A 57,671-nucleotide genomic window follows, 5' to 3' on the forward strand; every position below is an offset into this window, starting at 1 on the left:
CGAGGACCCGTCGATTCGAGACAGCGAAGACGGCAACAAACAACCACTTGGCGCCGTCGACACAGTTCAACGCGGCCGGCATCTCGACACCTTCCAAGGACCCCGCGATACTGAACGCCGTGAGAACTTCAGCTTGGTTGGGCGCGTTAGGGTTGCTTGCTCTCGCTTGTACGGCGAAGGATCGGGCGGAAAACATCGACGGGGACGGTGGCAGTGCCGGCTCGGCTACCGCCGGGAGCGCCGGGACCGCCGGAGACGGCGGGAGCGCAGGTTCTGCTGGCTCGAGCGGCGGCGTTGGAGCCACTGGCGGTGCCAGCGGAGAAACCGGGGGTAGCGCTGGTGGGGGCGCTGGAGGGACCGGCGGTGCGGTGCTGCAGGACCCGACGATCGACGTGCAGAGCACACCCGATTTGGTTGGCTTCACGACCACGCTGGACGCCACGGGGAGCACGGATCCCGAAGGTCAGAATCTCAGTTTCAGCTGGGTAATCCGCTCCGCCCCGCCAAACAGTCAGGTTAGCGACTCAAGCCTGGACGTCAGCAATCCGGGCGAAGTTAGTTTCCTTGGGGATAAGGGCGGGAGCTACACCTTCAACGTCACCGCGACCACGACGGACAACCGCTCGGTGAACCAGGACGTGACCGTCGTCGTTCCAGCGCTACCCGTCCCCTTCGTCGAGGGACGTGGTGGAACCCAGGGCTACGACTACTTCATTCGAGTCGTAGATTCCGACGCGGAGCACGCCCGAGATGTCTCGTGCAAGCTGAGCCTCGGGAGTAACGACCCGAAGAACGACACGGAGTTCCTAGGTGGTTTGATGGCGCTTCCGGGCTGGAACATGCCGATGGGCGACGGCGTGTTCTATCCGGAGGTCAACATCGACGCGAACACTGGGGAGGGCACGTCCTCACTGCGCGTCTCTCCCGTGGTCAACAAGTGCGGCGATGCTCAGCAGCGCACGCTGGTAGACGGCTCCACCGAGGGTCGCATCCAGGGTCTGTTCGCGCTGAACCCGGGAGGTACACGCTTGGCGTACCTCGATACGTCGATGGCAAACGGCGGCGTGCGTCTGGCTACGATCGGCGTAAACGGTACGGACCGGCGCATCCTGTACGGCAACGATGTCTTGAGCGGTGTCGTGCCCGTCTGGGTGGATGACACGCACCTGGCGTGGCTCGAGCACAACTCGGGTGACTTCATCTACTCGTCGGTCGACGTCGTCGGTGGCGGCCAACCGGGCAATCCGGACAAGCAACAGCGATTGGCCTGCACGGTGCAGCAAGTGGACAAGCTCGCGCAGTTCGCGTTCACGCCCTTCGGCATCTTGATTCGCTCCCTCGGCGGCTCACTGGGCGTTGGCATTCATTTGGTGACCGGCACCGACTGCGGCGCGGCGAAGACGCTAATCGGCACCGAATACGCTGACCTGAGCTCCTTCTCGGTGGCGCCTGACGGTCAGTCGATCGTGTTCTCCGCCAAGGGTCCGAACGACGTAGACTCGAACATCTACGAGCTGGTGGTCGACGGTTTCAGCACACCGACCCGGCGCTTTGGCGACGACAACGGCAACGACATCGATCCGCGCTACAGCCCTGACGGCCGTCAGGTGATCTGGACCCAACTGAGCTTCGACTCGCAGGGATTTCCGAGCGGCAACGGCATGCATATCGCGAACCTCGACGGGAAGTACTCCGCCGTGCTCGCGACTCAAGACGCCACCAACCCACAGATGGTCACGGTGGTTCACGCACTTCACCCTCGCGACATCGTGATCAACTGCAACTTCTCGATCTCGGGGCAACCGGCGGGCAAGGGTTGGTCGCTGGGCCTCGGACTGTTTGGTCTGGTTTTGCTCTCGCGCCGCAGCTGGCGGCGCAAGTGGGCCCGATCCCGCACCTACTCGGACGAACAGTAGAGTAGTCGCGGTTCCGCGGCCTTCTCGAGCCCTGAACCGCACGCGCTCGGCCGCTCGAATCGCGGCGCTTGGCTTCCCGCGATGGGCGGATTAACCCAATGCTGTGTTCCCGCTGCACAAGAGGCGCCTGGAGTCGCTGCGAGACGAGCTTCAGAGACGTGGTGACCGTCCTTCGTTGAACCTGCCTTCCGCCCGCCTCGATCTCGTCGAGGCGCTGAGCGTCGTGGAAGAGTACGGCCCGCTGTGTGAGGCGATGTACCTGATGATGGCCGCCGATCGGAAGGTGTTGAACGTGGAGCGCATGGTGCTTCGCGGCGCCTTGGATGTGCTGAGCAACGGAAGGGTCCGCACCGCTCACATGGAGTCGATGATCGACGCCTCTTCAAAGCGAGTCGCGGAGCTCGGCGAAGCGGGTTGCCTCGCGGAATGTATCGACGCGCTGAAGCACGATCCCATCCGCGCCGAAATCACCGTGGTGCTCGCCGCCGCGGTGGCCGCTGCAGACAACCACATCTCCGCCGAGGAGCGCGCCCTCTATCAGAAGCTCATCGAGGGCCTGGGTATTAGCGACGACCGCGCTGATGCGTTGCTGTCCGATCTGCTCAAGCCAGACGCCACCTGAACGCTTCACCATTCTGGAGGTGGCGCGTAAGCTGCTCCCATGAGTCAGGCCGACAGCGCCCCCGTTGAACTGCGCCCGGTGCGCGAAGCGCATCGCTTCGACGAAGCGAAGCTTGAGCAGTACCTGAGAAGTGAGTTCGAGCTGCACCCGGGCCCGCTCAGAGTTCAGCAGTTCAAGGGTGGGCAGTCGAACCCGACGTTCCTGCTGGAGGTCGGAGAGGGGGAGTCGACTGAGCGCTACGTGCTTCGCAAGAAGCCTCCAGGGAAGCTGCTCCCGTCGGCTCACGCGGTGGAACGAGAGTGGCGGGTGCTCAAGGCACTCCAGGGCTCGGAAGTGGCGGTGCCCAAGGTGCGCGTCGCGTGTGAAGATCCAAGCGTGATCGGTACGCCGTTCTACGTCATGGAACACGTCCGAGGGCGCATCTTCCGCGCTCCGCTGATGCCCGAAGCGAGAGATCGCGAAGAGCGTGCCGCCATCGCCAGCGCCACGATTCAGACTCTGGCCAAGCTCCATCAAATCGTGCCGAACGAGGTGGGGCTCGGCGACTTCGGTAAGGCGGGCAACTACATGGAGCGCCAGGTCGCACGCTGGGGCAAGCAATACGCCGCGTCGAAGACCGAAGACCTGGCGGACATGAACTTCTTGATCGACTGGCTGCCGACCCACATCCCTGAGGGAGACGAGACGCGCATCGCCCATGGTGATTTCCGCCTAGAAAATCTGATAATTCACCCAACGGAGCCAAAAGTCATCGCCGTGCTCGACTGGGAGCTCGCGACACTCGGTCACCCCCTGGCGGATCTGGGGTACCACTGCATGCTGTATCACCTGCCCGCGGGCGACTTCACTGGCTCAGGTTACGTGGGTGCCGATCTCGAATCCCTGGGGATCCCGAAAAGGGACGCCTACGTCGAGGAATACGCGCGCATCACCGGCCGCGACGGTGTCCCCGAGCTCGACTACTTCGTGGCGTTCGGCCTGTTCCGCCTCGCGGCGATTTTACAAGGTGTCTACAAGCGCGGCCTGGATGGCAACGCTTCGAGCGACACGGCGCTGCGCTTTGGGCCCATGGTGCAGGTCCTGGCTGGCATCGCGCGAAGCCTGGTTGGCTAGTCCGCGTGGAGCAGTTACGCGCTGAGCAACGATCGACGGCGCCCAGGTTCGAGGGCGATCAATAGCCACTCACCCAGGGCGTAGCTACGGCTCGTGCTCATGAAACGCAGCGCCGCCGCAAACGGGCGCACCACGAGGGCACGCTCCCGATCGACGAGGTAGCTCTCCCAGTACGGCGCTTCAGGCACCCACTCGAGGCCCTCGGCTTGGCTGAGCAACGCACCAACCACCGCGCCCAGCTCGCACACCAGCACCACGAAGTCGTTCGTCGAGTTCTCGGCGTCTGCCGCGACCACCAGGTTTTGGGCCTCACGCACGCTGTAGTGCTCTTCGAAGGCACGCAGCCACTCGAAGCCCAGCTCACCATTGGGCGGTAGATAGCTAGCTTGGTCTTGCCGCGCGGCATCGGTCATACGAGCCAGCTGGCGCAGCACGTTGCCTCGTACGTACGAGGGAAGGCGCGACTCTCCGCTGCCGCTCAACGGCTCGACGTCGTCGCCCAGCGCATCTCTCCCCCGAACCTCGCGCTCGAGGGGCTTGTACCAGCGCCAGAAGAACTCCTTGAAGAGCTCGTCTGCGCTGAAGGCGTCGTACGCTGGTTCGGGAGGCACATCGGACATGGCGCCCGTCTAGCACACCGCCATCAAAGAGCCGCCGCCGATGGCCGCCTGCGGCTCAGGCCCAGAGGCTGCCGTCGATGCGCTCGCTGATCGCCTGCCCGATGCCTTCCAAGGTCGCCTTGTCAGCCACGCGGAAGCCTCGACGTAGGCGCCCGAGCTCCAACATGCCGAGCAGTCGGCCGTAGCCGAACACCGGCAACATCGCGACGCCTCCAAGAGGCAACCCGCCGGAAAACACGGCCAGGCGCCGCGCGATGGCAGTCTGCGCCGGCCCCTGGATGCGACTGCCAATCACCCCTCGGTGCTGGCACGCGGCGACCACGACGGGATCGTCCTGGCGCAACACATCCCCAAGCTGATGCCACAGCGGCTGCCCAACGGCGTACGAGGTGACCATGCCGACGTAGGGCTCGCGGAAGCGGTGCAACAGGCCGAGGTCCGCCCCTAGCTGCTCTGATGCGGCGTTCAGCCCGAGCAGGAGTACCTCACCTGGATCGCGGGCACCGATGAGCTCCGCGCGAGTGCGCAGGCGCGCGTCTTCCTTCGCGCTCGGCAGGCTGAAGTCTGGCGATGGGTGCCAGGTGCTGCCCATCAAATCCTTGTAGCGATGCAGGGAGCGGACCTCGCGTATCTCCTCAAGGAAACGCCAGTCATTCCAATGCACCTGACGCACCATGCACTCTCCAGGGATGCGACCGAAGGAGACCCCTCGCAGCAAGAGTCCGGTCGATACGGGACCGACCACCGCGGAGCCGTTCGTCACCAACCAGTCGCTCGCGTTCGGAGGCATGATCTCCGGGACGCTGGACTGCTTTTCGCGGATTTGAAGCTCGAGAGTGGGTTGAAGCGCCATGGTTCGTCCTTTCGGAGCCTGGTCGAGACTCCGAACGCAATTGTCCCGTGAGGCCAGCGCACTGGGCCAAGCTTTTGCCCCCTCGCCGCCCGAGGAGCCTACTCGCTGCGTTCCAGGCTCAAGCTGCCGAGGTACGCGAAGCGCCCAAGGCCGTCAGGACTGACAGCGACGCGAACGCGAATCAGCCCCGCTTGCGGCTCGAGGCCGCTGAAGCTGACGCTCTGAGACGTGTTGTCGGAGGTCTCCAGGTCGCGCACCTCGCTGCCCACGCCATAGCGAGTCAAGCGGCCGCGCCCTGCGTCGTCTCCGTCCCGCGACGCGAACAGCGTCAAGGAGTAGCGGCCATCAGGAACCCCGGTGAGAACGACTTCCGCGCTCAGGCCGAGCGCCGCTTCATGACCGTCAAAGGAACCCACCCAGAGGGAGTCGCTGGAGACCTCACCGGGCATGCCCAGGCTGTTCACCGCGGAACCACCGGTCTGGACGCCGCTGAAGCCCGAGCTGTTCACGCGGATCCCCGTCATTGCCCCCTGCACGCTCGTGAGCGGCCCGCTGCCGCCCGTCAGCGCATCATGCATGCTCCAGCCCGTTGCCGAAGTCGGACCGAAATCGACGCGCACCGCGTCGCCCACGGCGAATGGCACCGGACACGCGATGCTCGGCACCTTGCGTGTCGCGTGGGTCACCTCGTCCGCGCGCGCCTGGAGCAAGAGGGCGGTCTCTGCATCGATGGCAACTGGCGGCAGACCGAGCGTGGAACGGTCGTAGATCGCGCCGAGGAACACCAGCGCCGTGAGGTAAGCGCCATAGGCATTGGGGTGGTAGTCGTCGTCTCCATGCAGGCGCGGTGGCTCGCCGGTGGCCAGTTGGTTTTCCCAGGCATCACCGACGTGTGCGACCTCAACCCGCGGCGCAGGCGCCTGAGTGTGGGCGGGGATGTAGTTCAAGCCGCAGTCGTCATAGTGGAGGCGTAGCTGCGCCTGCATATCCGCGGGGTTTTGGAACGTACCGGGATAGAGTGAATGACCCGCTCGACGGGCGAACGTCTCGTACAAGAACACCCGGGTGTCCGGGTTCGCTTCGAGGGCGAGATCATGAAACCAGGTCGCGTCGACCTTGAACTGCTGCGCCGGCCCCACAGAGTCCGTCGGCCGGGTGCTGAACTCCTGCAGCACGACGACATCCCAACCTTCACGAATGCGTGTTGGTCCTGACGCGACGTCTGTATCCGCACGGTGCCACGCCAGCGTCTGACCTCCGACGGCCCGTACACCAACGGTGGGCGGGGTGAAGCCACTCGCCACCACCAGATCTTCGAAGACTTGGGGCATGTTCGCGGTGAAGGTGAAGCTATTGCCCAGGAAGAAGATGCGCGCCGGGTCCTGACTGCGATCCTCGGAACACACATCCTCGCCAGCGTCCGCGTCAGTTCCGGAATCAGCAAGCCCCGCGTCTTCCCCGCCGGTGCCCGCAGCTCCGCCGGAAGACGTTGCGCCGCCAGAAGACGTTGCGCCGCCGGAAGACGTTGCGCCGGCCCCGGCTGTTGCCCCGTAACCCGCGCTGCCACCTACAGCTGATGCGTCGGGCTGGGCACCTGCGCTGCCCGCGCTTCCGCCCTCGCCACCACTGGACCCAGAGCTACTGCAAGCCGCGACTCCAACGCACGCCCCTAGCCACAACCACCACCGCATGGTTCGGCGTATATCACGGGTGCGCGCTCTCGAAGGCTGCGGCGCTGCAGTCAGCGTCACTTGCTGGGACGCCGAAGTGGATCCAGTCGAAACGGGAACTCACGTCGGGCGGTACACCCCACGCATTCGCCACGGGGCCGACGTCCATCTCCGAACCCACCTGGGCGTGGGTGAAGTTGTTCGTCTCCGTCCAGCTCGACTCGCCTTCGAGCTTTTGAAGCATGTGAAACTGAGTTCCCATGCGACAAAGCGCGAGTCGACCACGAAACGCGGTGCTGGGATTCAGGCACAACGTGGATGCTTGGTTCACGGTGATCTTGTCTTCACTACCGACGCCCACGAATTCCCCTTGGTTCGGACACCCGCCGGGCAGCCCTGCGCCGGGGCCGTTGCTGTTGCCACCGTGGTGCCCAAGGCTGTGCATCAACCAGTGGCCAGGCGTGGTAACGTCCCTGGCGAGCAGCGCGGCGGAGTTGTAGCTCCCCGTCGGCGCGCTGTTCGCATCGTTGATGTGCTGGGCGTGTACCTCAGCCATCACCCAGAAGTTGCCGCTGACTCGCTTGTGCAGGATCGGCCCCCGGTAGCTCGCGTACCACGCCGTCTGGTTGGGCGTGCTCGCGCTGAACGAAATAGTCAGAAAGCCTGACTCTGTTGTTCCAATGTCGTAACTCGCGGCGGATGCGGGGAAGTTCTCCGCCGTCCACTGGCTCAAGGTACAAGGATCGTTGAACTCGTCGTCCAGGCCCGTTGGACAGCCAGCGCCGCCGCTGCCTCCCGTCGCGTTGCCTGCGGAGCCGCCGCTGCCCCCCGTCGCGTTGCCAGCACTGCCCGAAGAACCACCCGCTCCGCCTCCGGCGCTGCCGCCGCTCGTCGCCCCGGTGCCGCCAGCAGCAAACCCCGCACTGCCGCCAGCGGCGAGGCCAGCGCTGCCTCCCTGGGCGCTACCTGCGGAGCCGGAGCTGCCGGAGGCGCCGCCCTGACTACTCCCAGCAGCGCCACCCGAGCTTGAGGACTTTTCTCCCGAGTCGTCGCTGCAGCCGGTCAGCGTCGCGAGAAGCAGCGCACCTAACCCCAAACCCAAGCTATTCAATCTCGGCATAAGAACCTCCAGGCAACGGCAGCGGGCATCGCAAGTCTAGTGCCAAAACGCCTCTCCAGCGCGCGGGCGGATTTCGCTGCGGTTCACGCTGCGGCCCCGAGGATGAGTCGCTCGATATGAGTGATCGAGAGCCCGAAGCTGTGGGATGCATTCCTCAGTCGGAGGAGACAGCTGGGGGCTTTCTCCCCACAAACCTCGCGCAACCGCGCTTCACGCGAAGCGGCATGTCCCATGCACTCAGGCCGGAATGCGCTGCGCTGCGCCTCCGACGGGCGCCCCTATGATTCCGCGGCTTTGCCCACTTTCTCCTGCCAGCTATACAGCGGTGGTGAGCGATCAAGCTACTGCTGGGGACGCAACGCACGCCGTGCGCGGTGAGACCGTGCAAGCGCCTCTCTCGGTGCGCGTGCGTGTCCTCGGCGCACCTGCACAGCCGGCGGAGTGGACCCTGAAGGAAGGCCGGCTGATCATCGGAGCGGCTCCGGGTTGCGACTTGATCATTGAAGATCCCACCGTCTCGCGGCGACACGTGGAGCTCAGACTCGTTGCAGAAGGCGTGTCGGTGCGCGATCTGGGCAGTCGCAACGGGACCCGCTATCTGGGTCAGCGTATCGAGAGCGCGATCCTCACGCCGGGCAGTGAGCTGATGCTGGGCTCCGTGAGTCTCAAGCTCGAGTTGAGCGACCTGCTAGACCTACCCCTGGCAAACCAAGGCTATCGCGGTCTGCTTGGGAACTCCCCGAGCATGCTCAAGCTGTTTGCGATCTTGCAGCGCCTCGAAGGGTCCCTCGTGAGTGTGTTGCTCGAAGGAGAGAGCGGCACGGGGAAAGAACTGGTGGCTCGCGCGATCCACGCTGGCTCAGCCGTATCCGCAGGGAACTTTGTCGCGATCAACTGCGCTGCACTGGATCGCGATCTGGTGAAGAGCGAGCTATTCGGGCACCGCAAGGGCGCTTTCACGGGCGCCTCGGAGACGCGAGCCGGCGCCTTCGAGCTGGCCGACGGTGGCACGCTCTTCTTGGATGAAATCGGGGAGCTGCCCCTCGACGTGCAGCCCATCCTGCTGCGCGCACTCGAGGCGCGAGAGGTGACACGAGTCGGCGAGAACCTGCCCCGCCAGGTGAACGTGCGAGTCATCGCCGCCACCAACAGAAACCTCGACGAGGCTCGGCGCGGCGGCTCTTTCCGTGAGGATCTGTTTTTCAGGCTGGCAGTGGTGCGCCTCGAGCTACCGAGCCTCAGCCAGCGGCGACAGGATATTCGGCTACTGGCCGCGTCCTTCGCGCAGAAGGCGGGAGGCGCAGTGCTGCCAGAGGACTTCCTCGCGCAACTGGAAGCACAAAACTGGCCGGGAAATGCGCGCGAACTACGAAATGCAGTGGAGGCGTACCTAGCGATCGGCTTGCTCACCCAGGCGGCAGCGACTGGAAACGAGCTGGATGGTCCGCTCAGCAGCTGGGTCGATCCAAGTCGAGCCTACGCGGAACAGAAGGACGCGCTGCTCGCTGCGTTCACGCGCATCTACCTGCAGCAGTTGCTCGAACACACCGGCGGGAACCAGTCGGAAGCGGCGCGCATCGCTGGGCTCGAGCGCAGCTACCTCGGGAAGCTCGCTAGCAAGTTGGGAGTGAAGCGATGAGCCACGCCCGCCGCCTACTCGGCGTCTCGGCGCTGCTGCTAGTGCCGTGCACGGCGTGCGGCGGACTGCTCGAGCTCGACAGCCTGGAGTTCACGGGCTCCGGCGGCGCGGGTGGCTCCACCGGAGGTATGGCGGCCACCTCCGGCATGGCTGGCACTGGCAACGCGGGATCAGCAGGAAGCGCCGGCGCTGCTGGCATGGCCGGCTCGAGTACAGGCGGGACGGCGGCGACTGGCGGGACGGCAGCGACTGGCGGCACGGCAGCGACTGGAGGGGCTGCAGGCTCTTCAGGTTCCGCAGGGAATTCAACTGGCGGCAGCGACTGTGGAACCCTCGGGAGCGAATACGAAGACTCGAGCTCCCTCGCTTGCTTCCAGCTCCAGGTCACCAGCGGCACCACCTACGACTTCAGCGCTGGCGCGCTGCGCGTCGTGCCGGACGTGACTCCCTGGTACGGTCAGAGCGAAGGCAGCTTCTTTTACCAACAGATCCCCAGCGGGGACTTCGCGGCGCTGAGCCACGTGCGTGTGCAGTCGCTCGCGACCCATAGCGGCATCCCCCAAAACGGCTTCGCCGGCGGTGGAATCGTCTTGCGCGCCCCAACCGGGATCGCAAACGTGTTGATCACTCTCAGCACCCTGGGCGCACCGGTCACCGGCACTCCTACCTATGGAGCGCTGCCCCAGGCCACCCCGCTGGGTTCTCCCTCCAGCACGAACGAAACCTTGAATACGTTCACCGGGGATCTGGTGGGTTTCGCGGGCATGTGCCGCAGCGGAAACGACATGCTCCTCGTGGCTCAAAGCGGCCAGGAGTCCTCCCTCCGGGTCATCCGACGATTTCCCGAAGGAAACGAATTTCACCCACAAAACTTCAACCAACTCGGCACGGCGACCCACGTCTACTCGGGCCCGACGCTGGACACGGAAGTGTTCGTCGACTACCTGCGGATCAGCCGCGCTACCATCCCCGACGAGCCATCCTGCTTGCTCGAGCTGGAGACCCTCAAGAACTAGAGGTCAAAAGCTCGACTGGACCGTCACGAAGCGCGGCCCCACGCCGACCTGGGTCTTCGAGTCGCTGGACGTCAGCCAGAGCACGCCACCGCCAACCACGAGCGCCGCACCGCCGATCAGTGTCCAAGTGCTGACGTTTGCGTACAGCAAGGCGTCGTCCTTCGCCCCTTGATTTTCCTCAGGGCAAACATTGCCCTGACAGTTCTCCTTCGCAGCATCCGCTTGGTCATTGGCCTTGAGCCACGCGAAGCCTGAAACGCCAAGGGACACAGCGCCAAGTCCCATCATTCCGAAGGAGAGCCAAGCGGGCACTCCCGTCGCCTCATCGCCTTGAGTGTCCTGCCCTACGTCGCCCTGCGGAGGCGTCTCGGTCGCTTTCGCAGTCGCTTTTCTTGGGGGAGAGGAGCCCTCTTCGAGCTTCAGGACCAGCTTGCGTGTGCCTTCGGCAGGCGCCAGCTCCAACGTCTCGACGCGACGCTGTTGACCGACCAGCAGCGTCACCGTGTGCTTTCCGGGGTTGAGCCGCAGCGGCTCACCCAGTTTCGCGGCTTCGCCGTCTACCTGGAGGCCGTAGTTCGCCGGCGCGGGCTCCGCCTGAACGACGAGCTTCGGGATCCGCCGCTCGAGCTCCACCAGCTCGTGGGCGGCGTCGTCTCTCGCACGCTGCCATGCAGCGTCCTCCCCAGGGCGGCCTGATCGCTCCACGGAGGCGAGCAAGCGTGACGCCTCGAGGAGGTCTCCAAGCTTCAACTTCGCCCGAGCCATGTAGAGCACGAAGACTGGGGAGTGCACCAGCTCTTCTGCCGCGCGGAACCGCTCGTAGGCAACCGCCCAACGTTTCGCTTCGAACGCAGAGAGCCCGTCGTACCCCAGGCGACGCGCCTCAGCGCGAGTCGCTTCGTCCGGCTCGCTGGGTTGCGCCGCGACGGGCGCCGCAACGGACAGCAACAGCGCAACCCAAGCAGCCCGCAGTCTGCTCAATCTGCCGGGAGGGGGTCGCAGCGTCGAAACCACCCCCGCTACTTAGCCGAAACTCCGAAGCTTCGCAGGTCCACAGGAAAAACCCCCAGATCCGCGCTAGATACCGAAGGTGTCGTCGCGAGCAGGCGGCTTCTTCTCGGGCGGAACGTTGGTCTTGGGCGGTTTCGCGGCCGGCGGAGCCGGTTGACGAACCCTCGGGGCAAGCTCCAGCGGAGCGGGCGACGTCGAGGCGCGGGGCGGGGCTGACGCGCTGGGCTCGGCTGACGCGTCGGGGTTGACCGCAGTGCTGGGGTCGGCCGCAGTGCTGGGCTCGGCCGCAGTGCTGGACGCGTCGGAAGGGGCTCGGTTCATCGCGGGCTGGTCGCGGTCAGCGTTCGAAGCGTCGTTGTCCTCGCTTGAGACCACCGGTGCGCTCGGCGCCGCTGCTTCGGGGCGCGCCGCAGGACGCGTCGAGAGGTAGACCGCCCCAAGTCCCAGCGCACCCAGCACCAGCACGCTGATGGGCAACACCCAACGCGGTCTGGCTTGAGGTGCGATGACGTGACTGCTCGCTTCGAGGCTCGCTCCCTCGCTGCGATCGATCACTGAAGACGGCGACAGCTCGACGGTCGGCTCGGTGCGGCCCCAATCCCCTGAAACAGAGGCCCCCGACACCAGGCTGGTGCGTGCCGGCGCGTAGCCGGACAACTCAGCGTTCGGATTCACTACCTCGCGGAAACCTATCAGGAACTCATCTGCGTTCTGAAAGCGCCGCTCCTTGTCGCGCGCCAAGGCGCGATCGAAGAACACCTGGAAGCGCTCGGGCAGCTCCGGAACACGCTCATGAATCAGCGGCAACGGCTCCCAGCAGATCTTCGCGATCGAGTCACCCACCGTCGTTCCACTGAACGGTGAATCGCCGCTCAACATCTCGAACACCACGACGCCCAGGGACCACAGGTCGCTGCGCGCATCGACGGCGTGCCCCCGTGCTTGCTCCGGGCTCATGTACGCGGGAGACCCGAGGAGCACGCCCTGGGAAGTGGTCGCGCCGTCCGGTTGCTCCTGCTTCGCGATACCGAAGTCGAGCACCTTGAGCACCTCGTCTCCACCTTCAAGTGCCAGGAACAGATTGGACGGCTTGATGTCCCGGTGCACGATCCCCGCGGAATGAGCAACGCCCAGCGCCTTCGCCGCTTGCTCCACGACCAGTAACGCTTGTTCAGGCGACAGCTTGCCGAGGCCATCGATGCGGCTCTGAAGATCCAGTCCGTCAAGGAGCTCCATCGCGAGGTAGGGCGCGCCCTCGTGCAACCCGTAGTCATACACCCGCACGACGTGGGGGCTCTTGAGTTGGGCCGCCGCGCGGGCCTCGGTACGAAAGCGCGCACTGGCCTTGGAGTGATTCGCCGAGGCCTGGATGAACTTCACCGCGACGTCGACTTCGAGCTCGATGTGGCGCGCAATCCACACCTCTCCCATGCCGCCTCGAGCCAAAGGGCGCTCGAGTCGGTACTTCGCGCCGATCAACTCGCCCGCTTCCAGCTCCACGCGCTGGGAAACCTATCACAGCAGGCGCGGCTCCGCCGCTCGCACTCTGCTGGGCCCCATCATCCAGGCTTGTCATCCAGCCCGGACGAGCTGATAAGGTGCGCCCATGGGCGGCAGGGCGAGGCGGACTAACCCCCGGAAAGCGCGTGGCAACGTCGGCAATCGGCCCGGTGATAGGCGTGTTTCCAAGCTGCTGATTGTGGCCTTGGTAGCGGCGTTCGCTTTTGGCTGCGCGGAAGCCACCCCCGAACCCGCTGCACCCACAACGCCACCGCCGCCGTCCCCAAGCGCAGCCCCGGAACCCTCGAAGGCGCCGCCGCCGCCCGCTGAGCCGGAGGACGAGTCCGGCAAAGCAGAAAGCGGGAAGGCAGCCAAGCCACCACCGGAGAAATCCCCAGGGAAACCCAAACGGCTCCCCGAAGGCGACGCCCCGCCTCCTCCGCCAAGCGACTACGACGGACCTGAAGTCTCCAAGCGGCGCGTCGTGAAGAAGCCCGACGGCACCTGCGTGCTCGTCAGGGACTGCGCGACCACGCCGAGCTGCGGTGGCGAAGTCCCGGTTCAGTGCCCTTGAGTGCGGGCGCTCACCAGTCGTCTCGGCGCCAGTCGTTGTAGACGCAGCCTTGTGGCTCCGGGGAGTAGCTGCACGTGACCTGACTCCAGGAGGTTAGCGTGCAGACCTCGCTCACCTCTCCGCGGCGCAGCACGGCGTAGCGAGCGCAAGGCACTTCTTGGTTCGCGATCACCCACAACGTACCGCTACGATCCAGCGTGAGATCGGCGGGCTGCCACGAGTAGCCCCCACTCAAAGGCAGCTCGACAGGCCTCCAGGCGCCGCTTGTGCGCCGAAGCACCCGTCGCTCGCGGAATACGTGCTCCTCACCCACTACCCCCACGATCACCCACTGCTCGCCCGTCGAATCCACACGGTAAGCGAGCACCGAACCTGACCCTGCCGGCAGTTCCAGTGGCTTCCAACCACTTCCGACGCGTTCCAGCCCACAGATCTGGTCGTCTTGGGAAGTACCAGCGTAGGCGAGGTGCCCATCAGGCAGCTCCACCCACACCCGGTCGGAGCAGCGCTCCGGCGGTCGCACGACCTCTCGGCGCTCAATCCCTCGCTGCCAAATCTCAGCCAAAGATTTCCCCGCGGCATCTGATCCAGTGACAACCACGTGGGAAGGGGTGAACTGAGCGTCGCCCCAAAGTGCGATGTCGCTCGGCAGGCTTCGCGAGGGCCTACCGTCGGCGTAGACCAACTTGAGCACCATGGCGAAACCTCGGGGTTGCCGGTAGGCAGCGAACGCTACCCCGGGCATCCAAATGTCGAACCAGCCCGCAGGCTGTTGATCGCCTGTGTCGAGCAACGTCACTGCGCGCCAGCGCCAACCATCCCACCGCCTGAGCGTCGGACAGATACCGCAAGCCTCGAAGTTGTACCTCGCGCTCCAGAAGTCGTCCTCGGAGGTGCCGAAGAGCGCGCCGCCCGAGCCGTAGCCGGTCTCGAAGCGTCCATGCACGAACTTCAGGAACGCGGGCTGCAAGTAGACCTCATCTCCAATCGCGCGGACCTCCAGCCAGCCTTCGCGGCTCGGCCCCTGATACACCGCGGCGACCTGAAACTCGGAGGGTTGCTCGACGCCTTGCGACGGTTTCCGCGTAGCCGTCCCAGCGGCTGGCGTTTTGGCAAGCGTTCCGCCGTGGCAGGCGAAGCAACACAAGCTCACCCAAAGGTATCGATATCCACACGGCACCGCATGCATCCCAGTCAAGCCCCCGGCAGGACCGCGCCCAATACTGCCTCAGCCACTCGTTTCCTTCCAGCGCGGGCTCGGACCATGCGGTCCCGCTTCGCGGCGACAGCCCCCGGGTGGCAGCGCCGTGTAAGGAAGCGTGCGCTAGACAGAGCGTTAGTCGAGCTGACGTCACGCTTCCCTAGGTTTCCCCTGTCGTTTGCGATATCTCCTCTGGTGGAACGGCGGCACCCTAGCGGCTCTGTGCGCGGCCGCGCGGTCCCTCTCGTTTCTGTGGCGTCGCATCTCGATCCAAACCGTGGGTGGAGTACGATCAGGAACGACTCATGACCCTCGAACGCTTCGAAACCATCGTCGCGCGCCTGGAGGCGCGCCAAGAGCGACACCCGTGGCTGTATCGACTTCAAGTGTTGCTGCTGGCCCTCTTCGGGTTTGGTGTGCTGTTCATGGGTGTTGGGGGGGCGGTGATCGGCTGCCTGCTGCTGATCGTTGCCGTGGTGCTGTCGCCGGCGCGGTGGGTGATGCTCAAGCTCGGCGTGAAGCTGGTGATTCCACTGCTGCTCTTCGTTGGGGGAATCATCAAAGCCGTATTCGTGCGCATCCCAGTGCCTGAGGGACTCCAGCTGACTCAGGAAAACTCACCCAAGCTCTTTCGCTGTCTAGAAGAGCTTCGCAAGGAGCTGCGGGTCGGGTCGATTCACCGCGTGCTCCTAGTCGGCGACAACAACGCTGGAGTCGTGGAGGTGCCTCGCTGGCTGATGCTGGGCTCTCGACGCTACCTGTTGGTGGGCCTCCCGTTGATGCGCTCGTTGAGCACCGACGAGTTTCGCAGCGTGCTTGCCCATGAACTCGGACATCTCTCTCGCAGACATGCCGGCTTCGGAGCTTGGATCTACCGCGTACGCCACTCCTGGTCGTACCTCCACCAGGAACTCGAAGAGCGCGGAGGCGGAGCGGTGGTGGGCTGGTTCCTGAGCCGCTACGCGCCATTCTTCAACGCCTATACCTTCGTCCTCGGGCGGGCTCAGGAATACGAAGCCGACGCCGCCTCCGCGCGCTTGGTCGGCAATCAGACGGCCGCACGCGCATTGATCCGCGGGGAACTGCGGCAGCGTCACCTGCAGGAGAACTTCTGGGAGTTCCTCGACGACCGCGTCAAGGTCCAGCCTGAGCCTCCAGGGGACCTCCACCAGGTGATGGCGCAGGTCATCAAGCGGCCGCTAGGTGCCCAGGCGCAGCTTTGGCTACAAGAGGCGCTTGCCGAACGCACGACGTGCGCGGACACCCACCCGAGCCTTCAGGATCGATTGAAGGCGCTGGGGGTCGCGCCAGAGGTCCCGACGGATATTGCGGCCAACGCAGCGGAAGATCTGCTGGTCCCAGAGAAGGTGGCGGAACTCCAGCACTACCTGAGCGATCAGTGGAAGTTCGACAATCTCGTGGAGTGGGGCCACCGCCATCAGGAGTACCTGCGCGGACGCGCGCGGTTGGAAGCGCTGGAGACGCTGGCGCAAACCCGCGAGCTGAATGACGACGAACTCTACGAACGGGCCGATCTGATCGAAGACCATCGCACGCGGGACGAAGCCATCGTCCTGATGCGCGACGTGGTCGCACGCGATCCAAAGCACATCGGCGCACTGCTTGGACTCGGGCGCATGCTGCTACTGAGCGAGCAGGACGAGGGGGAGAGGTGGCTGCGGGACGCCATGGCACTCGATCCAGTTGCTGCCTCGATCGCTAGTCGGATGCTGATGGCCTGGCACACCAAGCACGGACGTAGTGGCGAGGTAGAAAACCTCGGGGAAACACTGAAGCACGCGGATGCCCATATGGCGGCGATGCAGCGTGAACGCAGCGTATGGCTGATCGCGGACACCTTGCTACCACCAGAGCTACCCCATGACGTGATGGCGAGTTTGACATCCGCCATCGCAGAGCACCCGGGAGTGAGCGAAGCGGTCATCGTGCGCAAACGCACCCGCTATCGGACGGACGATCCAGTGCACGTGCTTGCGGTGCGGGGTGTCGGGGAGGACGTCATCCCGCACTTGGTGCATGTGATGGAGTCTTTCGAACTGGATGGGCTCGTGGAGCTGTGCGGCGATCGAGACGTGCGATTCGAGGCTGCGGCGAAGGTAGCCGGCGCACGCCTCCGCTGAACTCCCAGGCTGACGCCGTTCACTCTCTTGAACGACGGGGTGCGCGAGACGTCGGAGCGCCGGTCGCGTGGGACTCAACGCGCGGAAATTCAGCGAGGGGTCACGGAGCCGCTCGCTATTGAACGATATTCAGCAACCCACTGCGCAGCTGATCTCCGCGCAAATTGGGGGTACAGCAAGCGCGACATGAGCGACGCGTTCGATCACGACTGGATCATCATTGGTTCCGGTTTCGGCGGGAGTGTCTCCGCCTTGCGGCTGGTGGAGAAGGGCTACGACGTCAAGTTGCTCGAGGCCGGCAAGCGAATGCGCCCCGAGGATTTTCCCCAGAGCAATTGGAACGTGAAGCGGTGGCTCTGGGCACCGGCGCTGGGCTGCCGTGGTCTATTTCAGATGCAGTTCTTCAAGCACGTGACGGTGCTCGCGGGCGCCGGCTTTGGCGGTGGCAGCCTCACATATGCGAACACGCTGCCGATCCCTAAGAGCGGCTTCTTCAAGAGCCCGAGCTGGGGAGGCCTCGCGGATTGGGAGGCCGAGCTGACGCCGCACTACCAAACAGCGCGCCGCATGCTTGGCGCCGTGGAAACGCCGTTCCTCACCCCCCCAGACCAAATCCTCAAGCAAATCGCAACAGAGCGAGGTGCCGCAGACCGCTTCGAGAGCACCCAGGTTGCGGTGTACTTCGACAACCCGGGAAAAACCGTCCCGGATCCCTTCTTCGACGGAAAGGGGCCGCCTCGTACGGGCTGCATCCGCTGCGGTGCGTGCATGACCGGCTGCAAGCACGGCGCGAAGAACACCCTCGACAAGAACTACCTTTACCTCGCGGAAAACCAAGGACTAAAAATCTCCGACGAGTCCAGGGTCACCCGCATTCTACCGCGCGAGGCAGGCGGCTATGACGTGGAGTTCGAAAAGGCGGGAGCCATTGAGCGCGTCTCCGCGAAGCGAGTCATTGTGTCCGCAGGCGCCCTCGGCACGAACAAGCTCTTGCTACGTCAAAAGGGCGACCCCGAGGCGCTACCCAAGCTCTCGAACACCCTCGGCACCCAAGTGCGCACGAACTCGGAGTCGCTGATCTTCGTGACGGTCAAGGATCGCGAACAAGACCTGTCCAAGGGTGTCGCAATCGGCAGCATCTACCAGATCGACGACAACTCACACCTCGAGGTGGTGCGTTACGGCGAAGGCTCCGGTTTCTTCCGCACGATGCAAATGCCCCACGTCGGGGGCTATAGCCCTGGCGCCATCAAGTTGCTGCGCGCGATGCTGCTCTGCCTACTGCATCCAATCAAGATGCTGCGCGCCGTGCTCGTCGGTGACTGGGCCAAGAGCACGATCATCTTGCTCTACATGAAGACCGCAGAGGGCACCCTGCGCTTCAAGCTCGGCCGCTCCGTCTTCACCGCGTTTCGGCGCGGCATGGTCACCGAGCTCGAGGGGGGAGAGGCGCCCACCGCTTCGATCCCCGAGGCAACGGAACTCGCAGAGGCGTTCGCAAAGAAGACCGGCGGGATCCCTTTCAGCGGCTTCACCGAGACGCTCTTCAACATCCCGACGACCGCGCACATACTTGGCGGCTGCACCATGGGCGCGAGCGCCGAGCAAGGCGTCATCGACGCGCAGCACCGCGTGTTTGGCTATGAGGGACTCTACGTGATCGATGGCTCCACCATATCGGCAAACCCCGGCGTGAATCCGTCACTGACCATCACGGCGCTGGCAGAGCGCGCGATGAGCCTGATCCCCGCAAAGGTCGCGCTGCCAGACGAAGCGCACGCGGCGCAGTAGGAACTCTCGAAAGTAGCTATGGATCGCGTCTATCTTGGAGCACCGGGAAGCGCTCCCGCGCCTTCTTGACTAGCGCGGCATCTAGCTCAGCGTAAAGCGTGGTCTCGCTGATCGCGGCGCTGCACAACGTCTGACCTAGTGGATCGATGATCGCGCTGTCTCCGGCGTAGTCGAGCTCACCGCCTTTACCGACCCGGTTCACCCCGACGACGTAGGCCTGGTTCTCGATGGCGCGGGCGAGAAGCAGCGCTTGCCAGTGGCTGCGGCGCTTCTCGGGCCAGTTCGCAACGACCACGTAGCAGTCTGTGCGCGGCGCGTTCACCCAGAACTCGTTGGCAAAGCGCAGGTCGTAGCAGACGAAGAAGCAGCAGGAGACACCACACACCTCCCGCACCAGGAACTCTGTTCCCGCCCGGTAATGTTCGTGCTCCCGCGCGAAGGTAAAAGGGTGAATCTTCTGATAGCGGCTGAGCTCACCGTCAGGGCTCGAGAGCACCAGAGTGTTCGCCGGGCGCGCATCGTGCTTTGACTCCGCATCCTCAGGCAGGAGCTCTGGAAACGAACCACAAAGCCAAACCCCATGCGCCTGCGCCTCTCGTGCCACGAACTGCGCGCTGGGCCCCGCAAACGGCTCGGATATGCGCTCGGTCGCCATGGAGAAGCCGCAGCTGAACATCTCAGGCAACACGACCAGGCTCGCGCCCGCCTGCGCTGCCTCGGCGATGCGCTTGCGGAGCCGCTCGAAGTTCTGTGCCGGGTCCTCCCACGCGATGTCGTACTGAACCGCCGCGACCCGCATCACCGGCCTCCCGAGATCCCAGCGCCGTTTGCTTCCGCGCGGAGCTTATCTATGCTTTGCCGCAGTCGCTCCACGCTCTGTTCGAGCACGCTTCGAGTCTTGCAAAAAGCGAAGCGCACGAGGGCGTCGCCACGCGCTGGATCCAGGTAGAACGCAGCGTTGGGGATCGCCGCAACTCCAGCAACCCGCGGCAGGATCTGACAGAGTTGGGTCCCGCTCGCGAAGCCCAGCCCGCGAATATCTGCGCAGATAAAGTAGCTCCCCTGAGGTTCAATCACCCCGAAGCCCACGTCTCGGAGCCCGGCGCTCAGCAGGTCGCGACGCGCGCGGTATTCGCCTCGCAGTTGTTCGAAATAGCCAGGCCCCAGGCCTAGGGCGTGAGCCACGGCATGCTGAAACGGTGTCGCCGTTGCGAACGTGATGAACTGGTGCGCGGCTCGCAGCGCTCGGGTCAGCTCGGGTGGCGCGCAAGTCCAGCCGATCTTCCAGCCGGTGCAGGAGAACGTCTTGCCAGCGGAGCTGATCACCACCGTTCGCTCGCGCATGCCTGGCAGGCTCGCCAGGCAGACGTGCTCCCCCTCGTAGACGAGGTGCTCGTAGACCTCGTCCGTTACTGCCAGCAAATCATGACGCTGGCAGAGCTCTGCGATTTGCTGCAGTTCCTGCGACGTGAAGACCTTTCCGGTTGGGTTGTGAGGCGTATTCAGCAGGATGAGCCTTGTCTTCCCGCTGATGGCGGCTTCCAGCTCTGCCAGGGAGTATTCGAATCCATTTTTCCCTGGGGATAATGTCACCACGCGCGACACAGCACCCGCCATCGCCACACTAGCGCGGTAGGAGTCGTAGAAAGGCTCGAACATCACGACCTCGTCACCGGTCTCGCAGAGCGCCTGAAGTGTCGCGCAGATGGCTTCGGTGGCGCCCGAGTAGACGGTGATCTCGCTCGTAGGGTCGTACGTCAAGCCGCGGTACTGCGCCTGGTGCTCAGCGATCGCCTGATTGAGCTGAGGCACGCCGAAGCTCCGAGCGTATTGGTTCAATCCACCGGCGATAGCGCGCTGCGCTGCTTCCTTCACCTCGGTCGGTGCGTCGAAATCCGGAAAACCCTGGCCGAGATTCAGCGCCTGATGCTCGATCGCGAGGCGCGTCATTTCAGCGAAGATCGTAGTACCGAAACCCTGAAGCCGACTGCTGAGGTGGGGCAAACGCAGGCTCGTCATCGCGCGCAGCATGACACCCTTGGGTCCCTCGCGAAAGCGGGGCAAGGACGCTGCGGCGTGGTAAAGCCGCAGCCTATGCCCTTCGAAATCGAGCGGCTCCACAGCGAACTCGCGCGCCTACGCGGCGGCTCCCCCAGCCACGGCTTGGGCGCCGCCCTCAGCCATCAGCTCGCTCAGGACGTGGTCCACTTCGAGCAAATCGGCTCGACCAACGACGAGGCCATCAGCGCCGCGAGGCAGGGCGCGAAGCATGGCAGCGTGTTCATCGCAGATAGCCAAACGGCGGGGCGGGGACGGCGCGGCAAGAGCTGGAGCTCGCCGGCAGGAGAGAACCTGCTCTTCAGCGTGCTGGTGCGCTCGCCGCTCGAGCTCAAGACAGCCAGTCGGCTAACCCTCGCGGTGGGTCTAGCGGTACGTGATGCGATCGCGGAGTACACGAAGAGCGCTCCGCAGTTGAAGTGGCCGAACGATGTCTGGGTCGATGGGAAGAAGCTCGCCGGTATCCTCGTGGAAAGTCAGCTCAGTGGTGACAAGCTCGACTCGGTAGTGATCGGCGTGGGCGCTAACGTGCTGAGCCGCGACCTGCCCGAGGAGATCGCGAGTTTGGCAACCAGCCTGGCACTCAGCGAGCAGGCAGAAGGCGCCCCCCGGCTCACGAGAGAAGGCGTGCTTGCCCGGGTGCTCATCCAGCTCGAGCGGCGACTCGGGCAGTTCGAGCGCGAAGGACTCAGCTCGATGCTCGATGAGCTGCGCGCGCACGACGGGCTGCTGGGCAGAACGGTGCGTGTCGATGAGCGTCGCGGGACCGCCCGCGGCATCGATCAGAACGGTGCGTTGCTACTCGAGGTAGAAGACGGCACCTATTTCCATATAGAAAACGGAACGATCGAGCTAGCTTGAGCGGACGATGGGGAGGCGTCACCGCGTCACTCACTCGATAGCTGGCCTCAGGCGGCGCAGAGCTCCTGTCGTCCCCCGTCGTCGAGGATGCCTGCCAGTAGGCGGCGGCCACGAAACAGCCGACTCATCACCGTGCCAACCGGCACGCCGAGCTGTGAGGCAGCCTCCTTGTAGCTCTTCTCTTCGATGTCCACCAAGGTGACGGCGCTGGCGAACTGAGTTGGGATGGAGTCCAGGGCGCTCTGCACGGAGCGGCTCAGGCTCTTCACCACGGGCTCAGGGTCGCGCTGCGTCCAGGCGCAAGGATCGGTACCCAGGGAATCGAGCGCTCGGCGTTCGCGTTTCAGCTTACGACAGCGCGTGACGAACACGCTGAACAGAACTTGGTTGAGCCAGGCTTTGAGATTGGTTCCCACCTGGTAGCTCTCTTCAAACCGCAACGCGCGCATCCAGGTCTCCTGCACGAGATCTTGAGCCTCCACGGGATTGCGAGTCAGGCGCAGAGCCCGCGCGTCGAGGGCCCCGCAAAGTGACGCGAGCTGGGCGCGAAACTCATGAGCAGCTCGCTCTCGGTCTGCGGGAGACGACTGAATCGAGCGCGACACGGCAACGGGCTGGGGCGGGGCAACAGGGGTCGTTTCAAGCATTGATGTCCTCCACGGCTTGGCTTTTACAAGTCACGTGCCACTCGCTGCGCCCACGGAAATCCTTGTGATTCTCAGCGGTTAACATTCAAGAAACGATTGGCTCGTGTCCCAGGGTCGAAGGCGCGTGTCCACGGACACACGCGTGTCCCCAGTGTTCGGAGGGCGACGGCGAACCGTGACAACAACTTCGCAGGCGCTCATGTGGCGCGAGGGGGACGCCGAGGGCGCCAGGCCTTGCTTGGCGGCAGCTAGTCAGCCAGACGCGACCAGGCGTGTGGCACCTGATCCGCCAGCTCGGACGCCAAGAGGCCAACTTGCGCGCCGCGCTCATCCGCCCAAAGCTCGCCCGCCAGGCCATGTAGGTAGGCACCAAGCGTCGCTGCTTCCAAGCCTGGCAGATGACTCAAGAGCGCACCGATCACGCCACTTAGTACGTCTCCAGAACCGCCCGTCGCCAACACCGCCGACCCACTGGGGTTGATGCGGGTCGCGACGCCAGGCCTTTTGATGAGCGTGTACGGTCCCTTGAGCAGCACCGTTGCGCGGGTGAGCTCCGAAGCCCGCTCGACCGCCGCAAAGCGGTTCGCTTCAACTTGCTGCGCGGAAATTCCTAGGAGGCGCCCGAGCTCCGCGGGGTGAGGCGTCAACACGAGCTCGCCCGTGTGCACAGCGAGCTCCGCCGCGCGTCCGCTGAAATGCGTCAACGCGTCCGCGTCGAACAACTTCGGCCCTGGCCAGCCGAGAGCGCCGTTCACGATCAGCTTGGCCCTTGAGTCCAGACCTAGGCCAGGCCCGACCACGATCGCCGTTTGCTCCGCCAGTGCTTCCCCTAAGGAAGCTTCCGCACGCACGGGGTCGAGGGCGCGTGTCATCGCCTCGACCACCCGCGTATCCAGCTGCAGGACCGCCTCCGGGTAGTTGCAGATCGTCACCAGCCCGGCGCCAGCACGATGAGCCGCACGCGCACTCAGCAACGCGGCACCGGTTTTCCCCGCGGATCCGCCGAGCACCGTCACTCGCCCAGCGCTCCCCTTGTGCAATGCGGCGCGTCGCGACGGCAGCAACGGCTTCAAATCCAGCGCCTCCACTAGCTCCGCGACAGGCAGATCTGGCAGGTCCCCGTCCGCCAGTGGCAGCTCTCCCGGGACGCCAATGTCGACAACGCAAAGTTCGCCGCACACCTCCTTGCCGTTGGGGGTGAGGAGCCCCAACTTGCGACCGGCGAAACTTATGGTCACATCCGCACGGAAAGCATCTCCAAGAACGCGCCCGTCATTGGCGTGAAGGCCCGTAGGCAGATCCAACGCAAAGCGCTGAACAGGAGCCGCGTTGCAGCGCTCGACGAGCTCCGCCACCAACCCGTCCAGCTCACGGTCGAGCCCCGTGCCGAGCAACCCGTCCACCACAGCGGCTGCGCCAGTCAGCGCCTGCTCGAACGCGTCAAGCCCCGCATCCAAGCGCTGCACTTCACGCCTCAGGCCGGCGTAGGCGCGGTAGTTGATCAGTGCGTCTCCCCGGAGCTTTTGCGGGTCGCAGGTCAGGAACACCTGGGGCTCGTATCCCAGCGTCAGGAGGCGCCGCGCGACGACGAAGCCGTCCCCACCGTTGTTGCCCGGCCCACAGAGCACGAGCACGGGAGCATTCGCGCGGCGCAGTCGGGCGGCGATGATCTCCGCCGCGCCGCGCCCTGCGTTCTCCATCAAGATCACCCCGGGTACGCCGCACTCGTCGATCGCGCGCGCATCGAACGCGCGCATCTGCTCCCGGCTGAACACCGGGATCATGCGCCCTCCAGGACGACCACGGCCGCTGCGACCCCAGCGTCGTGGGTGATGGAGATCAAGCTGCGCGTCACGCCCCTGGCACTCAGGTGGGGCAGCGCCGGGCCCGAGAAGTACAGCGTTGGCACACCACCGTTTCCGCGCAGAACCTCGACGCTCTGCCACCAGACGTCTTTGGGCGCTCCCAGAGCTTTGCTGGCCGCTTCCTTCGCCGCAAAACGCCCGGCCAGAGCGACGGCGCGGTCACCACGCTTCGCGAGCTCCTGCTGCTCAGCAGCCGTGAGGATGCGCTGCCAAAACTTGTCGCCGTGGCGCTCCAGCGCGCGCTGCATGCGCTCCACCGAGCACACGTCGATGCCGAGTCCGACCACCATCGCCGCACTCTACACCTTCCAAAGCGACGCGCTCGAAGCGAACACCCGGCAGGAGCGCGTGAGTCAGGCCCGCGAGCTGCGCGCGCGGTCGATGACGGCGCGCAGCTCTTTCACCGCACCCTCGAGGCCCATGAACAGCGCGTCGGCGATCACCGAATGACCGATGTTGAGCTCCGTGACCTCGGGGATAGCCGCCACTGGGCCGACGTTGTGACGAGTCAAACCGTGCCCCGCAGCGACCTCGAGGCCGAGCTCCGCCGCGAGCCGTGCCCCCGACTGGAGACGGCCCAGCTCCTGAGCGCGCTTTGCTTCGGGCAACTCGCAGTACTCGCCGGTGTGCAGCTCCACCTGCTTGGCGCCGACTTCTGCTGAAGCACGGATCTGCGCCGGGTCGGGCGCGATGAACATCGAGAGCTTGATCGACAGCTCGTCGCACAGCGTGGCGAAGGCGGTGAGCTTCTCGCGGTTGCCCGCGACGTCGAGACCACCTTCGGTGGTGCGCTCTTCGCGGCGCTCTGGCACTAGCGTCACGACATCGGGCCGCAGCTCGCGCACGATACCCATCATCTCGTCGGTCGCGGCGCACTCGAAGTTCATCAAGCTGCCAATGCTGGCGCGCAGCGCCTTTGCGTCGGCGTCGTTGATGTGACGGCGATCCTCGCGCAGGTGCAGCGTGATGCCGTCAGCACCCGCCAGTTCACACACCGACGCCGCGAAGACCGGATCGGGATAGCGCGTGCCGCGAGCATTTCGCAGCGTGCAGACGTGATCGATGTTGATGTGGAGGCGCATGACGCCGTCCGTTTACGGCGCTACCGCGGCGCGTGCAAGGGACAGACAGAGCTCGGAACCTGGGACACCGCAGGCGGGTGAAGGTGAGCTGCGCTGCGCCTCACCCCCAACCCGTCTGCTCAGGCCTCAAGCTGGATCACTCGCCGCCGAAGTCCCAGTCCTCGCCGAGTTGGCGCCGCTTGGGCGTTGGGAGCGCCTCACCGTTTGGTCCGTCCTTGCGCACGACGATGGTCTTGCGAGTCGCCGTGTCTTCGGTCTCGCGAGACACCACGGTGATCACGTTGATGCCTGGGGAGAGCTTCACTTCGTAGGAGAAGTGCATCTTCTTCTGATCCGATGCCTTCTTGTTCGACTGGTAGAACACCTTGTTCGTGCCGACGAACATGTAGGTGTCGAGCACGTGATCCATATCCGTCGCCGTACCCTCGATGCGAATGGTGTCGCTCTTGGTAGCTAGGCTCGCGGGGGCCACCTCGAGCAGCGGCGGGGAACGCGTGAAGTCAGCCTTGAAGGCGTCGCTGTTGGCCTTGCCCGACGCGACCTCGAGGGCGCCGGAGTCAACGAATCCGAAGCGACCGTCGCCGATCACGACCTTGGTGAACGTGCCGGAGGTGCCAAGCTCGTCGACCAGCTTGCCAGCGAGCAGCTTACCCACCACGAGCGCGCCAGAGTCTGGTTGACCGCGCACGGGCACATCCTGCTTCACCTTCAGCACAGCCTTCTTTTCGCTGATGCTGAGGCCCTTGCTGACCACGGGCAGCGTGAGTTTCTCCGAGGAAACGACGCGAAGGTCTCGATCGACGACCGAGAGCTCGACCTTGACGAAGTTCTCGGCCAGCTGGTCCTGCACATCCATCGTGAACACGACCTCTCGCTCGTCGCCGGGCTTGAGGTTCGAGACGTCGAAGCGACCTGCACGGAGCAGCAAGCCATCGCCGGTCAGGTTACGGATGTTGGCCTGGGTCTCCTTGGACGGTCCCTTCCCCACGTTCTTGATGGTGAGGTAGATGCTGGCGCCTTCGCCCTTGGCGATTTGCCCGTCGCCGTTGCCCGGGCGGTTGTCCACCACCTGATAGGTGTAGGCAAACACCGGCTGCTCCAGGGCCTTCACCGTGGGACGGATTTCCGCGTCCTTCGGCACCGCGTCCGTCGCCGACTCGAACTTGATCTTCACCACGTCCTGACGAGTGACCGCGTCATCCGGGATGCTGCACACGCGCTTCGCATCGAGGGGCACCGGCTTGGTCGAGCCGGGCTTGTGACCCTCGGTCTCACACCAGCCAAGGGGAACGCTCACGGCCTTCTCTTGACCGGGCTCGATCTTGCCGAAGATGAGCTCCTTTTCGTCGTAGTAGCCGCTGTCGCTCGTGGTCATGCCACGCAGCTGATAGATGGGCGATTTGCCGGTGTTCTTGACCTTCACCTCGAGCTTCATCGCCTCGCCAGCGGTCACCGTGTCGTCCTTGCGATCGGTCTTCACGCTGACTTCGAAGTCCTTGGCGCTTTGCTCGCTCTTGAAGTCCGCCGGGGGATCGCTCCAGTCGACGCCCATCTTGCTGAGGTCGGCCTTCACGGCGTCGAGTTCCTTCTTCTCGATGCCTTCCACCAGCTGACGCACGGCGTTCACCTCGTCCTGGCGCTTGCCGACGGGCATCTTCGCGACGACTTGCTTGGCGAAGCGGATGTTGAAATCCTCGCGGAACTCATCGTCGAGATCGGCGCCGCGTTCGCGCATTTCGGCGCGCTCGGACTCCGGCAGGTTGTAGCGCACCTTGAGCGTCGGGCGTTCGCTGTCCCGCTTGGCCTCGTTGGTGAGGCTCTTGTCCAGGTCACGCTCCCGGAGGGGATCTTCCGTGCGGAATAGATCCATCTCCTTGCTGTCGACCGTCATCGGGTCGAGTTCGATATCCGGCGAGACGCCGACACCCTGAATCGAGATGTCTCCAGGGGTGAGGTACTGCGCAATGGTGAGCTTCAGCGCGGCCCCATCGGGAGTGACCTTGGGGAACACCAGCTGCACGCTGCCCTTGCCGAAGGTGCGCTGTCCCACGATCACCGCGCGGTTTTGGTTCTTCAGCGCGCCCGCGACAATCTCGCTCGCGCTCGCCGAAGACGGGTTCACCAGCACGACCATCGGGTACGGCGGCTCGGTGCCCCGACGCGTGGCGCGCTTTTCTTCGCGCCCCTCGGAGTGTCCGACCGTGGCGACGATCACGCCGTTGTCCAGGAAGTGGTCGGCGACCTTGGCAGCTTGATCCAAGAGACCACCCGGGTTGCCACGCAGGTCCAGCACGACGCCCTTGAGCGGCTCCTTCTCGCGCATCGTGTCGAGGGTGTCCTCGAGCTCCTTGGCGGTGCTGCTCTGGAAATGCTTCAGGCGCACGTAGGCGATACCGGGCTGGAGCAAGCGGCCCTCAACGGAGCGAATGCGGATCTCTTCGCGCGTCAGCACGAAGGGCCGTGAGCCGCTCCAGCCGTCTTTGCCGTCGCGGTGCACCCAGATCGTGACCTGAGTCCCCGGCTTGCCGCGCAGGCGGTTCACCGCGTCGTCGAGGGGCATGTTCAGCGTCGACTCGTTGTTGATCTTCATGATGCGGTCGAGGCGACGCAGATTCGCGCGGCCCGCCGGCGTGTCAGGCATCGGGCGCATCACGGTGAGGGTCTGATCGCGAATCGAGATCACGATGCCCAGGCCGCCGAAGTGCCCCGACGTCGAGAGGTTCATCTCGCGATACGACTCCGGGCTCATGAAGACCGAGTGGGGGTCGAGCGTGGCGAGCATGCCGTTGCACGCCGCGTACTCAATCTCCCGCAGGTCGACGTCGGTGTCCTTGAGGTTCGCCTGCAAGAACGCGAACACCTCCCGTAGCCGCGCGGAAACGTCCCAGGGTCCCTGCACGTTGTCGACGCGGAACTCCTTCTCCTCCGTCCCGACCCGCACCTTCACCGTGGGCGACTTCTCGTCGTGGAGCACGATGACCTGCGCGACCTCTTTCTGAATCTCGTCCAGGGCGCTCACGAACATCAGTCGAGGCTCGACGCGCTTGGGGTCGACGTACTTGTCCCGGATGGTCTTCAAGGTCTCGTTGACCGCGACCAGCTGCGTGAGGTCGTAGGGCACCTTGGGCTGCCCCGGCGCAGTCACCGCATGAGCCGCTTCAAGCCCCCGCCACAGGCCGCCCGTCCCGTAGCGCAGCGCAAAGAAGGTGGAGACGGCGAAGACGCTGAGGATGAGCAGGGTCTTGCCCAGGCGTTGGAGAATTCTCATGAGCGACCGGGAGTATAGACTGGATATTTGACGCTGTTGGGCCGGGGCGCCGCTGGGGTCGACGCTGGCCTAGATACTTACGCGCCAGAGCCTAAAGGGGTTGGAGCGCCCTGGATATTCCCGAGCGCCACGCCTTAGCCAGCCGCTAAACAGCCTGAAACCCTCAGGGAGCGACGAAACGCTGGCCTGCGCTGGGCGGCTTGAGGGCCGGCTTGGGCGGCGGCGCTGCGGACGGCTTGGGCCCCGACTCCTTGCCCGAAGCGGCTCCGGCAGCGGCCTTGGGGGTTTTGCCGTCGGGGTTCTTCACGCTGGGGGAGGCCTCGTCCTGCTTGATCGAGTAGCGTACCAGCGCCCGCAGCACCTGATTTCGCTGCACGTTGCCGAGCAGCATCTTCAAGTCCTCGTACACGGACGGATCGACCAGCAGCGCGCCCAGGGTGCCTCGACCCGCACGCAGGTCCGCCACGACTTTGCGCAAGTCGGCGCTCATCGCGTTGATGTTCTTCACGGCGTCGGCCTCCTCGCCTTCACCGCCGTAGAGCAGGCTGTGGGCCATGCCCTTACCTTCGCGGATCCCCTTCAGAGTCAGCGCGACTTCGCCCGCGGCATCACCAAACTTGTTCAGGGTTTGGGGGGGAGCCTCACCGTACACGAGCTCGTGCACCAACCCAGGGCCATGGTTTACCCGGTGCACCGCGGCGTTCAACCCGCTGACCAGGCGATCGAGGTTTGCGGTGGTGCGCTCCAGGTTGCTGAGCGTGCGTGAAATCTTGGCGCTCTCGTTCGGGTCGCTCATCAGCTTGCCGATGTAGCCCTCTTTCTTGTCGACGCTCTCCAGGATGCCAGACAGCGACTTCATGCTGGTCTTCATATCCTCCTGGAATTTAGGCTCAGCGAAGGTGCCGGTAGTGCGCTCGAGGTTCGTCATCACGCCTTCGGCCTTCTCACCGATCGACGTGACCTTCTTCAGCATGTCCGCGAGATCTTGCGGGTCTTTGCTGCGCACCTCTCCCCCAACCGGAACTGCAGGCACATCCATGTCACCCGCGGTGATCTGCACCATCTTGTCGCCCAGCAGACCGCGGTTCTCGATCGTGGCCACACTGTTGTCGCGGATACGCGCGCCCTGCTCGCGATGGATGGTCATGCGCACGTAGGGGCGCCTGTCCGACGGGTCCTCCGGGTAGGCGACCTCAGTCACCGTCCCGATGTCCAGACCGCCCATGCGCACCGGCGAGCCCCGCTTGAGGCCCTGCACGTCGCTGAAGCGCGCCGAGTACGGATCCGTCGACTTGAACAGACCGCGCTCGTCCCCAATCAGGAACACCACGATCCCCGACACGATCATGCCGGCCAAGACGAAGAACCCTACTTTGACCTCTCTGGGAAGCGCCATGCGTCCGAACTACTTTGGTCGCGCTCCGCGGATGGCGAAGCGATGATGAGGGCCCCGAATGAGCCAATAAGTGAAGCGTGACGAGCAGCGAGCCGGCTGCCCCGATTGGTGTGCTTAGAGCCCCGGCCGTGCGTCGACAACCGGCTCCCTACCTCGCCTCCTTTATAGCGCAGCACGGCGGTTTGCACGCGAATCAGCGGCGGGGCGAGTGTGCCAGGTGCTCAGATTGGCAACCCACGTCTGGGTTTTGTTTGCGCGTTGGCCGACACGAAATGCTGACCAGCGCAGGAAACCCGAGGGTTCGAGCGCGATGGAGGTCGTCAAAGCTCTCACCTCACAGGCCATGGCTGTCTCAGATCGGCTGTGGCAGCCTGGTGACGTGGGGTACTTGCCGTCGTCCTTGGTGACCGCGATTTCGGGCAGCGCTGCAGCAGGGAAGAACCCGTGGCTACCTCTCGCGTTGCTGTGCCTGATTGCCCAGGCCGATCGGGTTCCGAGATGGCTGATGGATCCGCACCTGCATCGAGGGCTGCATGGCCTCGCTCCGCCGAGCGTCATGCTCACCCTGGGCATCGTGTTCCTAGTGCTCTCCTTGGCGGAGTCCTTCGGCGACAAGGTGTCGTGGATTGAAGCGTGGCTCACGCCCATCTCCACCACTTGGCGTCCCTTTGCGGCGATCGCGGTTGCTACGTTGGTTGGCGTTGGAACCATCCAGGGTAACCCGGGAGCACTCGGTCAAGAAGCCGTTGGCGTCGGCCTTGGTTTCGGCTTTGACGCGATCCCCGAGGAACCAACCGCCTGGGAGCAAATGAGTCCATACGCCTGGCTCGTGCTGTGTATCCTCGCGGGCACCGTCTCCGGCCTGATTGCTACCGTGGGGAAAACAGGCACGCGGCTGCTCTTGACGCTGGTGCCGGTACCCGGGCTGCGCCTTGCACACTCGTTCCTGGACGACTTTTTCGCTTGGGGAGTGACCTTGGCTGGACTGGTGATGAACGACAGCCTGTTCATGGTCGTGCTCGGCGTGCTCTATCTCAGCGTCGGTCTCGTGGTTGCCCCCATCTTGGGTAGGCTCAGCCTGATTCAGCTGAAGATCTTCGCTTCGCTGTGGCGCAAGCTGCGCGCCAAACAGGACGATCCTCCCCCCAAGCTACCCAGGTGGCTCAAGAAAGCGCTTCGCGACCGCGACCTGAGCCATGTGATTCCGGCATACGCCTATCGCACCTCGGAGACGGGACTTTGCCGGAGTGGCTTTCTTCTGGTGGACGACCAGGGCGTGGTGTTCGCCGTGCGCAGCTGGTTCCGCCCAAAGCTGCTGGAAGTGAAGCCCAGCGAGCTCGAGCGGCTTGGCCTCGCGGAAACGCTCACGAGCCGAGCGGTGACCCTCGCGCGCAGCACAGCGAACGGGGGGGATGAGCTCTCTCTCTACTTGTTCCCTGGCAGCCCGCGCGCCACTACCGAGCGACTGCTGGCGGCAGCGAAGATCGCTGGCCTGGTGCGAGTTCGTCCCGGCAGCCAGTCTGGGCGCCTCGCCCACGAGCGCTCCCAAGCCGGGCGCTTCGTTCCCGCCAGCGAGGCGGGGAACCTGCGTACCCAAGCCGTGCTGAGCCTCGGCGCCGCGATCGGCGTGGGCGTCTTGTCAGGCGGCGTGTTCATCCCGATTGGGTTTGGCTACAGCGCGTCGCCCTTCAAGGGCCGCTTCGTGCTCGGCTGCCTCCTCTCGCTCTATCTCGCCGCCTCCGTGATGGGCACGTTTGGTTTCGCCTGGCCCATCGCCTTGCTGTACGCGGTGGTGCTCAACGCTATCGCGCTGCGGGACCTCAGCCGTCACGCGCTGCGCGCGCACCTCGATGGCTTCGTGGATCGCTTCGCGTTCCTACCCAACGTACCCGGTATGATTTGGGTGACCGACGCGCCTGCTGCAGACCATTTCCGCGCGGGACAGGCGGATCCGGTGACTGATGGCTCCTGGCGCGTCGTCTGGCGGTTGTTGTCCGACGAACCCGCAACAGCTTGAGGTTCTGGGCTACGACGGGCGACAGCCGCTCCCGATCGACGGCTCAACCACTTCGCAGCAGTGTCTCGACGTCTTCCTGAACTGGCGCCTTGCCGTGGATGAAGTCGGCCACGCGAGGGTCGTCGATCTGCTTGAAAGCCTCCGCCTCCCCACATGCAATGATGCGCCCACTGTGCACCATCGCGAGGCGATCACTGATGTAGAAAGCGCTTCCCATGTCATGAGTGACGACGATGCTCGTGATCTTGAGCTTCTCCTGAAGCCCCACGATCATGTGGTTCACCCGCGCGGTGTTGATCGGATCGAGACCCGTCGTCGGCTCATCGTAGAGGACGACCTCTGGCTGCACCGCGATGGCCCGCGCCAGTCCGACGCGCTTGCGCATGCCACCGGAGAGATCCGCAGGCCGCATCTCCTCGACTCCAGGCAAGCCAACCAGACCCAGCGCCCACGCGACGCGATCCTCCATCTCCGACCGCGACATTTTCTCACGGAAATGTTCCTCGAGGCCGTAGGCGACGTTCTCGAACACGCTGAGTGAGTCGAACAGCGCCCCGCTCTGGAACAGCATCGCAATCCGCTGCCTCACCTGAGACAGCTCGCGCTCGCCCATCGCGGTGATCTCTTGCCCATCGAACACGATGCTGCCGGAGTCGGCGGTCAGCAAACCAATCAGCATCTTGAGCATCACGCTCTTGCCGACGCCCGAGCCGCCGAGGATCGTGAAGGCTTCGCCGCGGCGAATGCTCAGGTCGAGCCCCGAGTAGATCACCTTGGGTCCAAAGCGCTTCTTCACGTTGGTGAAGCGAATCAACGTCTCGACCTGGTCCACGTGGCTCGATGTACGCGCATTCCCCTGGCGGCGGCAACCGGCTCCCCTCGTCCATCCCCACAAACCTGCGCAACCTGCGTGATCGCCCCACTCGGCCATCGGTAAGCACGGACGCGTTTCCGCTGACAGCGAAACCCGCCGACGTGCTTACGCCGCAAGGACACTGCGCGGCCCGCCGCCCGACACTCGTCGGAAACCAGCACCCGCCCACACTGGGGGCGACGTTCTGCAGCTCTCGTCCCTCCCTTGGACAGCTCTTCTCGAGCTGTCGAGCTGCAACGGGAACCCCACATGCCAACTCACCCCAACGAGCGCAGCCCACGCAAGAGCCAAGACGCCGAGGTCGCGAGCTTCGCCAACACGATGCCACGCGAGTATCGCCAGCGACATCATCCCAACGCCATCTGGCACCACTCGAAGATCTCCACAGAGCGCACCAGCGCAGTCAACGTCGGCACTTTCTCTCCAGGCGGGCTCACCACCGGCTTTCCGTTGTGCGTGGTCGCGGATGATCGGCCTGGTCTGCTCGCGCGAGTGTGCATCGGCCTCGAAGCGTTGAACTTGGATGTACGCGACGCCGAGGCCTACCTGCGCAGGCGCCTGGACGGTCGCGTGGAGGCCGTTGACCTCGTATGGGTGCGCGCGATGGGCGCTCGCGCGACCGCTCCCTGGAACGTCACGGAGTCGCTCGCCGAGATCAAGAGCGTGCTCAACGTGGTCGTAGAGCGCCACCTGGAGGCAGGCGCCCTGCTCGAGCGGGTGACGCGAGCGCCGACCAACGTCGGTCACACCCGCATCTCCTGGGTGATGGCTGAAGGTCTGTTGATGGGAGTCGACGTCGAGACTCAGGATCGCCCCGGCCTACTCTTGGCCCTCGCAGCGGCATTGGCTCACGAGCGGCTCAACATCGTGCGCTCCGTAGTCAAAACCATGGGGAAACGCGCCGTCGACCGCTTCTACTTCTGCGAACAGGACGGCACCGCCGTCGGCGGCGAGCGCCAGAGCCAGATCCGCGCGCGCTTGCTCGAAGTCATCGGGCGCCCAAACGTCGAGCTGGGCCACGAGGTTCGCACGGCGTGAGCCACCGCTCCCGCGCGGAGGGCGCAAAAGGTCCTCAGTAGTCAGGCGAGTCGACCTGCGCCCTAGCCCCAGACCTGGTCGAGGCGCAGCTCGACGGCCTCCCCGCCACGGTAGGTGTCACGCTTGAGTCTCCCCACGGCAACCACTTGCTCTGCAAGCTGCGTCGCCTGGTTCCCCTGCTCCACCCCGAAAGCTCCAATGCGGCGCCCGCTCGGCAGCTGAAGCTCCAGCTTTAGATGGCCACCAGTCACTTCGCGTGCGCTGACCAGCTTGGCTTCGACACGCAGCTTCGGCGCGGGGTTCGCTTCCCCACAAGGCTCGAGACGCTCGAAGTCTCGGACCACCTGAAACGGGTCGTCGCTCGGGTCGAGACGCACCACCTGCGCTGGGTCCTGCCGGACCTCGCCGCGGGGCGCTGCGTTGCCCTCCGCGCACGCCGCGAGAAAATCCTCCCGGAATTGCTCCAGGTTCGCTCGCTGCAGCGTAACGCCCGCCGCGGCTTGGTGCCCACCGAAGCGGTCGAGACGAGTGCTTGCCTTGGACAGCGCGTCGTACAGGCGCGAGCCCGTAGGTCCGCGAACGGAGCCGCGCCCGAGTTCACCTTCGAAGCCCACCACGATCACAGGCACGTTGTAGCGATCCGTCAGGCGCCCCGCGACGATCCCGACGATGCCGTGGTTCCAGCTCTCTTCACCGACGACGATCGCCGGCTCCTTGTCCCAACCAGCTTCCTCGATGAGCTCGATGCTAGCTCGCTCCATCTCCCGCTGGAGCTCCTTGCGCTGGTCGGTGATCTGCTCGACCCGGGCGGCGAGGGAGCGCGCGGTGTCCAAGTTCTTCGCGAGGAGCAAGTCGAACGCCGGATCCGGCGCGCCGAGTCGCCCGGGCGCGTTGATGCGCGGGGCGACGCGAAAGGCGACGTCTTCACCGCTGATGGGCGCGTTCAGGTCGATCTTGGCGTACTCCAGCAGGGCTTTGACCCCGGGCCTTTCCGCGCGGCGAAGCATGTCGAGGCCAGCGCGGACCAACGGGCGGTTGTCCCCGTCCAGGGGCGCGACGTCGGCGATCGTGCCGATGGCCACCAAGTCGAGATAGCGTCGCAAATCGAGCTTCGGATCCAGCTCGGTGCGAAGCGCTGCGCCAATCGACAGCGCGAGGCCGCACGAAGCGAGCCCCTTGTAAGGGAAGCCGCACTCCGGACGATGCGGGTTGATGAAGGCCTTCGCCGGCAACGGCGCGTCAGGCACCAGGTGGTGATCGATGACCAAGACGTCGACTCCGGCGTCGCTCACCACCTGCAGGCTCGCGTGATCCGAGGAGCCGCAGTCGCAGGTCACGAGCACGCTGGGCTTCGAAGCCAGGATGCGCTGCACGGCGGGCAGCGAGACGCCGTAGCCACCGTCGAAGCGGCTAGCGAGGTGGGGCACCACGTGTCCACCGAGGCTCCGCAGTATATCCGTGAGGATCGCTGCGGAGGTGATACCGTCACAGTCGTAGTCGCCATAGACCACGATCCGCTCGCGCTGCCGCACGGCGCGCACGAGTCGCTCAGCGAGCGCGCCCCGATCCGCCATTTGATCGGGGATGGTCAAGTCCGCGAGCTTCGGCGCGAGAAAGCGTCGCACGCGCTCGGCATCCAAGATCTCGCGCCTCACGAAGACATCCGCGAGCGTACGACTGATTCCGAGCGCTCCTGCGAGCGTCTGGATTTGCTCGTGCGCACCGCTGCGTGGCTCGAGACAGCGCTCCGAGGCCAGGGCCAGGGCGCTGAGCTCGGAGGCTTGCATCACCATCCCCCGCTTTTCGACTGCGAAGTGCTGCATGTCAACGCACCTTCGGCCGCGGTTTGACTGAGTTTCGCGGGATGTTCACGTACCTCGGGGCAACGTGTGCACTTGTTATTCACAAGCTCCCCGCAAGCTGGGGAAGAGCTGTGCACGCGTATGTTGGCTGCTCGGGAGCACGAGAAGGCCAAACGCCGCTCCTCTCCCCCAAGAAAAGCTGCACGCCTGGCCCGGGCGACTTCATGCCAGCACCATGAGTGAGAGAGCGTCACCATCTGGCGGGGGCGCACAAAGCAGAAGAGGCCCAGCACTTCGTGCCGAGCCTCCTATTTTTGGTTCCGCGCGGTTTCATGCGCGGAGCGACCGAGTCAGATGACCGCTTCGCCTTGCTTGCGAATCGGCTTGCTCGGCTTCTTCTTCACGACCTTGCTGAACAGCTTGCGGTCCAGGTACTCCGTGAGGGGTAGCGCGACGTAGATCGAGGAGTAGGTACCCAGGATCAAGCCGACGATCAGCGTGAAGGAGAAGTCCTTCAAGGTGCCCGTGCCGCGCACGAAGAAGAACATCAAGCTGAAGATGGTGGTGCAGCTGGTCAGCACCGTGCGGCTCAGCATTTCGCTGAGGCTCACGTTGATGATCTTCATGAAGCTCGCGCCGCGCATACGGCCCAAGTTTTCACGCACGCGGTCGTAGACGATAACCGTGTCGTTGACCGAGTAGCTGACGATGGTGAGCACCGCGGCGACGGTGGAAAGACTCAGCTCCTTCTGCACCAGCACCAGCACGCCCACGCTGAGCACCGCGTCGTGAATCAACGCGATGACGGCGCCCGGAGCAAAGCGGAGGTCGAAGCGGAAGGCGATGTACGCCGTGATGAACACCAGCGCGATCAAGATGCTCTTGAGCGCGGCATCCCGCAGCTGCGCACCTGCCTTGGGACCAATCCACTCAACACGCAGGGGCTCCGCCGGAACCACGTCGGCGCCGAGCTTGGTGCGCAGTACATCCATCAGCTGGTCACCCTTGCTCTTCAGCTGGATCTCCACGCGGTGCTCGCGGGAGTTCTGGATGGTGACGGCGTTCTCGCCGTCGCGCACCGCAACGCCGCTCACGCTGCTCATCTGCTGGCGGATGCGCGCGAGGTCCGGCGCTTCGCGATAACGCACGCTGACCTTGTCGCCGCCGGGGCTGAACTTCACCTCGCTCGCGGTGCGGTCCTTGGGACAGCGGTCCTCAGGTAGGCCTTCACCGAAGCACACCGCCGTCTCGACCTCGCGCTGCTTGGCCTCGTCAATCGACGACACCTCCTGCACGCGGATCATGAAGCGGTTCTTGGCGCTGCCCTCTTCGACGCGCACGATGTCTGGGCTCGAGAAGCCACCACTCTTGATGATGTCGCGCAGCTGCGGAACCTGAACCGGCTGGTTGAAGGCGACCTCGACTTCGGTACCACCCTTGAAGTCGGTGCCGAGCTTCGGCCCGGGGTAGAAGATGCTCCCGAACGCGAGCAGCACCAACAGGAAGCTCATCGGACCGAAGATCCGACGCATGCGCATGAAGTCGTAGACTTTGCCGACGGGGAATAGCTGCATCGCTCAGCCCATATCCAGTTGAGCATCACGGTTGCGGCCGTGTACCCAGAAGTCGAAGAAAACGCGGGACACCACCACACCCGTGAAGATGTTGGCCATGGTGCCGACGATCAGCGTGACGGCGAAGCCCTTGATGGGACCCGTTCCGTATTGCGCCAGGATGACACCACCGATGAGTGTCGTGATGTGACCGTCGATGATGGCGCTGAGCGCTTTGCCGAAGCCGAGGTCGACTGCAGCTCGCGGACTCTTCCCGTCTCGAAGTTCCTCGCGGATACGTTCGTTGATGAGAACGTTCGAGTCGACGCTCATACCGATGGTCAATGCGAGACCCGCGATGCCAGGTAGCGTCATCGACGCACCAAAGGTCGCGAGAATCGCCAGCTGCAGCATCAGGTTCAGGCCAACCGCCAGGTTCGCCACCAAGCCTGCGCGGCGGTAGTAGAGCAGCATGAACACGATGACCAACGAAGCGCCGCCCATCGCGCCTTGAAGGGCGAGGCGAATCGAGTCGTGGCCGAGTGAGGGACCGATGCGCTGCTCGTTGGACAGCGAGATCGGCGCCGGGAGCGCGCCGGAGCGCAGCACCAACTCGAGGTTTCGCGAACGCTCGAGCTGAACCTGCGGATCGCCGGAGCCCATGGTGATGGTCGCGTGACCACCGGGGATGCGCGTCTGAATGACCGGCGCGCTCTCCACCTTGCCGTCGAGGATGATGCTGAAGCGCCGCTTGATGTTGTCGCCGGTGATCTTCTCGAAGATGTTGCCGCCGCGGTCGGTGAAGGTGAGCGCCACGTGCCAGCCACCCATCGACTGCTGGCTCTGGTCGGGCTGAGCCGCCGCGTCACGAATCAGGTCACCGGTGATGTCAGCACGCGCCTTGAGCACGAACGTGCGCCAGCCGGTATCGGTCTCCTTGAGCGTATCCGGGTCGGTCTTGGTCAGCTTCTCGAAGCCGATCTCCCGGCCGGGGGGCACGTTCAGCGTGTCTACCCAGGCGCGGAAGCGCTGCAGCGACTGGTCCGACGTTTCGTCCTTCTCGTTGCGGATGACGGCGAAGCGGAAGGTCTTCTGGATCAACTCCCCCTCTTCGTCTTGTCCGACGCTGACGCCCTCGGACTCGAAGCTCACACCCTTGGGGATGTTGCCGGTCGCGCCCTTGGCCAGGTCCTTCTCCAGGTCGGCAAAGAACGTGCTCTCGTCGTCGTTCAGCTTGAACTCGAGGCGCGCCGTCTGGCTGATGATGTCGCGGATCTGCTGGAAGCTCTTCTCGTCCTCACCGGGGACCTCGACGATGACGTCCTCGTCACGGGTCGAGACCGCCGCCTCACGCAGACCGAGCTCGTCAACGCGACGCAGGATGATTTCCTTCGCCTGAGCCACCGCGCGCTGACGGATCTCCGACTCAGCGGACTCACGGATGAAGTAGCGGACCTTGCCGCTGCCCTGTTCATGGGCGAAGTCCAGTTCCCCACGGAACTTGTCCTGAAAGCGCTTGTCGAACTTCGTTTCGTCCTTCGGGTCCTTGAACTCGATGTCGATGGCGTTCGTCTTGTCTTTCGGGGAGATCAGCGTGACCTTCTCGCGGAGCTTCTTGTAGGCCTCTTCCGTCGGGCGATCGTCGCCGCTGTGAAACTCGAAGGCACGTGCGAGCTCTGCCTGCATGTCCTCGTAGTAGGCGTCACGCTTGTCCTTGATCGCCTCGCTCACGTCGACCGTGTAGACGAGCCGCAAACCGCCGCGCAGGTCGAGACCAGCAACCAGCTTGAAGTCGATGTTGTCCTTCAAGTACTGCGGGCAGTGGACCTTGCCCTCGCTCATGCTCTCGACGCTGGGCAACAGCGTCAGCACCGCAAGCATCGCGACGCCGGACACCAAGCCAAAGCGCGCGCGCCAGCTGAACGTCACGAACTCGAAGCCAACGAAGAAGCACCAGATGGCCACCCACGCGAGCAGCACCATCGGCCAGAACGCATTGTAGTGGGCCGCCACTGCTGCGGCTCCTGCGGCGACCGCCCCAGACCACTGCGAGACCCGGTGCGCGCGCCGCACATAGCCGAGCGCTATGAGCACCGCGGCGAACCCGCCTAACACGTATTGCAAGACCTCGTTGACCACTAGGGCACCTTCATCACCTTCACTGGCGAGCGCTCGTCTGCCGCTGCCATCAAGCCCCACGTCGGGACCAAAGAACCAGTCGCTCTCAATGGCGACCTAAACCGTCACGCGCCGCGCGGGCGCCGAGTAATCCTTCGCACGCTTCCGCGGAGAAATGCGCTCTACTTCGCCTCTGCTGGCTTCGCATCGCCAGTGTCTTTGCCAAGGATCGAGGAGCTCAGCACCTTGACCTTCACTCCCGAGGCAATCTCGATGGTGGTCACGCGGTCCGCCTTCTCAACCAACTTCCCGAGCAGCCCGCTTTGAGTGATCACACGGTCGCCCTTCTTCAGGTCGTCGATCAGCGCGGCTTGCTTCTTCTGCTGGCTGCGGTTGGTCCACCACATGAAGCCAAACAGGCCGACCATGAGGAGCAACATCGGCGCCATGGACAGGAGCCCTCCCGCGGGGGGCGGCTCGCCTGCTCCAGGGGGCGCACCTTCTTGTTGAGTCGTGGGCTTACCTTCGGCAGGAGCCGGCGCCGGCGCGGCCGGAGCCGCAGGTGCACCCTCACCAGGCGCCGGTGGGCGCGGTGGAGGTGTCGGTTGACCTTGATATGCAAACGCCGCGAAATCCAAAGGGTCCTCCGTCCAGGGGGTCGGGCCTATACCGAGGATTCGGGGGGTGCGCAAGGAACGCCTAGTTCACACCAGTGGAGCGTCGTTAGGACGACCGTGCGGCTCCTCCCCGAGGGAGGGAGCAGGGGGAGAGGTTGCTTCCCAGGGCGGCGGTGAACCTCCGTCCAGGGTCGCTCAGACCCCAGCGACCAAGCGACCAGGAACGCACCGCAAACGGTATGCCGTGAGCATCAATCTGCCTTGACACCCCTCCGAGCGAGTGACATTTATCGCGCCCGGTCCGAACCCGAGACGAGATGAATGAAACAGCGCTCCTTGCGAGCGATCTTCAGGCGCGTAGCTCAGTGGTAGAGCACTACATTGACACTGTAGGGGTCGGCAGTTCAATCCTGCCCGCGCCTACTGCCCTCGGGTTTTGGGCCGGTAAGCCAGCGTTCTCCTCCCAGCGTTCAGTTGCGAACCTGGGAGCGCTCTCGGTGACGCTGTCGCCTTGGGAGTCGGCGCCCTCGGAACATCCTGGACCGATGCACTCATGACGAACGGCGCGCGAGCCACAGCGCGCGAGCTACTGGAGGCAGCGGGGCAACTCGATGCTGACGTGCTCGCCGTGCAGCTGGACGGCAAGCTGATTGACCTCCACACCCCTGTCGCGGTGAGCAGCGATCAGCTGAAGCCTGTACGACGCGGCACGAAGGAAGCGCTGGAGCTGATCCGGCACTCGACTGCCCATGTGATGGCGGACGCCGTGCAGCGCCTGTTCCCTGGCACTCAGGTGACTATCGGTCCTGCCATCGATTCCGGCTTCTACTACGACTTCGATCGTCCCGACGGACCGTTCACGGACAAGGACCTGCAGCGCATCGAGAAAGAGATGCGCAAGATCATCAAGTCGAAGCGTCCTTTCACGCGTGAAGTGGTGACCCGCGCGGAAGCGCTGGAGCTCTTCGACGGCATGGGGGAGAAGTACAAGCGAGAGCTGATTGAGGGCTTGCCTCAAGACGCCGAAATCTCGCTGTACCGACACGGCAGCCCGGGCCGCAAGGAAGGCACCTGGGTCGACCTCTGCGCGGGTCCCCACGTCCCATCCACGGGTGATCTTGGGGTTGTGAAGCTGACTAGCGTCGCGGGCGCTTATTGGCGAGGCGACGAAAAGCGCCCGATGCTCCAACGCATCTACGGCACGGCCTTCGGGACTCAGGAAGAGCTGGACGCCTACCTGACCCGACAAGAGGAAGCGAAGAAGCGCGACCACCGCAAGCTCGGCAAGGAACTCGAGCTGTTCTGGTTCCACGAGTACGCGCCGGCGATGCCCTTCTTCTTGCCGCGCGGAGCCGCGGTGTACCGCCGCTTGGTTGAGTACATCCGCAACCTCTACGTCGACTACGGCTATCAAGAGGTCATCACTCCGCAGATCTTCGACAAGCGGTTGTTCGAGACCAGCGGACACCTGCAAAACTACCGCGAGAACATGTATCTGCCCGTGACGGCGGAGGCGATCGATCAGATCGCCCACGATCACGACCACGACTCCGAGGCCCACCCGGCTCTGGAAAACCTCGCCCAGAAGCCGATGAACTGCCCGAGTCACTGCCTGATCTTTGGGCAGCGCAAGCGCAGCTACCGCGAGCTTCCTTGGCGCATCGCCGACTTTGGTCGGCTGCATCGCTACGAGCGCGGCGGGTCACTTCATGGCCTCGCCCGTGTTCGCACTTTCTGCCAGGACGACGCGCATATCTTCTGCACGCCGGAGCAGATGCGTGCAGAGCTGGAGAGCTTCAACAAGCTCTTGTTCGAGGTGTACGCCGCGTTCCGCTTCGAGAACGTCCAAGTGAAGCTCGCGCTGCGTCCGGAGAAGCGCGTCGGCAGCGACGAGATGTGGGACGCCGCCGAGAGGGTGCTCGAGGATGTCCTCAAGGAAACGGGCGTGCCCTATGAGGTGCTGCCTGGCGAGGGTGCATTCTACGGACCGAAACTCGAGTTCCACATCACGGATGCCCTCGGTCGTGACTGGCAGCTTGGCACGATGCAGGTCGACTACGCGCTCCCCGAGCGCTTCGACCTAGAGTACGTCGACAACGAAGGCCAGACCAAGCGGCCCGTCATGCTGCACCGAGCGATCCTGGGCTCCGTGGAACGCTTCTTTGGCGTGTACATCGAGCACTGCGCCGGCAAGTTCCCCATGTGGCTCGCTCCCGAGCAGATCAGCCTGCTCACCGTGAGCGAGAAGCAAGCAGAGTTCGCCCAGCAAACCGGTGAGCTTCTACGCAGCCATGGCTTGAGGGTCATCGTGGATGCAGGCTCCGACAAGCTGGGCGCGAAGATCCGCAATGCCCGCAATCAGCGCCTGCCGTACTTCGCCGTCATCGGGGAGCAGGAAGTCGAGAACCACAGCCTGTCGGTACGCTCACGCGACGAAGGCGAGCTCGGCTCGCTCCCCATCGATCAATTCATCGAGCGCGCAGTCGCCGAGGCAGCTTGGCCTCGCGCCTGATGTGAGCGATTTGAGAACCCAGGAACCTATGAACCGAGAGAGAAGAACAGACCTATGGCAATGAGACGACGCTTTCAGCGGGGTGAACCCCGAGGACCACAGATCCGCATCAATCACCGGATCCGGGTGCCCGAAGTGCGCGTCGTAGCTGCCGATGGGTCGATGCTCGGGGTCATGACCACGCAGGACGCTTTGCGCCGTGCCCGTGAAGAAGGCCTCGATCTCGTCGAGGTGAACCCGAAGAGCCAGCCACCGGTCTGCAAGATCCTCGACTTTGGCAAGTACAAGTACGAGGAGAAGAAGAAGGCCAGCGAGGCCAAACGACGCCAGACGGTCGTCGAGGTCAAAGAGATCAAGTTGCGCCCCAAGACGGACGATCATGACCTCAACGTGAAGCTTCGCGCAGCTCGCAAGTTCATCGAGTCCGGCAACAAGGTGAAGTTCACGGTGCGTTTTCGTGGCCGTGAAATCACCCACCCCGAGCGCGCGAAGATGCAGCTCGACTGGCTGCTCAAGGGCCTGGAAGATCTGACGGTCATCGAGCAGATGCCCACCATGGAAGGTCGAAGCATGGTGCTGATCGCCGCGCCCAAGCCTGCGGTGATGCAGCGAGTGCAGGCCGAGCGCGCCGCCCGTGAAAAGGCCGGCGAGCGCGAGGAGCGCTCACAGTCGCAGAACTCCGCACCGGACAACGATGCTCCCGAGGATGACGAAGACTTCGACGACGAAGACGAAGACGACGAAGACGAAGACGAAGACGGCGAAGACGAGGATTGATCGCCGCTTAGGCCGTCACCTCGATCGTTGGATCGCGAGGCGCCCCCGAAACATCGGGGGCGTCCTTGTTTTGTCTCCACGGTTCGGCGGGTCGCACGTTGCGACCGAGGCAGACTGTGGAGCGCACCGGTGCTCCTCACCCCCAAACGAGGAGGAGCACAGGGATGCCCGATCAGTTGTTTCCGCGAGGTAGGGGGCTCAGATCGGCAGCTTGCCGCTGAAGTAGGCCCCCGCAGCTCCGGCAGCGACGAGCACTACCAGGATGAATGCGATCAGGCCCCCTTTACCTTTTGGGGGAGGTTGTGGTGCGGAAACGGGTGCAGATGCTGGTGCCGGAGCCACTGGCGCCGGCGCTTGAGGTCTTGGTGGCGGTGCCGCTGCCTTTGCGGGTGCCCCTGGATTCGATGGTCGGGCCGCAGGTGGCGCCGTGGACTCGTCTTCGAGCGCCGCCAAGTTGCCCTCTTGGAAGGAGGTGGGCGGCAGACTGCCGGCGATGTCTTCGAGGTCCGAAGCCCAATCCCCGACGTTCTCGAACGAGCCGAGATTCAGCGGAGCAGCGCCGAGGTCGCCCGCGGTGCTGCGGTCGCCTTCACTGCCTTCCTCTAGTGAGGTGAACTCGAACAGCGCATCGTCGATGAGCTCCCCGATGATGGATGCCTTGTCCTTCGGACGCGCCTGCTTCTCTTGGTCGCGCGCGTCGATGACTTGCTGGACCAAGGTGGCGATATCGAAGGCAGATACCGCGCGATCCGAGCGAAACAGGATCTCGTTGAGGTCGCGTCCCAGATCCCTTGCCGTCTGGTAGCGAACCGCTGGATCGCGCGCCAGGGACGCCAGCAGCACCTGCTCGAGCTCGGGCGATACGTTGGGGTTCAGCTCGCGGATACTCGGGATCTTCGCGGCCTGGACCTGTCGAACCGTTTCGAGATCTGTTTCCCCAAGGAACAACCGTCGACCGGCCAGCATCTCCCAAAGGATGATGCCGACGGCGAAGATGTCAGTTCGAGCGTCCACCGCGTGGCCGAGAGCGGCTTCAGGGGAAAGGTAGCTGAACTTGCCCTTGATGATGCCGGGCTCGCTGTGCTCGAGCTGACTGTTCGCCTTCGCGAGACCGAAGTCCACGATCTTCACCTCGCCATAGCGGGTGATCAGGACGTTCGGCGGCGACATGTCGCGGTGAACGATCGTGAGAGGTTCACCGTTGTCGTCCTTGAGTTCGTGGGCGTAGGAGAGACCCTCGCAGATCTTCACGCAGATGGACACCGCCTCTTCCACGGGGAAGGTGCGGTAGTGTTTCCGCGTGTATTCGATGGTCGCCTTGAGGTCGGCGCCATCCACGAACTCCATGACGATGAAGTAGGTGTTGTCGCCGACACCAATATCGAAGACTTGAACGCAGTTCGAATGGGACAGATGAGCGCTCAGGCGCGCTTCATCCAGAAACATCCCGATGAATTGCTTCTTCTCCGAGAGGTGAGGCAGGACGCGCTTGATCGCGACCTTCTTCTTGAAGCCTTCGAGGCCCGCGCTCTCGGCGCGGAACACCTCGGCCATTCCGCCCGCCGCGATGCGTTGGACGACGCGATAGCGCTGTTGCTGCTGTGCCATGTGGTGATTGGGCTCCGCGCCCTGAGGCAGGTTAGGGTTCCTGGCGGCGCAGGGTCAAGAACTGCAGGGCTCAGCGCTTGCCATCTTGGGCGAGGCCCTTGAGCAGCTCTAGATGATTGCGCGGAGCAGGATCGAAGCGGTGCGCCTGGAAGATGGCCTCGGCGTACGGTCGGGCCGATGCGGGTAAGGCGAGCAACGCCGCAGAAAAGCGTTGGCGGACAGCCGTAGGTAGCCGGCTGGCACCTACGATCACGTCGCCCGGAATGGGGCCGATCAGCACGATCACGCGAATGTCCCTGGCGTTGGCTCCTACTTCCAACCAGGGAGCCGAGCGCAACTGCGCCGTATTGGGATCCACTGCGATGTGGGTGGCACCGACGTCGACGCCGCCATCGAGTACAGCCCGCGCGACGCTCAGGTGGTCCCCCAGGAACCGCTCTTCCCCGAACAGCTTGTCCGGGTCGAAGCCAAGACCACGCAACCGCCACCTCGGGGCAACGTAGCCCGATGCGGAATCGCGGTTGACCCACGCGACGCGTTTCCCTTGCAGCTCGTCCACGGTCTTGAGGTCCGAGTCGGAGCGGACGAACACGGCGGAGTGATAGCCGGTACTGAAGCCGCGCTGGACGACTAGCCATGGCTCGGCGAGGCGCCGCTGTTGAAGCTCCAGTGCGACGAGTGGCGGAGCCCAAGCTACGTCGATCTCGGCGTCGGCAAGCCGCTGAACCAACTCGACGTTGTTGGCGGCGACCACCGTCTGGATGGTGAGTCCCGTGCTGCTCCCTAGCGCGTGCGCGAACTCCCGCAGGGCGTCCACCGAACGATCATCCGCGGCGACAACACCAATCGAGAGCGTGGTCACGGGGCGTATCCTACAGCTCCATGGAGTCGCTTTGAAAGACGGGGAGGGAAACATGCAGAGGCGATCGTGGGTCATCGACCACGCTTGACCCGACGCGCGGGCGCCAATAGAGAAACGTTGGCTCGCCCGCGCTAGCGACGAGCGGAGAAAAGATGTCAGCTCAATCGCACGCAGATCACGACGAGCACGCGGGTCACGATGACGAACACGCGGATGAACACGTAGACGAGCTGGACAGCGACGAACCCCGCACCCCGGGCTGGTTGTCGCTGCTGGGCTGTGCGTTGTTCTTGGCCGCTGGGATCTATGTGATTGCCACTGATGAAGGTCCGAAAAACCTCGTCAAGCCGGAAGCGGCTGTAGCCGAGGCCCCAGCCGCAGAAGCGCCCCAAGCCGCGACCGCACAGGTCGCGCAACCCAGCGCCCCGCCCAATCCCGGACAGCAGGTGGATCCACAACAAGCCCGTGCGGCCGCGCAGAAGCTGATCGATCAGTTGCGCTTGCGTGGTGCTCCGGGTGGACCCGGCGCGCCCGGGGGCGCCGCGGTTCCAGGCAGTGGCCAAGGTCGTGGCCGCGGTGATGGTAGCGGCCGGGGCACCGGGCGAGGCCCCGCGGCTGGGCATGGCCCTGGCGACGGCCACGGTCACTGAGGCCACGCGCCCGTCAGCGTCGGAAGCGAACGTGGGTTGAGAGGGCGCAAACTCCCGCGATCCGTGGGCGGCGAGTTGTCGTTTGTCCGCGCCTCCCGAGCGCGAATTCGCCAAAAAAGGACTCGCCAAGCCTGATGATGCGTGTCAGAGTCCGCCTCCCTTTCGGGGCCGTAGCTCAGCTGGGAGAGCGCTAGACTGGCAGTCTTGAGGTCAGGGGTTCGATCCCCCTCGGCTCCACAACTTGGAAGTTCACCAAAAGGTGAGCAGAAAGCAAAACGCCTGGGTCGTCGACCCAGGCGTTGCTGCTTTGTTCAGGACGGTTCAACCAAACAAGGGCAGGTCCGTTCCCTCCAAGGGGAACTGCGCCGAGATGTCCGACTCGGCGACTCCAGCGAGCCGGCGCAGAGCGCGCTGAATGTGCGCGGGAGTCACCACCGTGCCGCCGCTCGAGACCGTCTGAAGCGAGCTTGGGTCGACCGCCTGGGGGAGGCGCTCCGCAGTGGTCGCACCGATCACTCGGTCGCCGGCGATGCCAGGGCCCATACAGAAGAAGCTCGAGATGGGGTGGTGATCTTTTCCATCGCGGTCGTTGTACGGGCTGCGGCCAAAGTCGGACCCGACCAGCACCATGATCTTGTCCGCCAAGCCCTGCTGAGCCGCGTAGCTGACCAGATAGTCAATCCCGCCGAGCAGCTTGGCCTGTTGGCGACGCTGGCTTTGGTCGTTGTTCGCGTGGGTGTCATAGCCGCCGAGACCGAGCGACGCGCTGACGCCGAGCCCGCTCTTGAAGGCATGGATCGCGATCTGTCCCTGCTGCATGAAGCGCTCGAGGTCGTTCAGATCGTTCGAAGGGATATCCACCAGTGAGTCCGGCAGCTGGAGCTTTGACAACTCTCCGTCGCCGGCTCGCGCCAGCTCGAGCGCGGAGATCGCCTGCTGCTTGCGCAACAGGTTGGCCGAGCTGCGAAGGCGCTGGGCTCGATCTGCCTGATATTGTGCGATGCGTCCCCAGGTTTCAGGGGTGTGGTACAGCGATGACTCGGGGTCGTTGACGTCCACCTGATTGGGCCGAGCGATGCGGGTCAACGCATCCACACTCGACACTCGAGTCAGCCCGATCAGACCCTCCGTCGCGTCGTATCCGCCGCTGCTCAAGAACGCCATCGGCGCGCCAGGTGCCTTGTTCGCGGCGACCAAGGCTCCAAGGGACGGATATCCTTCCTGAGTCTTACCGCTCCAGATGCTGCGTGTGCCGCTGTCGTGGTTGTTTGTCTTGGTGTCCACACCGTTGAAGACGGTGAGCTTGCTCCCGTACTTGGTGAGGAACGCTTCGTTGGACAGGATCCAGTTGAGGTTCTCGGTGTTATCCCACCCCAGCTCGGTCAGCTCCGTCGTGGTGGGAGCGAAGGGGATGTTCCCCAGCTTGCCGAGCTGTGTGTACGACCGCGTGTGGTCGGCGCTGATGACGGGATCGAACATCAAGGTCGGATCCCAGCCGCCGCCGGCGTGCACGAGGATCCAGAAAGGTCCCGCGAACGGTTCCCCCGCGGAAGCGCGTGAGACGATGGAGGGAGCGGTAAGGGCGAGCCCTGCGGCCGCTGCAGCTTGCAAAAAGCTTCGTCGTTGCATGGTCATCTCGCTCCTTCAGTCGTGCAGGAACTTGTAGTCCGCCAAGAGGTAGGTGATCACCGCCATCCAGGCGCGAATCACGTAGTTTTCGTCCTGTTCCAGGCGCTGTCCTTCAGGCAGGTCCGCGCCGGTGAACCGATCGGTGCGTGCGCGGCACCGCCATTCGAGGCCCTTGTCCAGGTCGCCTCCTTGAACCTTCCCGACGCCTTCCTTCCAGGATTCGTAGAAGAGCTGATAGGTCTGCTGAATCTCGGTGTTATCGAGCGCAAGGTCTTCCCCGAGGAAGTGCGCGTGGAGGTACTGGATGTTCTTCTTGATGTCAGCCACCGCGTCGGGAACGGCGTCCCCGCTCTCGGTTTCCGGCGCCTGGGACGGCTCGACGTAGGGGAAGAGGTATCGGTCCGTTGGCGACAGCGTGAAGTCGAACGCGCTTGAAGCACAGGATACTTCGTTCGCCATGCGCCAGACGACGTTGGCCATGACTCCGTTGGGCGCGTTGAGCCGCTGGGTAACGGTGTCCGAGTCGATCCCGCCGTAGAGAATCTTGTAGTCCGACTTGAGGTATTGGTTCGTGTCCCAACCGCGCGTCCAAGGGAAGCCAGTGACGGCGGTGATCTTCTCGGCCAGACTCTCCGGCGAGTCGAAACGGGCAGTGCCCACGTTCGAGAGCTGCGTCTGACGAGCGGCGTCACTCGAGGAGGCATCCGTGGCCCGATAGTAGGGGCTAAGGATAATCTCTCGGATCACCGTCTTCAGGTTGAAATTGCTCTCGGTGAACTTGTCGACGATGGCGCGGAACGTGGCGTCCTGTGCCTCCCAGGCTTTGAGCTGATCGGCGAAGTTCGTCGCTTCGGAATCCGCCGGGTAAGCCAGCGGTTCGTGCCCAGTAAGGGCCTTGAACATGGTGTGTACCGCAGACAGCGGGAAGCGGCGATCCTTGACTAGGCGCTCGGCGAGCCACGCAGGCGCGTTCCCGAAGTCGCTCGTCTCCATGTCCTCTTTGCCGAATCCCGGGGGAAACATCTCGGCATGCCAAGACTGGTCCGGCACGTACTTCTCTTGATCGTTCTCGTCGAACTTCTGGAACGCCCCCGCGATGGGATCGAGCTGGCGGTGACAACCAGTGCAGGTCGGATCGTCGCGCGTAGGGTTCTGGTACTTTGCGGTCTCGTCCGCGTTGATGGGACGATTGACGACGGCCAGGATGTCAGTCGCCAGGAAGAACTTCATCACCATGCGGGCGCGATGCCGGTTGCGGTTCGTGCGCGTGGTGGGGAAGCGGTTCAGCCACATCGGTGAGGTGAGGAGGCCAGCCGTCGGCCACGCCACCATGCCGCTTTCCAACTGGGCCTGGATATGGCCCGGCTTGAACTCCGTGTCGTCGGTCGGGTTGTTGAACTCGACTTGCGCGTTGTACATCGGCGCCGAATACGGGTTCATCATCGTGTAGTCGGCGGTCAAGATCTCCGAGAACGGGAGATCGTTCTTCACGATGTACGCGATGAGCTCGAGGGGCTCCCGAGCGACCGCTCGGTTCGCCTTGGCTTTCTCCTCGTCCGTGAAGTTGTCGTAGGCGTCGCTGGCGTAGGGGAACTGGTTGTCGTTGAGAATGTTCAGCGCGTAGCCGTTGTAGCCAAGGTACCGATCCGTGAGGAACATGTCGTTGTACTGGAGCTTCAGCCAGTCGTAGAACGCCGGATCATCGAACAGCGCGTCCAACTTCCCAGGTAGCACGTCCAGGCCACCCGCCCGCAGCTCTTCTATTTCGTCGGCGGAAGGCAGGCGCCCGGTGAGCTGCAGCGATGCCTTGCGGAAAGTCCCAAGTTCGCCGAGCAGCTGAACGTCGGGGAAACTCGCAGCGGCGGCAGACTCTGGACAACTCTCTGCCTGCTGGAAGCGCTGAATTAGCTCGGAGAGAGCCTTGTACTCCTTGCTGTCCGGTGCCAGCTGAACGCCGCCGCCGTGGTCCAGCTCGCCAAGCGGCTTGCGCAGCACGACCGACTTACCCTCGCTTTCGATCTTGGACATCTCCGCGATCGCCTTCATGTTCGTGTCCAAGAACCCCGGGTAGCCAGGTGGCAGGAGCTGAAACTCCGCCCCCTCTTCCACCGCCACGCCATCCGGAGAGTGGCAGTTGATGCAAGTCTTTGAGACCACGGGCCCCCACACCTTCTGTGCGAAGAAGGCCCGATTGCTCAAGCACGCGCCGGAGCCGGCAGTCTCTTCGTCAGACGCGCTCGAGCAGCCACCCGTGGCGCCGGCCAGCAGGCCAGCCCCAACGAGCATCGTCAAGCACGAGGCGAGTCTTACGCGGGTGCGTGTCTTTGGAGTCGTCATTTCGAATCCTCGTTCATGGCAAAAGACCAGAGCCACTCGGGTCTCGCGCCAACCTGGGCGCGCTTTGGGAGGGAAATCGCAGGAACTCTACTTCGAATGCAGGTCGCGAAAAACGCACGTACCTCAGCGCCAGAGGCAACCACACCGGCGCTCAGCCACGCCCTTGGGGCGCATCAACAATCTCTCGCGCCCGGGGGAGGCGCAACGCTATTTCCGCTCGGATACTCCTACCGAGCCATCGTTCCCGCGTGATAATGAGAAGGTAATGGGGAAACCCCCGCTAGATCAAACCCGATTTCACGGCCCGGCGACACACCAAGTGGGGCGATGTGCGCAAGCCGACCAGTGGGTTGAGCCGAACGATGTGGGCTGATGACTACGTGCCAACTTCCATAGGCATTCCAACATCACGTTTCTTCGCTGGATCGAGCCGGTGTGGCTACTTGGCGGGTGTGGGGTACCTCCCCCAACCGCCGTGGTACGCCCCCGATCGTCGCGACGACCGCCGTGGTTCTGCGAAGAAAAAAAGTCGCACGTCATCTGGATTTCTACCGCCTCGTGCGACGTTTCCGCCGGGGAGCGGCGTGTGGCATCGCTGCTGCGCGCGTCGAGCTGGGCGAAACGCGTCATTCGCAGCGCCAAATCACGAAGACACGAGCGGCTTCCCCAGCTGGTTCAACCTGTCTGCATCAGTGGCAAGGCTCAATCACCGCGAAGTCGGCGAAGTAGTCCTTGTCGCAGACTTTGCTGCGCTCGAGGATCGAGGCGGCAGTCAAGGTGCGCACGGAGAACTGAAGGCAGCTGCCGATCTGCGCCTGCTGAATACGCTCGAACATCTCGGTATCCGCATGGATGGGGTGAAGCAGGCTCGGCTTGAATTTCGCGCTCCCCACCGCGAGCGTAAACAGGATCTGGCTCCCGTCGGAGCTCACACGCTTCGACTCCAAGCGGCCCCGCGCAGACGCCACGACCGTTGAGGCCACGAGCCTGGCGTTGTCCTTCAGTGCCTGAGCCCGCTCCCCCTCTTGCTCCGCCCGATCGTAGCGTTCGCAGTTCTGTGCAACCCGCTTCAGCCAAGGTAACGCCTGCTCAGCCGCCGGGTCGCGCTCCGCCGTGGGGGTTGGCTCGACCCGGATCTTCACTGTCAACGCGACGCCCGCGCCCAGCGCTACCAGCATGCAAAGCGCCCCGAGGATCAGGCTCCGCCGAATCGGTCGACGCTCATGAACTGGACGGGAAGAATGAGGATCCTGCACGGGTACACCTGGAGGCTGCTCCAGCCGAGATGACCTACAACAGCCGCAAGAACTGCTCCAGCGCCAAGCGCTCTTCAGCGCTGAAACGCTTACCGTCTTGGGGCACACCTAGATGCAGGAAGCGTCCGGCCCCGTAGCCACACTGCGCTAGCAGCGTCGACAAGTCCGGCGCCTGGCCGTTGGTGAAATAGGGCGCCTTCTTGTAGAGCCTGCGAAGCGACGAAGGACGCGCGCCCTCCGGATGGACCCGGGGCTCGACCCCAGTGCTTTTGTATCCAACGCTCGCCCACACGATCGGCTGCTGCTCGAGCAGCGCGCTTGGCCACTTGGCCGTGGGCACCTCCGTCTTGGGGTCCGAAGCGTCCAACCGAGCCCCGTGGCAAGTGGCACAGTGCTCGGCGAACAACGCAGCGCCTTGCGTCTCCGGCGTGGTCAATCCGTCTCCCCGAGCCCGCTCCGCCAAGATGGGGTTTGGGCGATGGTTGAAGTGAACCAAGAAGTCGAGCAGCGCCTCGCGCAGCTGTTCCGGGTCGAGCTCGGGCTCCTCCACACCGAGCTTCGCGAGCCAACTCCAGTCTTCTGTATGCACCCCGAAGATCGGCGAGGCACCTGAGTTCGCGCCCGCAACCCGAAATTCGTTGTTCACCATCTGAGCTAGATCTCGATCTAGCCCCCGCGTGAAGTAGGGGCGGTTACCGACGAGTCCTAGCAGCGGTTTCGTAGTTGCGGTGATTTCGCCGCGCCCCGTGGCATGGATGCGCCCATCACCATAACCCTCGAAGTGGCAAGTCTCGCAAGTGAAGCGACTCAATTTACCAGCACTCCGGTTGTGGGGCGCCATCAGGTTGGTGAAGAACAGGGCTTCACCAAGACGGACGCTAGCGCTGCGGGAATCGCCACGCCCTGATTCCTCACGGTAATACAACGCGCCGTCAGCGCCACTCCCGACCCAGGCGTCCAAGAGCGAGTTAGCTGCCAAGAAGCCACCCCCAACACGCTCCAAGTCGCTGGTTCCCGGAGGCAAGCTGGGCACCGCCAGGTGAGCTTCGCTCAATCCCGCTGCATTCCAACTCATCTCAAAAACACCGCTGGTCGCGAACCCGGCAAACGCCACGCTACGCGCACCTGCCTCTTCGGGACCAAGCCAGATCGCCTTCGGGAGCACCGCGCCACTAGCAGAGACGTTGACGGCCGATGTCCTCGCTGTCGCGCGCTGATCCACGCGGAAACTATACATATAAGAGTCGATGTTCCCGAAAGAACCGATCGTGCGGTCTAGCGGCGCGTCTTCCACACCACTGGCGACGACGTTCAACGCCTGGTGCGACTCCCAGAGCTCGAAGGTCCAAAACGGCCCCTGGTTCTCCAGCGTCTGGGGCGTGACGTCGCTAGTCAGCGCGCGGTTCATCGGAAGCCGGAACAGCTTGATGCGATGCTCAAGCAGGCAATTGACACCAAGCCAGTTCTGCGTCGCACGAACGTCGAGAGCCCCACGACAATCGGCGACCTTGACCAGTGCGATATCCTCGCCGCCCGCGTCGAGTCGTACAACGCTCCCAGACAGCTCGTCCGTCGCGTACCAGTGGGCTCCGGCGCGCACCAAGCCGCGCAGCGCTACAGGGGACTTCAAGCGATATTTGCGCACCGCCTCCCGCTTCGTGTCTCCACCGGTTCGCTTGCTCAAGTCGTAGCTCCAGAGCTCCCGCCGAAGCTCCGACACGACCCGCAACTCACCTTCCCCCTCAGCCATCGCAGTGGGAGCATGGGGCGTCGCGAAGCGCCCAACCTCTTTCCCTGCGGCATCAAACAACACCAGCTGGTCGCGACCGCGCAGCAGCCCAGCAAGGCCGCCGGACTGCAAGACAATGAGGCGGTATGGGTCAGGGCCGGAAGCCACATCGGCGCCGCTCAGCTTGGACAGCTCCAACCCCTGACGCAGCTGCTCTTCGTGGGATCTGAGGCGGGTGAGATCGAAGCGCGCGGCAACACTCGCACTTGGTGCGGGGTCCCCGCTCTGCCCGGACTGCTCACCGCAGGCCAGCAACGCGCAAGCGAGGGGAACCCCGATCCCCAATCTCCAGAACTCGCGCGTCACCCCCCCAGGGTACCAGCGCGGCGAGCGCTTCGCTCAGCCCATGGTGTGGACTTTGAGCGGCTCGATCTTGTACAGCACGCGCACCTCGCCTTCGGTGCGGAACGGGTACTTCTCTTTGCCCATGTAGCGCATCGCCATCTTATCGATGTGCTCGTCAGCGCCTTCCTCCGTTCGGCCGACAATCTTTCCCTGGATGCCTAGGTAGCGATACGGGTTCTCCGGGTCGCTGATTGAAATGCCGACCTGATCGCGCGCCTGCATGTTCTTGTCCTTCAAGCGACCAGCCGCCGTGTTGATCAACACGTGGGTGCCATCGAAGTCGACCCACACCGGCGTGACCTGGGGCGTGCCGTCCTTCATCACCGTCGCGAGGTTTGCGAAGGCCTGTTTCTGAGTTAGGAGGTCCTGAAAGTTGTCGGGGATTTGAGCCATAGACTCGGATCACTTGGACAAGCGTGGCGGTGGGTCAATCCCCTGATGGAACCGCCGGTGCGTGGAAATCAGCGCGACGCGGATCCCCCCTGAATTCGCCTACTCGGAGCACCGTATCTGCAACGCGTCAGAGGTCCGTCACGAGCCGTGCGCAGCGCTTGCGGGAGGATTTGGCAGGCTCAAACTTCCAGGCAACCCCGTCGCTCTAGGAGGTAACCATGATGTTGTTAGGGATCGGAGTGGTGGCAATCCTCGCCACGTTGCTCACCTTCGTGGGCGATCTGCCCAGCGAACTCTCGGGCTGAGCGGCGAGCCGCGAGCGCCCGCGGAGTCACGTCGTGGAGGAACCTCAGGACCTCCTCCCGCTCTGCACTCGTAAGTCCGAAGAGTGCGAACACCGACGCGTCCAGAGACTGACCAAGCTCGCCCAGCGCCTCGGCATCAGACTGCGAAGCGCGCTTCACCAGTGCCTCAATGCCTCCTCGCAACTCCTGGTTCTCCGGCGGCATTGGCAAGGCACGGAGCTGCCTGATCTTTACCTGCGGAAATACTTTCTGGCGGACGTCGCGATTTTCGACGACGTGCAGCGCGCGATACAATGCGGAGTTGAGTAGGCCCACGAGCAACTCGGCGGAAAGTCCCTCGCTGGGGAACCCGGCGAGCAAGGTGTTGCGAAAATAGCGACCGTCGTGCAACGCCGCGATTGGGTGAGTCGCAGTCTGACGGACGACGAAGGCGACCTCGGCGTAGGCCTCGGGGGCCCTGAGCTTTGCTCGGCAGCGAGCCAACACCTGCGCGTCTGGTTTCAGAAACAGTCGCGTCGGACCCAAGCGAAACTCTTGTACATCCCTGCCCTCCAGGAGGCCTAGCACGAAACCCTCGTGTGGGGCGTTTCCTCGGTGGAACAGCGAGCGGCTGATCTCGCCAGCGCTCTGGAAGCCGCGCTCCCCAAAACACGCTGCTGGCAACGTCGGAAGCTCCGCCAGGCGTTGCAGCACCTGTGGTTTGCTCAGCTCACTTGCCGCGCTTGCACGGGACTGACGCTCGACGAGCTTCCAGGCCTCCCCACAAGCTGTGGCGGAGTCGTCCGGCTCGAGCAAGAGTCCAAAGCTAGGCTGGGTCACGCCGGGGAATGCGTCGCTGCCGAGCTCGGGTAGCGGAAGCATCAAGCGGTGGTGCGCGGTCGCGACCTCACGCACCGCGCGGTACCCGTCGAGGTCCGCCACAGGACTCGGCAAGAGCAACGCGACTCGACCCCGGGGGGCCAACTTCGTCGCCAGTTCCACGAACAAGCCATGAAGCGTGGGGTAGCCCCGCCACGCGAGGAAGTGCTTCATGTAGCGTTTCCGCAATGCGACTCCGAGAGGCTGAGCCGCGCGTCCTGCAAAGGCGACCCAGGGAGGATTGCCGATGACCAGCTCGAACCCGTGAGGCGCCAGCGTGCTCCACGCCCAGCCATACACATTTCCACGTGGTTTTAGATCGATCTCCAGCGAATCCCCGCTGCGCAAGTTCAGCGGCAGCTCGGCGACCACCAACGATGACTGCCCTAGCTCCAACCACAGGGAGAACTCGGCGACCGCCAGCGCGCGCGCCGATCGGTCCACCCCAAGGAGTCGAGCCACCACGGCCAACCGCCGCTCCCTATCCTCGGGGTCGGGTGCCAGGCGACGCAGGCACGCGAGGAGGAACGCGCCGCCACCTACCGCGGGATCACAGATCCTTGGTAGCTCGTTGAGGGGCGCGTCCGGCCGCTCGATGGCCCGCTTCGCGATCAAAGCGCACACCTCCGGCGGCGTGTAGAAGCTGCCACTCCGCCGACGCTTGTCACCCGTCGTATCCCACTCGAGCAGGCGCTCGTGCAACTTGCCGAGCAGCTCCACGCTGGAGTCGCTGTCCAGCAGCGACTCTAGCGCCACCTTACATTTCCTCAAGGATTTTCCATCAAGCGCAGCGATGACTTCCGCGTCGAATTCTCGCGCGAGCAGCCGCGCACCCCGCAAAGCAGAAACAGAGCGCGCTGTGTCTAACCACTCGAGCGGCCCCGGATCGGGATCGGGGGGTGAGGGCACGAGTCCTCGGCGCGCGGCGAGCGCCGAGCCAAGCCAAACCAGCGCCCAGTTGGCCCAGACTTCCGGGCTTCTACCTATCCGCTTCGCCGCGCGCTCCAAACAGCCGAGCCAGCCACGCAGTGGCCCATCCGAGATGGCAGTGGGCTGAGCGCTCGACACGAGCTGTTCGATAGTCCAGCCATCGAGGGACGTCGAGGCCTCGAGCCGATCGCCACCAAGCCGCAGCGTGTTCAAGCCGCAGCGTGTTGAAGGGAACGGCTTTCACGACTAGTACCCACCTAATGCAGCTCGCTTCCACGCTCCTTGGCCCATCCAGCGCCTCACGCTGCATCGTCCTGCTGCATGGCATCCTCGGCTCCGGGGGAAACCTGCGAGGCCTGGGTCGCCGACTCGTCGAGCAGCTGCCGGGCACGCGTGTTGTCCTGTTCGATCTGCGCGGGCACGGTGACTCAGCGGACTACGCGAGAAGCAAGGGTGGACCGCACACCGTGCGTACTTGCGTGGAAGACGTCGACTCTGCGCTGCGGAATCTACGCCTGCACGCGGACGTTGTGATTGGCCACTCATTCGGTGGCAAAGTCGCATTGATGTACGCCGAAATGTTTCCGCAGGGTTTGAGACAATCCTGGGCACTCGACTCCACCCCCGGTATCAAACGCGACGCAGGAGGGGGCGAGGTCGGGCGAGTCTACGAAACGCTCCGCGCGTTAGCTACGCCTTTCTCGAGCCGAGAGGCCATGCTACAAGCCATGGAGAGCCGCGGCATCGCCACGGGGATCGCGCGCTGGATGACCACGAACCTCAAGCGCGAGGGTGACGTCTACGAGTGGGCATTCGATCTAGACGTAGTGGGCGAACTGCTCGAAGATTATTTCCAGCAGGATATGTGGCCATGGCTCGAAGCGCGCAGAGGCACACCGGACATCCACCTCCTGCGCGCGCTAAACAGCGACCGCTTCAGCCAACAGGACACGGAGCGAGCGCTAGCTCTGCCGAAGGCTGCAAGAGTCACACTCCACGACTTGCCCAACTCCGGTCACTGGGTCCACGCTGACAACCCCGAAGGCCTACTCGAGATCCTCACTAGTGAGCTCGCTCACGGCTAACGGTGGCGCGTCCTTGATTCTCGGATTTGAACCGCCAAGGACGCCAAGAGCGCCAAGAATTCTTGGGATAAGGCCCGATCCGGCCGGCGAAAGTCTGTCGCCGCTTGATACGCACCGCACGGCGTCCGCAATCACGTCTCCCGCCGCTTGATACGTCCCGCGCAGCACGCTGAGTCGCGAGCCCAACCCCTTGGCGTCCTTGGCGCCCTTGGCGGTTCCCAAACTCCAACATCAAAGCGGCCCGGTCGGGTTCAGTAGGCGACCAATCCCGTACGGAAACAAACTACGCTTTGCGCCGCTGCTCCACCAGCGCCGCGCCAAGGTCGAGCGCCGCGCGCATGCCGTCGGGGTC

At 64.1% G+C, this 57,671-nt stretch carries 44 protein-coding genes and 2 tRNA genes (1 of these 46 only partly in view); 17 read left to right on the forward strand and 29 right to left on the reverse strand.

The features are described from left to right. Positions 1–119: 119 nt before the first annotated feature. The 3 genes from H6718_32435 to H6718_32445 all read left to right on the forward strand — a co-directional run bounded on the left by H6718_32435 (position 120) and on the right by H6718_32445 (position 3,651). Positions 120–1,916 carry a PD40 domain-containing protein gene (locus H6718_32435; GenBank protein ID MCB9590167.1) on the forward strand — a complete coding sequence of 599 codons (1,797 nt, stop codon included), beginning with the start codon at positions 120–122 and terminating at the stop codon, positions 1,914–1,916. A 175-nt stretch (positions 1,917–2,091) separates the two neighbouring features. Continuing rightward, entirely contained in the window at positions 2,092–2,538 is a 447-nt protein-coding gene (locus H6718_32440) for a hypothetical protein (protein MCB9590168.1), read from the forward strand. A 39-nt stretch (positions 2,539–2,577) separates the two neighbouring features. Continuing rightward, a complete protein-coding gene (locus H6718_32445) occupies positions 2,578–3,651 on the forward strand; it encodes a phosphotransferase (GenBank protein MCB9590169.1) in 1,074 nt (357 codons plus the stop codon). A gap of 14 nt (positions 3,652–3,665) precedes the next feature. Here H6718_32445 and H6718_32450 read toward each other — a convergent pair whose 3' ends face one another. The 4 genes from H6718_32450 to H6718_32465 form a co-directional block, all read right to left on the reverse strand. Continuing rightward, on the reverse strand, positions 3,666–4,271 hold the full coding sequence (locus tag H6718_32450) for a hypothetical protein (protein MCB9590170.1): 606 nt from the start codon (positions 4,269–4,271) through the stop codon (positions 3,666–3,668). A 55-nt stretch (positions 4,272–4,326) separates the two neighbouring features. Beyond that, on the reverse strand, positions 4,327–5,124 hold the full coding sequence (locus H6718_32455) for a GAF domain-containing protein (protein ID MCB9590171.1): 798 nt from the start codon (positions 5,122–5,124) through the stop codon (positions 4,327–4,329). Positions 5,125–5,222: 98 nt separating this feature from the next. Continuing rightward, positions 5,223–6,815, reverse strand: a complete 1,593-nt coding sequence (locus H6718_32460) for a hypothetical protein (GenBank protein MCB9590172.1) — start codon at positions 6,813–6,815, stop codon at positions 5,223–5,225. A 13-nt stretch (positions 6,816–6,828) separates the two neighbouring features. Beyond that, positions 6,829–7,914, reverse strand: a complete 1,086-nt coding sequence (locus H6718_32465) for a hypothetical protein (GenBank protein ID MCB9590173.1) — start codon at positions 7,912–7,914, stop codon at positions 6,829–6,831. A gap of 328 nt (positions 7,915–8,242) precedes the next feature. On the opposite strand from H6718_32465, the gene H6718_32470 reads away from it, so the two are divergent. Together H6718_32470 and H6718_32475 are read left to right on the forward strand one after the other, a co-directional pair. Continuing rightward, on the forward strand, positions 8,243–9,553 hold the full coding sequence (locus H6718_32470; protein MCB9590174.1) for a sigma 54-interacting transcriptional regulator: 1,311 nt from the start codon (positions 8,243–8,245) through the stop codon (positions 9,551–9,553). After that, positions 9,550–10,569, forward strand: a complete 1,020-nt coding sequence (locus H6718_32475) for a hypothetical protein (protein ID MCB9590175.1) — start codon at positions 9,550–9,552, stop codon at positions 10,567–10,569. Before H6718_32470 ends, H6718_32475 begins: the two co-directional genes overlap by 4 nt. Positions 10,570–10,572: 3 nt before the next feature. Here the strand turns inward: H6718_32475 and H6718_32480 are convergent, their stop codons facing one another. Together H6718_32480 and H6718_32485 are read right to left on the reverse strand one after the other, a co-directional pair. Then, positions 10,573–11,550 (reverse strand): hypothetical protein, encoded by a 978-nt coding sequence (locus tag H6718_32480; protein MCB9590176.1) that lies wholly within the window; start codon positions 11,548–11,550, stop codon positions 10,573–10,575. 96 nt (positions 11,551–11,646) lie between these two features. Then, the gene (locus H6718_32485) at positions 11,647–13,080 is read right to left on the reverse strand and encodes a serine/threonine protein kinase (protein ID MCB9590177.1); all 1,434 of its coding nucleotides are present in this window, start codon (positions 13,078–13,080) and stop codon (positions 11,647–11,649) included. A gap of 106 nt (positions 13,081–13,186) precedes the next feature. Between H6718_32485 and H6718_32490 the strand changes: the two genes are divergently transcribed. Then, on the forward strand, positions 13,187–13,654 hold the full coding sequence (locus tag H6718_32490) for a hypothetical protein (protein MCB9590178.1): 468 nt from the start codon (positions 13,187–13,189) through the stop codon (positions 13,652–13,654). A gap of 10 nt (positions 13,655–13,664) precedes the next feature. Here H6718_32490 and H6718_32495 read toward each other — a convergent pair whose 3' ends face one another. Further along, a complete protein-coding gene (locus H6718_32495) occupies positions 13,665–14,807 on the reverse strand; it encodes a hypothetical protein (GenBank protein MCB9590179.1) in 1,143 nt (380 codons plus the stop codon). Between the two features lie 353 nt (positions 14,808–15,160). Between H6718_32495 and H6718_32500 the strand changes: the two genes are divergently transcribed. Then, a complete protein-coding gene (locus tag H6718_32500; GenBank protein ID MCB9590180.1) occupies positions 15,161–16,996 on the forward strand; it encodes a M48 family metalloprotease in 1,836 nt (611 codons plus the stop codon). Between the two features lie 186 nt (positions 16,997–17,182). Then, entirely contained in the window at positions 17,183–18,787 is a 1,605-nt protein-coding gene (locus tag H6718_32505) for a GMC family oxidoreductase (GenBank protein MCB9590181.1), read from the forward strand. 16 nt (positions 18,788–18,803) lie between these two features. Here H6718_32505 and H6718_32510 read toward each other — a convergent pair whose 3' ends face one another. Both H6718_32510 and H6718_32515 read right to left on the reverse strand, forming a co-directional pair. Next, positions 18,804–19,586: a carbon-nitrogen family hydrolase gene (locus H6718_32510; GenBank protein ID MCB9590182.1), complete on the reverse strand. Its 783-nt coding sequence runs from the start codon at positions 19,584–19,586 to the stop codon at positions 18,804–18,806. Then, on the reverse strand, positions 19,586–20,806 hold the full coding sequence (locus H6718_32515; GenBank protein MCB9590183.1) for an aminotransferase class I/II-fold pyridoxal phosphate-dependent enzyme: 1,221 nt from the start codon (positions 20,804–20,806) through the stop codon (positions 19,586–19,588). The genes H6718_32510 and H6718_32515 overlap by 1 nt, the downstream gene beginning before the upstream one ends. A gap of 75 nt (positions 20,807–20,881) precedes the next feature. Between H6718_32515 and H6718_32520 the strand changes: the two genes are divergently transcribed. Continuing rightward, positions 20,882–21,706 carry a biotin--[acetyl-CoA-carboxylase] ligase gene (locus H6718_32520; protein ID MCB9590184.1) on the forward strand — a complete coding sequence of 275 codons (825 nt, stop codon included), beginning with the start codon at positions 20,882–20,884 and terminating at the stop codon, positions 21,704–21,706. Between the two features lie 47 nt (positions 21,707–21,753). Here H6718_32520 and H6718_32525 read toward each other — a convergent pair whose 3' ends face one another. The 6 genes from H6718_32525 to H6718_32550 all read right to left on the reverse strand — a co-directional run bounded on the left by H6718_32525 (position 21,754) and on the right by H6718_32550 (position 29,964). Then, a complete protein-coding gene (locus tag H6718_32525; GenBank protein MCB9590185.1) occupies positions 21,754–22,353 on the reverse strand; it encodes a sigma-70 family RNA polymerase sigma factor in 600 nt (199 codons plus the stop codon). Between the two features lie 248 nt (positions 22,354–22,601). After that, positions 22,602–24,137 carry an NAD(P)H-hydrate dehydratase gene (locus tag H6718_32530; GenBank protein MCB9590186.1) on the reverse strand — a complete coding sequence of 512 codons (1,536 nt, stop codon included), beginning with the start codon at positions 24,135–24,137 and terminating at the stop codon, positions 22,602–22,604. Beyond that, on the reverse strand, positions 24,134–24,508 hold the full coding sequence (locus H6718_32535) for a holo-ACP synthase (protein ID MCB9590187.1): 375 nt from the start codon (positions 24,506–24,508) through the stop codon (positions 24,134–24,136). Before H6718_32535 ends, H6718_32530 begins: the two co-directional genes overlap by 4 nt. A gap of 63 nt (positions 24,509–24,571) precedes the next feature. Then, positions 24,572–25,300 (reverse strand): pyridoxine 5'-phosphate synthase, encoded by a 729-nt coding sequence (locus tag H6718_32540; GenBank protein ID MCB9590188.1) that lies wholly within the window; start codon positions 25,298–25,300, stop codon positions 24,572–24,574. A gap of 136 nt (positions 25,301–25,436) precedes the next feature. Next, on the reverse strand, positions 25,437–28,568 hold the full coding sequence (locus H6718_32545; GenBank protein MCB9590189.1) for a PDZ domain-containing protein: 3,132 nt from the start codon (positions 28,566–28,568) through the stop codon (positions 25,437–25,439). A gap of 163 nt (positions 28,569–28,731) precedes the next feature. Beyond that, positions 28,732–29,964, reverse strand: coding sequence for an MCE family protein (locus tag H6718_32550; protein MCB9590190.1), 1,233 nt, complete (start codon positions 29,962–29,964; stop codon positions 28,732–28,734). Positions 29,965–30,307: 343 nt separating this feature from the next. Here H6718_32550 and H6718_32555 point away from each other — a divergent pair, with 343 nt between their 5' ends. Continuing rightward, a complete protein-coding gene (locus tag H6718_32555; protein ID MCB9590191.1) occupies positions 30,308–31,981 on the forward strand; it encodes a DUF4126 family protein in 1,674 nt (557 codons plus the stop codon). Positions 31,982–32,024: 43 nt separating this feature from the next. Here H6718_32555 and H6718_32560 read toward each other — a convergent pair whose 3' ends face one another. After that, positions 32,025–32,795, reverse strand: coding sequence for an ABC transporter ATP-binding protein (locus tag H6718_32560; GenBank protein MCB9590192.1), 771 nt, complete (start codon positions 32,793–32,795; stop codon positions 32,025–32,027). A gap of 309 nt (positions 32,796–33,104) precedes the next feature. Between H6718_32560 and H6718_32565 the strand changes: the two genes are divergently transcribed. Continuing rightward, complete coding sequence (locus H6718_32565) at positions 33,105–33,893, forward strand: hypothetical protein (GenBank protein ID MCB9590193.1); 789 nt, start codon at positions 33,105–33,107, stop codon at positions 33,891–33,893. A 62-nt stretch (positions 33,894–33,955) separates the two neighbouring features. On the opposite strand, the gene recJ is transcribed toward H6718_32565, so the two are convergent. From recJ to yajC, 4 genes are all read right to left on the reverse strand, one after another. Continuing rightward, positions 33,956–35,716 carry a single-stranded-DNA-specific exonuclease RecJ gene (gene recJ, locus H6718_32570; GenBank protein ID MCB9590194.1) on the reverse strand — a complete coding sequence of 587 codons (1,761 nt, stop codon included), beginning with the start codon at positions 35,714–35,716 and terminating at the stop codon, positions 33,956–33,958. 329 nt (positions 35,717–36,045) lie between these two features. Then, positions 36,046–37,269, reverse strand: a complete 1,224-nt coding sequence (gene secF, locus H6718_32575) for a protein translocase subunit SecF (protein MCB9590195.1) — start codon at positions 37,267–37,269, stop codon at positions 36,046–36,048. Positions 37,270–37,272: 3 nt separating this feature from the next. After that, the gene (gene secD, locus H6718_32580) at positions 37,273–39,387 is read right to left on the reverse strand and encodes a protein translocase subunit SecD (protein ID MCB9590196.1); all 2,115 of its coding nucleotides are present in this window, start codon (positions 39,385–39,387) and stop codon (positions 37,273–37,275) included. Between the two features lie 161 nt (positions 39,388–39,548). Continuing rightward, positions 39,549–39,815: a preprotein translocase subunit YajC gene (gene yajC, locus H6718_32585; GenBank protein MCB9590197.1), complete on the reverse strand. Its 267-nt coding sequence runs from the start codon at positions 39,813–39,815 to the stop codon at positions 39,549–39,551. 519 nt (positions 39,816–40,334) lie between these two features. On the opposite strand from yajC, the gene H6718_32590 reads away from it, so the two are divergent. From H6718_32590 to H6718_32600, 3 genes are all read left to right on the forward strand, one after another. Then, positions 40,335–40,406, forward strand: a tRNA-Val gene (locus H6718_32590). A 130-nt stretch (positions 40,407–40,536) separates the two neighbouring features. Next, positions 40,537–42,495, forward strand: coding sequence for a threonine--tRNA ligase (gene thrS / locus H6718_32595; protein MCB9590198.1), 1,959 nt, complete (start codon positions 40,537–40,539; stop codon positions 42,493–42,495). A 54-nt stretch (positions 42,496–42,549) separates the two neighbouring features. Then, on the forward strand, positions 42,550–43,272 hold the full coding sequence (locus H6718_32600; GenBank protein MCB9590199.1) for a translation initiation factor IF-3: 723 nt from the start codon (positions 42,550–42,552) through the stop codon (positions 43,270–43,272). A gap of 198 nt (positions 43,273–43,470) precedes the next feature. On the opposite strand, the gene H6718_32605 is transcribed toward H6718_32600, so the two are convergent. Together H6718_32605 and H6718_32610 are read right to left on the reverse strand one after the other, a co-directional pair. Beyond that, positions 43,471–44,880: a serine/threonine protein kinase gene (locus tag H6718_32605; GenBank protein MCB9590200.1), complete on the reverse strand. Its 1,410-nt coding sequence runs from the start codon at positions 44,878–44,880 to the stop codon at positions 43,471–43,473. A 70-nt stretch (positions 44,881–44,950) separates the two neighbouring features. After that, positions 44,951–45,742 (reverse strand): phosphate/phosphite/phosphonate ABC transporter substrate-binding protein, encoded by a 792-nt coding sequence (locus H6718_32610; GenBank protein MCB9590201.1) that lies wholly within the window; start codon positions 45,740–45,742, stop codon positions 44,951–44,953. Between the two features lie 152 nt (positions 45,743–45,894). Between H6718_32610 and H6718_32615 the strand changes: the two genes are divergently transcribed. Both H6718_32615 and H6718_32620 read left to right on the forward strand, forming a co-directional pair. Continuing rightward, entirely contained in the window at positions 45,895–46,392 is a 498-nt protein-coding gene (locus tag H6718_32615) for a hypothetical protein (protein ID MCB9590202.1), read from the forward strand. Positions 46,393–46,556: 164 nt separating this feature from the next. Then, positions 46,557–46,629, forward strand: a tRNA-Ala gene (locus tag H6718_32620). A gap of 84 nt (positions 46,630–46,713) precedes the next feature. Here the strand turns inward: H6718_32620 and H6718_32625 are convergent. From H6718_32625 to H6718_32650, 6 genes are all read right to left on the reverse strand, one after another. Continuing rightward, positions 46,714–48,021 carry a DUF1501 domain-containing protein gene (locus tag H6718_32625; protein MCB9590203.1) on the reverse strand — a complete coding sequence of 436 codons (1,308 nt, stop codon included), beginning with the start codon at positions 48,019–48,021 and terminating at the stop codon, positions 46,714–46,716. A 15-nt stretch (positions 48,022–48,036) separates the two neighbouring features. Then, positions 48,037–50,358 carry a DUF1588 domain-containing protein gene (locus H6718_32630; protein ID MCB9590204.1) on the reverse strand — a complete coding sequence of 774 codons (2,322 nt, stop codon included), beginning with the start codon at positions 50,356–50,358 and terminating at the stop codon, positions 48,037–48,039. Between the two features lie 689 nt (positions 50,359–51,047). Then, entirely contained in the window at positions 51,048–51,536 is a 489-nt protein-coding gene (locus H6718_32635) for a hypothetical protein (protein ID MCB9590205.1), read from the reverse strand. 112 nt (positions 51,537–51,648) lie between these two features. After that, positions 51,649–53,709, reverse strand: coding sequence for a hypothetical protein (locus H6718_32640; GenBank protein ID MCB9590206.1), 2,061 nt, complete (start codon positions 53,707–53,709; stop codon positions 51,649–51,651). A gap of 33 nt (positions 53,710–53,742) precedes the next feature. Then, on the reverse strand, positions 53,743–54,141 hold the full coding sequence (locus H6718_32645) for a PPOX class F420-dependent oxidoreductase (GenBank protein MCB9590207.1): 399 nt from the start codon (positions 54,139–54,141) through the stop codon (positions 53,743–53,745). A gap of 227 nt (positions 54,142–54,368) precedes the next feature. After that, the gene (locus H6718_32650; GenBank protein ID MCB9590208.1) at positions 54,369–56,447 is read right to left on the reverse strand and encodes an N-6 DNA methylase; all 2,079 of its coding nucleotides are present in this window, start codon (positions 56,445–56,447) and stop codon (positions 54,369–54,371) included. A 47-nt stretch (positions 56,448–56,494) separates the two neighbouring features. On the opposite strand from H6718_32650, the gene H6718_32655 reads away from it, so the two are divergent. Next, positions 56,495–57,319, forward strand: coding sequence for an alpha/beta hydrolase (locus tag H6718_32655; protein ID MCB9590209.1), 825 nt, complete (start codon positions 56,495–56,497; stop codon positions 57,317–57,319). A 283-nt stretch (positions 57,320–57,602) separates the two neighbouring features. Here H6718_32655 and H6718_32660 read toward each other — a convergent pair whose 3' ends face one another. Then, positions 57,603–57,671 carry the 3' end of a 4-hydroxythreonine-4-phosphate dehydrogenase PdxA gene (locus H6718_32660; GenBank protein MCB9590210.1) on the reverse strand. The gene runs 1,059 nt beyond the window's last position, so the window shows 69 of its 1,128 coding nt (coding positions 1,060–1,128); its start codon lies off the right edge, out of view; the stop codon is at positions 57,603–57,605.

The sequence above is a fragment of the Polyangiaceae bacterium genome (assembly GCA_020633205.1).
Taxonomy (GTDB): Bacteria; Myxococcota_A; Polyangia; order Polyangiales; family Polyangiaceae; genus JAHBVY01.

Excerpts from the sequence above, each read along its gene's own strand:
- H6718_32445 (MCB9590169.1), top strand. The coding sequence starts at position 2,578 with ATGAGTCAGGCCGACAGCGCCCCCGTTGAACTGCGCCCGGTGCGCGAA.
- H6718_32450 (MCB9590170.1), bottom strand. The coding sequence starts at position 4,271 with ATGTCCGATGTGCCTCCCGAACCAGCGTACGACGCCTTCAGCGCAGAC.
- H6718_32455 (MCB9590171.1), bottom strand. The coding sequence starts at position 5,124 with ATGGCGCTTCAACCCACTCTCGAGCTTCAAATCCGCGAAAAGCAGTCC.
- H6718_32460 (MCB9590172.1), bottom strand. The coding sequence starts at position 6,815 with ATGCGGTGGTGGTTGTGGCTAGGGGCGTGCGTTGGAGTCGCGGCTTGC.
- H6718_32465 (MCB9590173.1), bottom strand. The coding sequence starts at position 7,914 with ATGCCGAGATTGAATAGCTTGGGTTTGGGGTTAGGTGCGCTGCTTCTC.
- H6718_32475 (MCB9590175.1), top strand. The coding sequence starts at position 9,550 with ATGAGCCACGCCCGCCGCCTACTCGGCGTCTCGGCGCTGCTGCTAGTG.
- H6718_32490 (MCB9590178.1), top strand. The coding sequence starts at position 13,187 with ATGGGCGGCAGGGCGAGGCGGACTAACCCCCGGAAAGCGCGTGGCAAC.
- H6718_32500 (MCB9590180.1), top strand. The coding sequence starts at position 15,161 with ATGACCCTCGAACGCTTCGAAACCATCGTCGCGCGCCTGGAGGCGCGC.
- H6718_32505 (MCB9590181.1), top strand. The coding sequence starts at position 17,183 with ATGAGCGACGCGTTCGATCACGACTGGATCATCATTGGTTCCGGTTTC.
- H6718_32510 (MCB9590182.1), bottom strand. The coding sequence starts at position 19,586 with ATGCGGGTCGCGGCGGTTCAGTACGACATCGCGTGGGAGGACCCGGCA.
- H6718_32515 (MCB9590183.1), bottom strand. The coding sequence starts at position 20,806 with ATGACGAGCCTGCGTTTGCCCCACCTCAGCAGTCGGCTTCAGGGTTTC.
- H6718_32520 (MCB9590184.1), top strand. The coding sequence starts at position 20,882 with ATGCCCTTCGAAATCGAGCGGCTCCACAGCGAACTCGCGCGCCTACGC.
- H6718_32525 (MCB9590185.1), bottom strand. The coding sequence starts at position 22,353 with ATGCTTGAAACGACCCCTGTTGCCCCGCCCCAGCCCGTTGCCGTGTCG.
- H6718_32530 (MCB9590186.1), bottom strand. The coding sequence starts at position 24,137 with ATGATCCCGGTGTTCAGCCGGGAGCAGATGCGCGCGTTCGATGCGCGC.
- H6718_32535 (MCB9590187.1), bottom strand. The coding sequence starts at position 24,508 with ATGGTGGTCGGACTCGGCATCGACGTGTGCTCGGTGGAGCGCATGCAG.
- H6718_32540 (MCB9590188.1), bottom strand. The coding sequence starts at position 25,300 with ATGCGCCTCCACATCAACATCGATCACGTCTGCACGCTGCGAAATGCT.
- H6718_32545 (MCB9590189.1), bottom strand. The coding sequence starts at position 28,568 with ATGAGAATTCTCCAACGCCTGGGCAAGACCCTGCTCATCCTCAGCGTC.
- H6718_32550 (MCB9590190.1), bottom strand. The coding sequence starts at position 29,964 with ATGGCGCTTCCCAGAGAGGTCAAAGTAGGGTTCTTCGTCTTGGCCGGC.
- H6718_32555 (MCB9590191.1), top strand. The coding sequence starts at position 30,308 with ATGGCTGTCTCAGATCGGCTGTGGCAGCCTGGTGACGTGGGGTACTTG.
- H6718_32565 (MCB9590193.1), top strand. The coding sequence starts at position 33,105 with ATGCCAACTCACCCCAACGAGCGCAGCCCACGCAAGAGCCAAGACGCC.
- recJ (MCB9590194.1), bottom strand. The coding sequence starts at position 35,716 with ATGCAGCACTTCGCAGTCGAAAAGCGGGGGATGGTGATGCAAGCCTCC.
- secF (MCB9590195.1), bottom strand. The coding sequence starts at position 37,269 with ATGCAGCTATTCCCCGTCGGCAAAGTCTACGACTTCATGCGCATGCGT.
- yajC (MCB9590197.1), bottom strand. The coding sequence starts at position 39,815 with ATGGCGCCGATGTTGCTCCTCATGGTCGGCCTGTTTGGCTTCATGTGG.
- thrS (MCB9590198.1), top strand. The coding sequence starts at position 40,537 with ATGACGAACGGCGCGCGAGCCACAGCGCGCGAGCTACTGGAGGCAGCG.
- H6718_32600 (MCB9590199.1), top strand. The coding sequence starts at position 42,550 with ATGGCAATGAGACGACGCTTTCAGCGGGGTGAACCCCGAGGACCACAG.
- H6718_32605 (MCB9590200.1), bottom strand. The coding sequence starts at position 44,880 with ATGGCACAGCAGCAACAGCGCTATCGCGTCGTCCAACGCATCGCGGCG.
- H6718_32615 (MCB9590202.1), top strand. The coding sequence starts at position 45,895 with ATGTCAGCTCAATCGCACGCAGATCACGACGAGCACGCGGGTCACGAT.
- H6718_32625 (MCB9590203.1), bottom strand. The coding sequence starts at position 48,021 with ATGCAACGACGAAGCTTTTTGCAAGCTGCAGCGGCCGCAGGGCTCGCC.
- H6718_32630 (MCB9590204.1), bottom strand. The coding sequence starts at position 50,358 with ATGACGACTCCAAAGACACGCACCCGCGTAAGACTCGCCTCGTGCTTG.
- H6718_32635 (MCB9590205.1), bottom strand. The coding sequence starts at position 51,536 with ATGCTGGTAGCGCTGGGCGCGGGCGTCGCGTTGACAGTGAAGATCCGG.
- H6718_32645 (MCB9590207.1), bottom strand. The coding sequence starts at position 54,141 with ATGGCTCAAATCCCCGACAACTTTCAGGACCTCCTAACTCAGAAACAG.
- H6718_32655 (MCB9590209.1), top strand. The coding sequence starts at position 56,495 with ATGCAGCTCGCTTCCACGCTCCTTGGCCCATCCAGCGCCTCACGCTGC.